The sequence below is a fragment of the Calothrix sp. NIES-3974 genome (genome assembly GCF_002368395.1).
Taxonomy (GTDB): Bacteria; Cyanobacteriota; Cyanobacteriia; order Cyanobacteriales; family Nostocaceae; genus NIES-3974.
In genome coordinates this window covers 4325361-4383031 of sequence record NZ_AP018254.1, presented here as the reverse complement: position 1 = coordinate 4383031, position 57671 = coordinate 4325361, and the positions used below count along the sequence as shown (strand labels likewise).

Here is a 57671-nt window from a genome sequence, read left to right as displayed (position 1 = left end):
GAAGGCGGATTTTTTTGTTTTGAATTGATAGGGAAAGAAATTTAATCGCGACGGGGACACCTCCCAACAAAATGTCTTTAGCACGATAAACTCGACCCATCGCTCCAGTACCAATTAATTCCTGGAGTTGATAGCGTTTGCCGAGTAAGCGACCAATGTTGGGGTCTGACATAAATACGTGACTCCAAAAATTTCAAACGGAAACCAGCTATTTTTGTACTGGATAAGGTTGAGATGGTGAATGAGAGCAAAGAAAAGGAAGGTGTTTGTGAGCAAAAAATAGAACTTCACAGTTAGGCAAAACTACAAGCGATACCCATTTGCTAATGGAGCAAACTAGGTAATCCTGCATTTCTCACAGGTCAGGGATCAACCTTGAGTAATCAGCTGATTTCCCCCCTAATCCTACTCCCCGCAGGTTTTAGGGATTTGTGAGCAGTCCGGGGTAATGACGTAAATCTGTAGTTTCGTCAATCCGGAATGGTAATCGTGAAATTATTTTGTAAATTACTAGTTCATCTCGTAAGTATATTTACGCTTGACTGCACTAATAATAATTATCACGACTAATCATCAGAATATTCGCCGAATTTGGGAATTTACTCCTGATTCAAACCTCTAATTTCATCTTTCCCACTTTTAATCTTTTTTTTATAAGTATTTATGGGTATGTATGGTGTTGTTGAGTGTAACTTTTAATACTTGTAGTGAATTATTTATTTGGTTGTCGTTCTAGACTAACTTCCATTGTGCTGGAGAGGAAATGTCCGGTAAGGATACCACTGGTGAGGTGGTAAGTATCGTGGTTAAGGCGATGTAAAGTTTCAAACCCACTACGACGTTGGCGATCGCTTAATGCCCAGTAGCGTTGGATAATTGTTTCTGTGCCAATCCAGCCTTCACCTTCTACCTGACCCAGTTGGTTATGTTGGAGTAGGAAGGTATATTGCCGTTCTCCAGCATCTAAGCGTCCTTTGTAGACCAGGGAAATTTCTTGGCGATCGCTTCCTGGGAACATTAGCTTGGTTGCCATTGTAAACAGGTTATCTCGGCTCCAAGCGACTAATGTCATGCCTTTAACTGCAATTGGCATCCCGTTACGCTCTAACCAATTACCTTGCAATGTCCAGCGTCCAGGTTCTAATAAAAAGCTGTGACCCACTGAATTAACATCCCCTAGCTTGTTTGAATGCTATCATTAACTGAATTGACCAAAATCCGAGTCAAGATATAATTTAAGATACATAACAAACTAGGAAACGTCAGGTGGAAAATTACGAAAAGTCTTACTCTATCGATTTGGTAATTCCGTATAAACCAAGGCAAGTGACAGGGCTTATCGTTATATTTGTTACTTGCTAGCGAGTTGGGCGATAGGGAAACGGTAAAGTATGATTGCTGATTACACTAGGTGAGTACACACTCAGTATGATTGCTACCAGATTCACAATTAAGCATGTCACTGCTAAACCAAGGAGAATATAGGTTTGTGTCATGACAATTCCCACTGCAAACCATGTGTAAACATGTAATATCATAATTGCAGCGAATAGAAATCCAACCAGGGAAATTGGCAGGATACGTAATAGGGAAAAACGTAACCAAGTAGTAACCATGATTGTGATGGCAGCCAATAGGTTTGCGGGAACTAAAAAAGCACAAATACCCACACAATTAGCACGGGAAAACTCGGCTATTATTTGAAGATTGAGCATTATATCAAGAAAATTCCTGGTTTCTGAATGATAATTTAGGTAACTTTTTTGTTACACTTCGATAACAATGCTAAACCCTTTCGAGTGATTTTTTTGTATTTTGTTACATTTATTTGGGGTTCGAGAGACTCAACCCATTAAGATTACCCGATCAATGACATGGATGATGCCGTTATCTGCTTCAATATCAGCAGCTAATACGGTGGCATTTTTGACCTCAAACTGTTCTTGACCATAAATGGGGATGACGGAACCTTCAACGGAGGTGACGGTTCCTAGTTGGATTAATTCTGCTTGTGTCAGTTTTCCGGGAACAACGTGATAGGTGAGTATTCGCGCTAACTGAGGAATATTTTGCACCAGGGTAGTGATAGTACCAGGTGGTAATTTTGCAAATGCGTCGTCGTTAGGAGCAAATACTGTAAATGGACCTGGACTTTTGAGGGTTTCAACTAGTCCAGCAGCTTGTACAGCTTGTACTAGGGTGGAGAAAGAACCTGCTCCAACTGCAATATCAACAATATCAGCCATTATATATATACAATTACTTTCACCCCAAATTTTAATTGAAAATAGATATTTTTGGATTTGGGTTATTTGAATGGGAACATTAGATTAATTTATGAGTGGGGAGTGGGACAAACCACTTTTGTCGGTTCTAATGTCAGCAGTAAATGTAGGCTATTCCCATCAAAATCCAAAATCGAAAATCTGTTCATTTGCGCAAAAATCATCATAATACTTCATCGTACTAACTTTGCCAGATTCATGGTGGAAACACTTATTTCTTTTCTTCTCCTGCTTCAATTGCTTCTACTACCGATTCAAAATTTTGCAACACATAATCAATATCAGACGTAGGATTGCTACGTAGTGACAAAATTAATCTGTCGCATTATTGATTGCAAATTGGTATAGTTTTAGCCTAGTCGAGTACTAGTTTCATAGTGCTTCCGGTGGGGAAATATCGTTACCAACGGTGATACCATGACTGTTTGATTGTAGTCCTGGTTTGGTATTGGTTTGATTATCTTTGATGGATTGCTTGAGGGTGGGTGCTTTCGATGCATCTAATTCTGGGTTAATCAGTTTTTGAGCTTCCGTATATTGGGAGACTAATGACAAACCTCCAACCGCACTAGCAACTACTGCTGTGTAGCCAAAGTATAAATGCATGGGGTTGATATCGATATTCAAACCACTGGGTTTATCGTTGGGATTAAATACTGCGATCGCATTTTGTGGTTGGCTATGGGGAAGGGATGCAGCTAAATGGGTTCCGTTGAGTCCTAGGGAGTTCCCCATGATGCGAATAAATCCTCGGACAAACACTTCTTCGGGTAATTTGTCCCAGTCACCCTTTTCAATTGCTTCCATTTGGTGAATCGGGATATGGGTATAAACCTGTAATTGGTTGAAGCTCAAACCTTGGGATTCCCGTGCTGCTTGCAGTTGTTTACCGATATTGCGTAAACTTTCGCTACGTGCGATCGCAGCTTGTTGTTCGAGTTCGGCTTTAGATGGTTTTTTGGTGGTTTTAAACCATTGTAATGGGGATGATTTTTGTGGTTCTGCTGGGATAGGCTCGTGATTAACTGGATTGGTGAGGGGATTTATCGTTTGGAATTTGGGACTAGTCAAACAATCACTTAAATCACTTTGATTGGGGGAATTGGTTTTACTCACCTCACTAACTTCTTGAGTGTCGGTATTAGTAGATTTGACTTCCCCAATGGTGGGAGCGCTAGTATGTTCACTGCTTCTCCCTGGATGTTGGACAAAACGCTGAAAGGTTAACCCAATTGCTTCACGTCCGACAACTTTAAATAGTTGTTTAGCTTGTTCTGTGGAATCACCCAGCATCTTTTGTAAGATTGCCATTGCTCGACGATAAACTTTACTGCGATGCAATTCGTTTTCGATTTCACCTAAAAGCGATCGCAGTTCGTCATGGGAAATTTCTAAGGTCGAGTTGTCCGGAAGAATCAGTGAGTACACGGGTTTCATATTATCCTCAGTTTCTAAAATGCGATGTATGGAAAAGGGGAAGTACCACCTGTGTAAATTCTTCGTTTACCTATAGTTTGTTCCGGACTGTTTTGGTATTATTTTTATAGCTATTTGCAAACATAAATCACAGTTTTTGCTGATATTTCCATATATGTTTATCCTGTTGTACGGATACTTTTTTTATCTGAAAAATCAGTGTTTATGCGTGTAAAGATATTCCCAGACCGGAGTTGGGAGGGAAAGAGAAAAAATATAAATTACATAACTGACGCACATCCAAGATATTTAGGGTCTTGGTTTTTTAGTAACTAGGGTGTAAGTCCTAATTGATTTGCAAAAGAAAGCGATCGCGATCGCTGATTTTATGACCCTCAAGCCGATCAACTTTCGGTATTAACCGTAATCAGGGTTATCAACCTTCTTGGTGATGAAAGCAAAATCCCGCTTCTACCCATAGATGGGTACATCCAAGTTACTATTTTTCCTCTTACTTACCTGTCAAGATCACATAGACTCATCAAAGCTACAAACTGTTCCAATTAGTTTCATCACAGGGAACAGGGAATAGAATTGGAACTTCTTCCCCACAAACATTAACTAATTAGTAAATGTCCTACCTATACTTCAGCCCCTATAGTTTCCCATAGAGGTTTAACACAACCAAACATGTAACTTTATCTTGGCACTTTACACCTAAATACCTACCCTCCACCCGTTTCCCACCCCCTACTCCCTACTCCCCACTTACAACCAATATACTTGTTCAGAAAAAAATTCTCTTACATGGGGAGAAAAAGCCAAATTTTGGTAGCCTAATAGGGTAGAGCAATTATTGCCGATTAAGATAACATTACTGACAAGCAAAAGTTAATTTTCAGACAAAATAACCCGTATTTAACCGTAACACCCACAATTTATTTGATAGAGATTAGGCGAGAATTAGGAGAAGAAAGTGAAGCTGTTGAATGAGGTTCAAGAGGATAAGTTTAAAACAATATCGGGGTATTTAAAACAAGCTCGCATTGAAAAATCTTTAAGTCTAGAAGAAGTTGCAATGACTACTTTGGTACCGATGGCAGCCCTACAAGCATTGGAAACAGGACAGGCAGAAAATTTGCCAGAAGCAGTCTACGTACAAGGGTTTATCCGTCGTTTTGGTGATGCCGTTGGCTTAAACGGAAAAGAGTTGGCTGCGGAGTTTGCCGAAGCTTGTTTACCTCCACCGGAACCAGTTAAGTTATCACAACAGGATAGCAAAACAGGTATTTCCCTATCCCTAGTGACTCCCTATGTTGTATTTATTACCTTAGTAGTGGCCGCCTCAGTTGGACTTTTCTATATCCTTAAACCCCCATCAGTTCGGGAATCAACTGCTAACAACGTTTCTAAACCTGTCAAAAATCAACCTAATTCTCAACCTCAAAGCCTACCAACCCCCACAAAACCAGAAACCACACCGGAAGTCCAGGTATCCCCCACACCTGCTGGAAACCCAATATCCACCCCAGTTGCAACCTCAACTCCGGAATTAATCTCGAATCCCACACCAACTCCGACAGCAACACCAACAACAACCCCAATTGTCTCCGATGCGGTCAAAATTCAATTGGATATTCAAGAAGAAGCTTGGGTTCGCGTCAAAGTTGACGGCAAAACAGAATTTGAAGGCACATTAAAACCTGGAGAAGTCAAAACTTGGAGTGGAAGTCAATTCATTACCGTTGAATCGGGAAACGCGGGAGGAGTTTTAGTCAGTCAGAATGGCCAACCCCCCGAACCGATGGGTGCAAAGTATGCAGTTAGTCGTAAAAGGTTTGAAGCAACCCCACCCCAGGAATCTTCTTCCGGAACAGGAGAATAGCCTACTGGTTTATCCTTGAAATACAGGTCAGTGGAAAAGCGCTCTTTACACAACTACGTACTTTATTTTTTATCCATCAAATACTGCTCTATCCCATAGGTTCTGAGGAGTTCGCAGTAGTGGCTTTAGCCGCGAAAAAGCTTGATGATAAAGGCGCTATACCCGCAGGGTTGTCGTAAACTAGTGCTACTACGTGCCTTTCTTTACTCACCAAAATTAATGAGACAGACCACTACCGACACCAGAACCAGTGAAAGGGGTTTTTTCCTACACCCTAGGGTCGATCCGCTTATGGGTCTACATTATTCCCCATTCCCCATTCCCTTAACTACAGTGATGGTGTTTTTTTATGCCAATTAGTGGATTGTTCGTAGGCATAGGCGACTTGAAATAGCTGGTCTTCCCGCAGAACATCGCCTATTAATTGCAAACCAATTGGCATTCCCTGTGAGTCGAAACCACAGGGAACGCTAATACCGGGAAGTCCAGCCAAGTTAACGGGAATGGTCATCAAGTCCGTTAAATACATACTCAACGGATCGGTGGTTTTTTCTCCGGTTTTAAACGCTGTCGTCGGTGCAACGGGTGACGCTAATACATCCACTTGAGCAAACGCATTTTCAAAATCTTGTTTAATCAACGTCCGGACTTTTTGAGCTTTTAAATAATAGGCATCATAGTAACCCGCAGATAAGGCGTATGTACCAATCATAATCCGGCGCTTGACCTCGGAACCAAAACCTTCAGCACGGGTTTGGGTATACATCGACAATAGATTATCTGCGTCTTTGCTGCGGTAGCCGTACTTGACACCATCATAGCGGGCTAAATTTGCCGATGCTTCCGAAGGGGCAATAATATAATAGCTGGCTAATCCATAACCAAAACGGGGACAGGAAACTTCAACTATTTCTGCTCCCAAGGCTTTGAGTTGTTCTAAAGCTGCGGTGACCGCTTGTTCCACCTCCCCGTTTAACCCTTCGACAAAGGTTTCTTTAATAATCCCAATCCGGATTTTACCGTTTTTACCACCACTGGCTAACTCTGGCTTCAGACTAGCTGTATAATCAGGCACTTCTACCTTGAGGCTAGTTGAATCCTTGGGGTCGTACCCAGCGATCGCACCTAGTAAAATTGCCGCATCTTCCACACTGCGTGCAAATGGACCAATTTGGTCAAGGGAAGAAGCATAAGCGACTAAACCGTAGCGGGATACCAATCCATAGGTCGGTTTCATCCCCACCACACCACAAAAGGACGCTGGTAAACGAATTGAACCCCCCGTATCCGACCCCAGGGAAATCACGCATTCATTCGCAGCCACCGCAGCTGCGGAACCCCCGGAGGAACCACCCGGTACACGACTAATATCCCAGGGATTCGCTGTCACCTGATAAGCTGATGTTTCAGTGGAACTACCCATCGCAAATTCATCCAGATTGGTTTTACCTACCATCACCGCACCCGCAGTAAATAGCTTCTGGGTGACACTGGACTCGTAGGGGGGAATAAAGTTTTGCAGAATACGTGAAGCGCAGGTGGTGGGGATACCTTGGGTACACATATTATCCTTGATACCAATGGGGATACCAGCCAACAGACCAATTTCTTCCCCAGCAGCTATTTTCCGATCTACAGCCTGTGCCTGCTCCAGAGCTTTTTCTGCTGTGACATGTAAAAAACTACGTACCTTGGGTTCAACGGCTTGAATTCGCTCCAGGGTTTCCTCGGTGATTTCCACTGCTGAACGTTCTTTTTTGACTAACTGTGCGTGTAATTCGCGGATGGATGCCATATGATTAATTTCCGATGTTAGGTTGTTAGTTATCTATCTGCGCTTAACTTGGATATTGTCGCTCAAATGTCTGATTCTAATACACTTTGAGAACGTCGAGCAGATTTATAGGGGCAAAATCCCATCGTCAATGAATGAGTTCCAGATATTTTTTGCAAATAAACTTTGCATTATTTAACAATAAACACTCCTTTCTATTTCACTTTGTAACTATATTTTGAAATGGAAAATAATCATCAGATAGACTGGTGTGAAATATAGAAAATCAAGATAAATCACAAGAGGTTTTCATACTATGTGCTGCCATGATTTTACAGTTATGGTGTCTTTTGTTGCATCGATTATAGGTTTATCACTCCTCACAAAATATAAACCTTTTGACGACGAAATGCGAGAAACCGAGAGAATTTTGTTTCAAATGAGTTTTTCGTATTGGTTAATTTACTGTTTTGCTTTTGGCGCACAAAAGTTAATTCATACCGACATCGAATCAGTTATCACCACCTTAAAAATCACCACTGCTCTATCCTATTTTCTGACTTTTTCCTGTATTATTAGCTTACCGCTTCATAAATTTGCCATCCACGAAGTCGAAGAATAAGGGTAATCCAATTTAATAATTATCCAATTTTCGATTGTGGAACAGGTATCCCTGCTTGTCTTTTGTTGTGGTATTTTGGTGATGATGAGATTGCTTCCCTTTAGTCGCAACCACCGATAGTACTATCATTGACAGTAACTTGTCAAAAACAAAAATCCTCCCAAATAACCCCTAAAATAAAAGGGTTCAGTTAAACATAACTGAACCCTTTTGAACTAACAAGCAATTGACAGACAGATTAATCTTCAGTTGCAGTAACTTCCTCTTCAATAATTTCCTCTTCAATCGCTGGGGGAATTTCCTCCACAGCAGGTTCTTCAACGACCGGAAGTTCCATAGAGGGAAGAACGCCTTCTTGTTTCGCTAGCAGTTGTTCCCGATATTTGGCAGCCATTTCTTCGGCTTTATCGTATACTAAATCGCGATTTTTAATCATGTCACCCGGTTCGGGTTCAAGTTGCTTGGTTGAGAGAGAAATCCGTCCCCGTTCCGCATCCAAGTCAATAATCATGACCTTAACTTCGTCGTTAACATTAAATACACTGTGGGGTGTATCGATGTGTTCGTGGGAAATTTCTGAGATGTGCAACAAACCGCTAACTCCACCGATGTCGATAAACGCACCATAGGGCTTGATTCCTCGAACCGTTCCGATGACCACCTCCCCAACTTCCAGACGATTCATCTTCCGTTCCACCAAAGCCCGACGATGAGACAATACCAAGCGGTTACGTTCTTCATCGACTTCGAGGAACTTCAGTGGTAGTTCCTCGTTAACCAATTCTTCTTTGGGTTTGCGCGTGCTGATATGAGAACCGGGGATAAAACCGCGTAATCCTTCAATGCGAACTAAAGCACCACCTCGGTTTGTGGCAAATACTGCCGAACGAACTGTTGCATCTTCCGCTTGTAACTGACGGACGCGTTCCCACGCACGCATGTATTCGATCCGACGAATTGATAAGGTTAATTGACCATCTTCATTTTCATCAGTGAGAATAAAAAATTCGCGGGTTTCGTTCGATTGTAAAACTTCTTCCGGGGCATCAACCCGGTTTATCGACATTTCTTGTATAGGTATATATGCTGCGGTTTTAGCACCAATGTCAATCAGAGCACCACGAGGCTCAATACTGAAAACGGTTCCGGCTACTATGTCTCCGGGACTGAAATGATAATCGTACTTATCTAATAGGGCGGCGAAGTCTTCGTGAGTAAATCCAATTTCAGCTGTTGTTTTCTGATTGACCATGCTAATGTTTTCCTGGTGTTTTCTTAGTCTCGGTTGTGGTTTTGCCTCCTAGCGATGTACATGCAAGCGCTTTCTACACCTACATTTTCGTTTCATCCTAGCGCAGAAAACCTAATGCGGTTTTGCATTAACTTCCAAATACTAGATTATATCAGATTTTGCAAGTGCTTCATATCTGACATAGGCTGATATTCGGGATGTTTTTGATTTAAATGGGAATTAACTGGCGATTATAGGCTTTTTTCCGTGAATAGCAATAATTTTAAACATTGACACGAAAAATCACTGTTACTTTTTGTGTAACAGTGCTTTAACGCAAAATATGAAAAAATTTGGACTTTAGATCATACTTAACGCCCGATTTGAGAGCGATTTTTAGTAAATCGCCATTTATTTTTCTTTCTTCTGAATTCGGGGAGGCTCACGGAATGCGATCGCAAAAAAGAGAATCCCCAGTGTCACAGCAAAAATCAATACGTAAGCAATGCTTTCCATAGCACAAACTTCCAAATTACAAGTTTTTCTGTCTCAAAACCAATCATCTTCAGTTCCAGCCAAGAAAGCGGTTGCACGCAGCAATGGAAACATCCAAACACCACTAGCAACCACAAACTGCTGAACTATACAGCTTCTTTACGACGAGTTGTTTTGTCACCCACTTTCTGGAAGCGTCCCCATTCGACTTGCTCTTCCATATCGGCTTCCACACCAGCAAATACGTCACGGTAAATAGTCCGCGCACCATGCCAAATGTGACCAAAGAAGAACAATAGGGCAAACACTGCATGACCAAAGGTGAACCAACCACGAGGACTGGTACGGAATACACCGTCAGAATTCAAGGTTTCAATATCGAAATCAAAGATTTCTCCACCTTGAGCCTTACGTGCCCATTTTTTCACTTCCGCAGGGTCGGTAAATTTCTTACCATTGAGGTCACCACCGTAGAAGCTAACGGTAACTCCTGCTTGTTCAAAACTGCTCTTGGATTCAGCCCGACGGAAAGGAATATCCGCACGAACTACACCATCACTATCCGTCAAGATTACGGGGAAGGTTTCAAAGAAGTTGGGCAGACGACGAACGGTTAACTCACGACCAGCCGCATCTGTAAATACCGCATGTCCTTGCCAAGATTGGGCAATACCGTCACCCTTGACCATTGGACCCACACGGAACAAACCGCCTTTGGCTGGGCTATTACCAACGTAGTCATAGAACGCCAGTTTCTCTGGTATTGCTGACCATGCCTGTTCTAAACTTGCACCATCGGCAAGACTATTTTGGACACGGCGCTCAATTTCTTGGCGGAAATAGCCCTGATCCCACTGATAGCGAGTCGGTCCAAATAGCTCAATGGGAGTGGTCGCATTTCCATACCACATCGTACCCGCAACAACGAAGGCAGCAAAGAACACCGCCGCAATACTACTGGAAAGTACGGTTTCAATGTTACCCATCCGTAGGGCTTTGTAAAGCCTTTCTGGAGGACGGACAGTGAGGTGGAATAGACCAGCGATAATACCAACAATACCAGCAGCAATGTGGTGAGCGACAACACCTCCAGGATTGAATGGGTTAAAACCAGCAGCACCCCATTCTGGAGCTACAGGTTCTATGTGCCCTGTTAATCCGTAGGCATCAGATACCCACATCCCTGGACCAAATAAACCGGTTAAATGGAATGCACCAAATCCAAAGCAGAGTAAGCCAGACAGGAATAGGTGAATCCCAAACATTTTGGGTAAGTCTAAAGCTGGTTCTCCTGTACGAGGATCGGTGAAGAGTTCCAAATCCCAGTAAACCCAGTGCCAAACCGCAGCTAGGAACAATAAACCAGAAAGAATAATGTGTGCAGCTGCAACACCTTCAAATGACCAGAAGCCAGGGCTATAATTGGGGTCGCCAATGACGTTCCAACCACCCCAGGAACCAACAACACCCAAGCGAGCCATAAATGGCAAGACGAACATACCTTGCCGCCACATCGGGTTTAAAACAGGGTCGCTGGGGTCGTAGATTGCTAGTTCGTATAGTGCCATTGAACCAGCCCAACCAGCTACTAGGGCTGTATGCATTAAGTGTACAGAAATCAGCCGCCCTGGATCATTCAGGACGACTGTATGTACGCGATACCAAGGTAGTCCCATCGACTACGCTCCTCCTCGATGAGTTTGTTTACAGAGCAATTTTCTTATTTTTAGTTATGACGAGTGTTTGCACTTGCAAAAAACCACTTGACACTACCTTCGCCTTTTGAATATTCAGAAGACGGAGGATTTTTGCTACCCCGGTCTGGGACATGGGTTTTTACCCCAAGTTTTGCCTATGACCGCACTGGAAAGAGGTTTTAACAACTCCTTGGTTGTCGTTTTCTTCCCCCAAGTGTTTACGGGCTGGCCGACTAGGATGCCGATTGTAATCTTCTTTATTATTTCAGAAAACGCGGACACTCCATAGCGGATTCAAACTACCCAGGGTAATTTTTTCCACGTTGAAAGTGAAAAGCGATTTATGAGAATGTTTTAAAAAGTGTAACTATATAACCTATTTGTTTGCAAGCGGTTAAACCATTTACACAAAAACGCTTGGCGCGATAATCAAGCAAAAATACAAGTCTGACAATTTAGTTAAGAATTGTTACAAGGTTACTGCTTGGGGGTTGGATAGGGAACACTGGGTCTGCGCGCTTGCTAAACGTTCGAGGACTTGTTCCGCATTCATCAGTCGTTTTAAGACGACGTTACCAATGGGATTGGCTTCTGTGTTGATTTTAGCGGAGGGTGTGGGTTTCACCTCGATGGTAAGAATTGTGTCTTCAACGTTGTATAGCCATAGCACCTCATCTTTCTCGATCAGGCAGATATTCATGCGGTTGATTTCTGGTTGTCTCCGCCATGCTGTTACTTGCCAAAGCCCTTCGGAAGCCCATACTCGACCTATTGTCCAACCTTCTGATAAAAAGAAATATTTCATGTTCGTAGTTTGTAATTCGTAATTCGTAATTCGTAGTTCGTAGTTCGTAATAGCCTACGGGAAGCAAGCTACGTACTAGTCTGTGGTAGGGAACTTGTGCCTAGGTAATTGGAAAAGCTAGATATGGATATGATTTCGTTGATTCTGTCTGTTGCTTAATTTTTGATAATGGGGATTAGGCTTTGATCGTGAGTATTACCCAAATGGGAATTGTTTCTATCTTCCCTCATACGACAAACTGATTGCTATATCCTGACAAAACGGATTTTGGTAATTTTAAACCTCCCCCAGAATTCAGACTGGTGTTTTCGTAATTTTGTAGATGGCGATGCAGGTTCTTGATGAGGATCAAGTCTCATGATGACAACTGATTAATTACGGTTTTCGTTGGAGATTGGGTTTAGGGAGTATCCCAAATATGTAAAAACATATTTTGTCATTGCTATTGCAACGAACCAATCGCAAAATCCATCACTTAGAATGAGTCCATCGATTGCTAAAGGTCGTACTTTCAATGCAATGACAAAATTATTCTTTGATCTAACAATAAAAGCTGGGATGTACCCTTGGATTTATTGAATCTTGATGAAGCTTTCATCTAGTTTTTATGGGATAAGTTGAATTTTTGGCAATTAATGAGTTGGAATGAGTTTAAGGTAAAAGTCAGAAAAAATACCCTTGTTTTTATACAATTTCAATAAGATTTTCATCTGGATTTACTGATAACTTTAAATAATTACTTATTTTCGGGAATTACAGGAATATTTAATCAAGATTTCATTAAGCTGCTTACGTATTATTGCCTAGGTAGAGGAAATTGCTATAGGCTGCTAAGGGATGATTAATTTTATCTACAGAGAAGTACCGGGCAGTATTTACCGAAAATAGGGAATTACGTATGCATTACCAGATGTCGATATTCAAAGCTGTGATATTCATGGCGATTGGGTCTTTTGCTCCAATTTCGATGGCAAATGCTTCTAGTTTGAAGACATTAAGTTATCAAGATTATATTCCTCTACAAAGGACACAGTTGAGGAATCAATTTGTGAGTTTTCCTCTTTTCAATCCGGATTTGGGAAGTTTAAAAAGTGTTTTATTTAGCCTTACTGGTGAAGTGGAAGGTTCAGTAAAAATTGAAAATGGAGATGCCGCAGCAGCATTTATTACGGCAAGTTTAGGTGCGGATGTGAGTGTCCGTTATCCAGATGGGAGAGAGTTATTAGCTGTTTTACCTGCTGCTAGTGTTTCGGAGAATTTTTTAGCGGGAGATGGGGATTTAGATTTTATTGGTAGCTCTGTCAAAACCTTTACTGGTTTAAGAAATACGAAGACGGAGCAGTTGATTTTAAATGATGGATTTGATTTTTTGATTGGTTTAGGGGATATTAATTTACCTGTTTTTGGTGATGGTAAATCTCAAGCAACAGGTGCAGGCAATTTACTAGCTGGTTTTCAAACCTTTGCTGGAGCAAAGCTGAAAGTTGTGTATGAATATGAACCACTAAAACGAACAATTACACCAGAACCAATCAATAAAAAAGTTCCAGAACCATCTTTATCGATTGCTGCTTTGACTGTGGTTGGGATGGGTTTATGGCTGAAAAATTGTCGTTTAGCTGGTAAAACTGAAAATTTCGTAGCAAATTTCCGCGATCGCAAACCAAAGTTGTACTAGTACAGGTTTGTGGAAATAAACCGAGTGTTAATTTAGTCAGAGCTTTTATCTATCTAGTGACTACGCTCTGGGTGGTTACTTAGTCAGCTATACTGCCCTTCATTCACGAGGTCGGAACCTCGTAGGTTCTGCACCCACGGGGAGCATGGGTACGAGGGAAAATTTCTGCGATCGCCATCCACGCTGTATTAGTTGATTGATAATGTAAAGATATGGTGGGCATTATACCCACCTTTTTTATCTGATTTTTGCAATCGAGATTAAAATTTGTAAATGCGATCGCCAATTTTCATTTCCATCGGTATGGCGTTTCCCTGGGGATCGACTTTAATGGTGATTAATATGGGTTGGGATTGGCTAGCTCGCATGTTGTGTGATAATGGTGATTCCAATTGTGCTTGCCGTCGTAACACGGTTGGTATGGGATAATTTTCCATGCCATAGTTGATGATTCCATGTTGATAATAGCCCTTCAAGGCTATTTGATGGGGAGCAAGACGCTCCGGGTAGTTACTGCTAATGGCAATGGGTTTCCAAGGTCGGTTAGAGGTGTTTGACCCAGGGGTTGGGGATTTTTGGAGAGTAAGGTAAATTCGGGTTCCTTCCCGTAGAGGATAGTATTTTGGGTCGCTACCTGGATATTGACGAGTTAGTTCTTGCCAACCGGGTAATTTATGGAGCGTTTCCACACGGGATATTGGTAAGTTGAGACTAAGGGAATGAGCTTGTAACCAATCGTAGGGGTCAATTGGGTCTGTATGGAGAGTTATTGGGTTTCCCACTAACTGGATGTATAGATGAGGTGTAGTTAGCAACAATAATAAACCAGTTTGTAGACCCAGGGGAATAGTCAAACGCCATAGAGACCAATTTGAAGATCGTTTTTTGTTGACTTGAGATGGGGTCTGGGGAATAGCATGAGCTTTGGTGTGTTGATAGGGATTTACGGCCATCCGATTGAGGAGCGTAGATTTAGGATTATGTTCAAAGAAGCAGGAATAAGGTGCTAGACGGGGTTTGTTTCCATATTTTAGGAATCTGACGCATAAATTTTTGGTTTGTGCCATCGGTTTTCGTACCAAATTCCGGCAATGCTAATTAATAAACCACATCCAATCCAGTTCAGGGAAATCAGGAAGAGATTATCTGTATATTCCCAAACGCGACTGATAATTTGTAATCCCAGCAGTAAAATGCCATTCCAAAAAGGTAAGCGTTTTGACCAGGTTCCTCCGTATCCGATTAATGCAACACCTATTCCCATTAATAAACTATTAAAAAATGTTACTGCTATTTCCACTGAGATATAACGCCAAATTGGAACTGACCCAACAATGATTATCAGTCCAAGTATTGGGAGATTTTTCCAGTGATTTGTTATTCTTTGATGACGCAGTATTAACCATGATTGCCAGCTAATTAGTAGTAGGATAATTAAAAAATCTATCCCCAGGAAAATATTTAATGGGATTGGTCGAAAATAGGTATTAAAAATTGCTAAAGGTGAATCCAACCAAAACCATTGCCATGAGAACAGATATAACCAGATTAATAAGATCCAGAATGATAATTTTTTCTGTAAACCAGGAAATAAATTTAGATTCCGAGAGAAAAATAAAGCATCATTATAAGTCCAGATGAGGATTGGGGGAATAATAAATATTGGTATGGCTTTGAGGGATTCTAAATGGGCTGGAAGAGAAATATTTTGAAAATTGAGGGTAAAAATAACAGTAAATAAAATGGCTGCAATGACAAATAGCCAACGGGAGCGACAGATGTAGGCAAGAGTTACACCTACAATCCATATTGGTAAATGCAAATATTGGATTGCGATCGCATCCCAACTATTGAGATTAATTAATTCTGAAAATCCATTAATTTGCTGCCAATAAGCAATACCCAGTAATATCAATGAGATACTTGCTAAACAAGCAAACTCTAGGCTATAGGCCATCATTAATCCACCAACAGCCCAGAGTAAATATATTTGCGTTAAACTCAACTGTAAACTAAATTCCTGGGAAATAACGACTATATTTATACCCAGTATGAGAAAACCTAATAAAATTAAACCCTGTCCAATTAAACGTTTACGTGATAACTTTCGAGAACCAGACAATAAGGCTTTACGCCATAATAAAAACCCAAATGAATTAATAAAAATCAAAATTCCTAATAACAAAATGACTTTGAAACCCCGTGCTAATTCATGCCAACTAGCAGTGAGAAACAGAATCACACCCGTACCAATAGCAATACCTCCTAGAGCGATTAACCACTGATTAGCTGTATCACGAATGGGATGGATATTACTAATTTTTATCTCCCCATTATTGTCCAAATAATCAAATTGATATCGTGTAGCTAATTGCTGGTATTGTATGGTATTGATAATACCTTCATCGTGCCAAATTTGGACTTCATGACGTAGTTGGAGACGAAAATCATCGAATTTCATAATACCCTTGGTATTGGGTCAAACAATTTTGGATTTTGGATTTTAGATTTTGGATTGGTTCTGTATCTCTGGGACTAGTATAAACAATTTTGGATTACCCTTCGGTCGATCCGCTAGCCTAAAGGCATGGCTTTCGCCAACGCGTTTATGGATTTTGGATTTTGGATGGGTTCTGTATATAAATTTGGAGGGTTGCAATGGGATTGGTGATTCATGTAGTGAGCAGTCGCTACAGAAATATGGATTGGTCTCGCAGATAAATATATTTTCTCTGTACTATCAAGAACTAATTGGGTAGCTGGGATTTCCAAGTCAAACAATCAATAATAGGTCCGATGAAGCTGATTAAATCAAGATAATAACAATTAGCAAGTCTTAATATAGACTGTATGGCATTATTATCATGTATAAAGTTGGATTTTTGTGCAAAAGTAATCTTATTTTTACAATTATTATGGTCTCAGTTTCCAATTTATTAATTAAACTTGCTCGTCGCCTATTCAGCAATCCGCAGGAACAAGATAAATTTATCAATGCTTTACTATCTCCTCAAGATTTTGGTTCATGTATTCTCTGGTGTCGGCAAAAACCGCAGGATATGGATTGGGAAATCTTACCAGCAACTTCTTGGCAACCTGATTTTATTGAGCGAATAGCAGCTGGAATTAAACCAGGAAGTCATCCTTTTCATCAACAAGGATATTTTTATTGTTTGGATTTTTCGTCAGTTTTTGCTGCATCGGTTTTGCAGGTAATTTCTGAACCGATTCATTGCATTTTTGATATGTGTGCAGCACCTGGAGGTAAGGGGATTTTTGCCCAAACTCTTTTACAAGCTAATTTATTAGTCAGTAATGAGGTGATTGGTAAGCGAATTGGAATGTTGATGGCTAATTTAAAACGCTGTCAAATTCAACCTGTGGCAGTAGTAAGTCGTGATTCAAGTTTCTGGGCAGAAAATCTGGTTAATTCCAGTGATTTAGTGATTGTAGATGCTCCTTGTTCCGGACAATCTTTATTGGCAAAAGGGGAGAAAGTACCAGGATGTTTTCATCCAACAACTATTAATAAAAATGCTAATCGCCAAAAGAGAATTTTAGCTAATTCGGCTCAGTTAGTTACACCCCAAGGTTATTTGGCATATATGACATGTACCTATTCCCAGGAGGAGAATGAGGGAGTTTGTGAGTGGTTTTTAGAACGCTTTCCCAATTTTCAAGCTATAAATGTTCCCCATTTACAAGCATTTCAATCCCATTTGTCTGCTGTTCCTTGCTATCGTATGTTTCCCTTTAGTCAATTGGGTGCGGGTGCTTTTACAGTTTTATTTAAGAATACAGATCAAAATAGTCAAAATATTGGTGCTGTTAATTATTTAAACTGTAAGGTTTTGAATGATTCTGGTGTCAAAATATTGTTTCAGAATTAGAATTTACCCAGGAAATAACAGGGAATAACTATTGATTTGATGCCAACTATACTATTCTACGAAAATTTTGATGAATTTTATTTCCCTGTTTAACTTAATATAAAAGCGCTGAAGCACAACTACCTGCCTTTTTTCACCCATCACATCATGATATGCTGGAGTACTCGCTCTACGTGTAGACCTATAGTAACTTCTTACCAATATAGCTATACAAATTTAACCGCGTCCAACGAAGTACGCGGCTAAAAATAGCGAAATTGAGTGGAAAAAGTTTTAATTAGAGATACTTTGCGAGAGTATTAGCTAATGTTGTTTTTGGTACAGCGCCAACCACCATATCCACTTTTTGTCCACCTTTGAAAATCATCAATGTGGGAATACTGCGAATTCCGTATTGGCTGGCGACGTTTGGGTTTTCATCAGTGTTCACTTTAACAACTTTGAGTTGCCCTTCGTATTGTGCGGCTATTTCATCGACAACGGGGGCGACCATCCGGCAGGGACCGCACCACGGTGCCCAAAAGTCCACGAGAACTGGGACATCGCTGTCGATTACTTCCTGCTTAAAGGTAGAGTCCGTTACTTGTGCGGCTGCTGACATGCCTTGAAACCTTTACCTATAAATTGTTTTTGATTTTTGTGAAAATTTTACCACAGCTAAAACCCTTGATTCTGAATTACATATATACATTTGTTGAGAGTTTTAGATTTTATTTACATCTGGGAATGATAAGTTGGATTGGGCAAAATATCACAAAAGGAACCGCCCGAACATTGTCCGGGCGGAGTGTGGTGTGAGGAGTGAACGGAAACATGCGTCTCCGCTATTTCTATTGTAGGCGAGATATGGGATTTTTCCAGTACTTGTTTAAGAGTCTGGAAAAAAAACTTTAAGGGGTGAATGGTGGCTCTGGAAAAAACAACCCTGTTAGGAAAACTTAATACAGTTTTTGGTTAAGGATGATTACTTTGACGAGGTATCTTCAAGATGACAAAATCTTGATAGAGCCACAATCCCCAGAAATGTGTTGACAAAATATTTTTCCCGCTACTGGTGTTGTTTAGGGAGTTTGAGACGTAGTATTGCTACGTCTCTACAACATTCGTCTGTCGTGTCGCATTATTTTTCCAATTGGTATTACTTACCCATGCCTAATTGTTGGGCTTTTTGATAAACCTTTCCTTCCGTTAACAACGATGGAGCAATGACAACTTCCACTTGTTGCATTTCCCGAATATTTTTAGCGCCGAGAGTACCCATACTGGTTTTGAGCGCTCCTAGGAGGTTATGGGTACCGTCATCCAATCCAGCAGGACCACGGAGGATTTGTTCTAAACTTCCTGTTGTACCTACCTGAATCCGTGTTCCACGGGGTAGAACGGGACTAGGGGTTGCCATACCCCAGTGAAAACCGCGTCCAGGGGCTTCTGCTGCACGGGCAAAAGGCGAACCAATCATTACACCATCGGCACCACAGGCAATACATTTACAGATGTCTCCGCCGGTAATTAAACCACCATCGGCGATTACTGGTACGTATTTACCTGTCTCTTGATAAAAATCTTCACGGGCAGCTGCGCAATCTGCGATCGCAGTTGCTTGGGGCACTCCTACACCTAATACACCCCGTGAGGTACAAGCAGCACCGGGACCAATTCCGATTAGGACACCAGCTGCACCTGCTTTCATTAATTGCCAGGTGACTTCGTAGGTGACACAATTACCCAATACTACAGGCATGGGCATTTCTTGACAAAATTGAGCCAGATCCAGAGGGGTGACATTCTCTGGAGATAGGTGGGCTGTGGAAACAACCGTTGCTTGGACGAAGAAAACATCCGCACCAGCTTCAGCAACGGTTGTACCGTATCTACTTGCAGCAGCAGGGGTGGCACTAACTGCGGCAATCCCACCTTGTGCTTTAATTTCCTGGATGCGTTGAGCAATTAATTCTGGTTTGATGGGTGTCGCATAAAGTTCTTGCATCAGGGGGACAAATTCAGATTTGCCCACCGAGGCAATTTTTTCTAAAACAGGTTCAGGGTTTTCATAGCGGGTTTGGATTCCCTCTAGGTTTATGACACCCAATGCACCTAGTTTCGATAGCTCAACTGCCATTTTCACATCGACAACACCATCCATTGCGCTGGCAATAATTGGTATTTCCCGTTGAATATTGCCAATTTGCCAGGTTGTATCAGCCAATGCGGGGTCGAGGGTACGATTCCCAGGTACTAGAGCAATTTCATCGATTCCATATGCTCTGCGAGCTACCTTTCCCCGCCCAATTTGAATATCCACGCTCTCTATGTTCCCAAAATTCTGTTTAAGCTAGGTTATCAAATTGTGGGGTACTTTTGACAACATTTTTCCATTTCTATATTCTATACTCTTCCACTAGTTCTTGCCGTAGTCGAAATAGGATTGTGTCTTTGGGTACTTGGGACAGGATTTCTTTGATGACGGTGCTTGCTCCGAATTGCCCCCAGGAACAGCCATTTTCTAGGTATACTTGGGCTGCTTTACCTACAGTGTAGATGCCGTAGCCAGCAATTGCCCCTTGAGCGATCGCACTACTAGCAAATGCGGTGAGGTTGACGGGGTTGTCTCCGGATGCGATCGCGGCTGCACTTTTACCAACTCCAAAGATAATGCTTGTCCCGACTTCCCCTAGGAGTAAACCACCGGAACTAAATAAAATTGTTTGTAAAATTTTACTGGCTTGGTAGCCTGTCATCGGTAAACCGTATAATTTGGCTAGGGAGCGAATTAAAGTTAGGTCTGCGATCGCTCCGGCAGCTACGTCTAAAATCACTACTGGGTTTAAAGCAACTGCCAGGGCTTTATATTTGGTAAATTGCCAAATCAGGTTTTCAGCTTGTTCGCTGCGTAAATCAATGGTTTTTTTGGCGATGCGTGCTTCCGTTTCCCGTGCCTGTAATAATGCATTCAGGGCGAGTAAGGACCTTCCTTCCCGATTCAAAATTTTCAGGATGGTTTGCCGTAAATCCTCAATTTGGGCTGGGGGTGTTTCCCATTCGTAGTTAACCATACCATCGGCATATTCAACCCGGACTTCGATGGGCGCTGGTTCCGCAGCCACCATGACGATTTCATCGGGTTGTAATGGTTGTTCTAAGGGGTTTCCTGCTCCTAACAGTTGGAGATTCCGATAAATAGTTTCCCGGTCGGTGTCAGGATACAAGTCTATCTTGTTAAAAACGAGAATTAATGGTTTTTGGGATTTACGTAGTTCTACTAGGGCTTGGTACTCAGTCCGGGTGATATCTCCTGCCACGATAAACAGAATTAGGTCTGCCTGTTGCGCCACATCCCTCGCCATTTGTGCCCGCACATCACCACCAATTTCATCAATACCCGGTGTATCAATTAACTCGACCTGAATTTTATCACTGGGAACCCATTGCACCGACCGGGGATATTGGGTGACTCCATTTAATGGACCTGTTTGTAGGACTTTTTGTCCTAACAAAGCATTTAGTACCGCCGATTTTCCCCGACTCACCAAGCCAAAAGCCGCTATTTTGACCAAGTGACGTTCTAATTTACTCAATACTGTATTGAGAATTTCCAACTCCGGTTTCACTACCCCAGCTAACTCCACATCAGCTGCTGACATTCCCGGTTTACGAAGATTAGCATACCAAGATAGGGCTTGACGGAGACTGGCACGGGCACGGTTGAGGTGGGTTTCTTGCAGATTATTGACCACGGGATTTTCAACAACGGGATAACACGAGACTTTTAGTCTATCAAAATCAAAATAATCGATATATTATCTTTATAACCCACATTCTGCACCCCAAGTGTCTCCGGATGCTGATGGCATTCCGGCGCAGCGATATGTAATATACAAGCGAAATAAAAGCCGTCCTAGAAGAACGTAGCTCTAATAGCGTTCAGGGGCTGTAACCGTTGATTATCCTAGTTTCATTTATTGCAAAGTACAAGGGAATTGATATAATACCGTTTTATTTTGAAGTTGATGCATGTAGGAAGCTTTTGGGAGCAGGGTCAGAAAATGTATCAAAATTTGAGTGAATAGTATAAACCCTGTTTTTCCAGTAAATTTGCTGCCATTGTTATTGAGATAACAACTGAAACCAGAGCTTCTTTCAACCCTTGCCAACCCCCCATAAAGAAAGGCTAACTATCAGCATCAAATCTCGCTAATAGCTAGCCTGGAGCAACCAGGAACGCTTTACAAGAGAACTTATTCTCGCCACCTCAAAAATAACCGGGTATGGGTCAAAATCGCGATTTCGGTATCCTCTCGGAAAGGTTATGAACAAATGTACTGCATATATTTGTTCTAGTCAAGCAGTGAATCAAAATGTCATAATAGGCGTGCATCACTGATGTTTGGTTGTACAGAGGACTGACCTATTGAAAGTATATGGATATACACCAAGCAGTTAGCTATTCTGATGGGAAAGAATCTCTGCCCATAGTGATAAAGCTGAATCAAAGGGTATTTCGGCGATTTGAACAGCCCAAACCCGATTGTGATTAATGTATTAATTCATTAAACTTTCCTGCTTTCTACTCAGAACAGACGTGATATATCGTGTCCCGACCTACTCCTTTTTTTTAATGACTATGGAAAATCAGAACTCAAACAAACTGGGTAAAAAAAGACTAGATGCAGCATTAGCGATCGCCACCTACGCAGTCGGTAGTGGAACAGCATCCGCAGCACCGACACCGGGAGGGGAATTACCGAGACAGTTACTGTTAACGGCATCGGATATTTTGATGTATACAAGAATTTGGAAAACCTATTTTGAGGAGGATTTAAGCGAAAAAAACGTCGTGGAAATCCTCACCGAACTAGGTTTAGTTAGTATTGTCGGAGCGGGTGCAGCTTACATTGCTGGGAAAGCCACCACTGCGGCTTTAAAAGAATTAACCAACCTCCTGGGACCATTGGGGTGGGGTTTTACAGCAGCGATCGCAGGTTCCTTTAGCGCTCTGTTTGGTGCGATGTGGACTCTTTACTGTGACAATCTATACTTGCAGCAAAACCCATAAAAAGAAAAAACCTGATTTTTGTTTGGTAGTCAAATGCTGAATATTCCTGAATATCTTGCAACAGAGCTAAATCTCAAACCGTTTCAAGTGGAAAATGCTTTAGCATTATTTGCGGAAGGTGCGACGATACCGTTTATTGCTCGTTATCGGAAAGAACGTACCGGGGAAATGGATGAGGTGCAGTTACGGGATTTGTTGGATCAATACAATTATTTGACGGAATTAGAAGCACGGAAGCAGACGATTTTAAATGCGATCGCCGAACAAGGTAAACTCACCGATGAGTTACAGGCTAAGATTGTTGCTTGTTTACAAAAAAATGAGTTAGAGGATTTATATTTACCCTATCGTCCGAAACGTCGCACAAGAGCAACAATTGCACGGGAAAAGGGGTTAGAGGGGTTAGCGGAATTTATCAAGGGTTTAAACCAAAAAAACGCAGCTGTGGTTCCCTTGGAAGGGGAAGCGAGGAAGTATATCAATCAGGAACAGGGTGTTACTAGTGTTGAAGATGCTCTCGGGGGTGCTGCGGATATTTTAGCGGAGGAAGTTGCAGAAAAAGCCCTATTACGAGCTTATATTCGGGATTATTTGTTCACAGAAGGGGTGTTTGTTTCCTGGATCAAAGAAAAATATCCGGAAGGAACGACCAAGTATGAGATGTATCGCAATTTTCAAGCTAGTGTAAGTAAAATTGCTCCCCATAATTTACTCGCTTTGTGTCGGGGTGAAAAGGAAGGGATTCTCAGTTTTGAAATTAGTTATGATGAGGATGTGGTTTTATCCTATTTGGAAAGTCAGGAAATCAAAACAAAACATCCCCCTCTACGCAGTTTCTATCAAGCAATGCTCAAGGATGCATTTAATCGCTTGATGAAGACTTCTTTGATGACTGAAGTGATTGCGGAGAAAAAATTGGCTGCGGATATTGCTTCAATTCAGACCTTTGAGGCTAATTTACGGGAGTTGTTATTATCTGCACCTGCGGGGATGAAACCAACTTTAGCGATTGATCCAGGGTTTAGAACTGGTTGTAAGGTTGCGGTGTTAGACCAGACGGGGAAATTTTTAGAATATCAGGCAATTTTTCCCCATCAAGCAGTTGCACAAAGGGTAAAAGCGACACAGGATTTATTGGATTTAATTCAAAAATATCACATTGAATTGATTGCGATTGGAAACGGAACTGCATCACGGGAAACCGATGAATTTGTCACGGAAGTTTTGCAAAAGTTAGAGAAAAAACCGATTAAGGTGATTGTGAATGAATCGGGTGCATCCATTTATTCAGCTAGTAAGTTAGCCGCAGAGGAATTTCCTGATTTAGATGTGACGGTACGGGGTGCAATTAGTATTGGCAGACGTTTACAAGACCCGTTGGCAGAATTGGTGAAAATTGACCCCAAGTCGATTGGAGTCGGACAATATCAACACGATGTAGACCAAAAGTTATTGAAAAAGAAACTGGATGAAACCGTTGAAAGTTGTGTCAACTATGTGGGTGTGGATTTAAATACAGCCTCGAAAGAATTGTTGACATTTGTCTCTGGAATTACTGCAAATGTGGCGAATAATATTGTCACCTATCGCAATGAAAATGGTGCCTTTAAAAATCGTCGTCAACTTCTGAAAGTACCGAAACTAGGAGCAAAAGCCTTTGAACAAGCAGCCGGATTTTTGCGGATTCGAGGGGGAGAAAATCCCCTGGATAATACTGCTGTGCATCCGGAAAGTTATAAATTGGTGGAAGCGATCGCCCAGGATTTAGGAGTACCTTTACATCAAGTGACTCAAATTGCTGAAAAGCTGAAACAAACAGATTTAAAAAAATATGTAACAGAGACGATTGGAGAACCAACTTTACGGGATATTCTCCAGGAATTGGAAAAACCTGGACGAGACCCCCGTGCAGAATTTAAATATGCCACATTTCGCGAAGGAATTAAGGAAATCTCTGATTTAAAAGTGGGAATGGAATTAGAGGGAATTGTCACAAATGTGGCGAATTTTGGTGCATTTGTAGATATTGGTGTTCACCAAGATGGTTTAGTCCATATTTCCCAACTTGCTAATACCTTTGTGGATGACCCGAAGAAATTTGTCAAGGTGGGACAGGTTGTGAAGGTACAGGTTTTGGAAGTAAATGAAAAACTGCGACGGATTGGTTTATCGATGAAAGCCGTGAAGCAAAATTAATCGCGGGAAAATTGGTTATGGAAACCAAAATTATCGTACAGATGTAGAGACGTAGCAATGCTACGTCTCTGTATTCCAGAATTATGCCCAAAAATGGTTCAACAATCATTTCCCACCCTATCCTAGCTGTAGCGAATTTGGAGGATTAAGCGACTTTGGGAAGTTGGTGGTTTCACACGGTGGATACAACTGGGGTCCTCTGCAAACCCAAATCCAGCAGCACCGAACACAGAAATAGGAATGCGATACTTCATAGGAGTCGCTGCGCGATACTCCACAGGAGTCGCTGCGCGATACTCCACAGGAGTCGCTGCGCGATCGCAAAAATATTTGCTTATGGTTTGCGGCTTAATAATATTACCAGAAAATCGCAGTTGCCAGGGAGTATAAATACCATGACTTGTTTCTATATATTCATGGGGTCCTGACTCCCCATCCATCACATCGGTGATATAGAAATTTAAGGTCAAGGATTCTTCTCCTACTACATCATAATGCCAGTTGGTCGGTGCATATTGCTGATATACTTCCGTATCTGTGGGGGATACGGGGAAACTCCAGGTGAGATGGGTAGTAATTTTGCTGGGAGAATAACCCAGAAAGCTGGTTGCTAAAGCGAGGGATGAATCATGATAGGTAATTGTCCTAATTGCTACACATGTTTGTGTGTTGGTCACTAATCCTCGGTAAATTTTGGTATTTGTTTTCACTTGCTTGTACTCATGAGCATAAAAACTAATACCAGATTTTTGCTTCGGGTCAACACAGGGATTAGATTGAGCAAAATGTAAAATGTCTTGAACCAGTTGCGGATCTAAATTTAATCCACAATAGACTCCTTTTTGTTGCAGGATGGAGGTAATAGAGGTGATATCAAGTGGATGATTATATACACAAATATCTTGAGTAATGGGAGGGTAAAATCCGATGGATTTTCTGTGTAATTGTTTCTGCTTTTTATACTGACTAATCAGCTGACGATACCACCGAAATCGAGCTAGTTTTTGCAAATGGTGATTGTTTACTCTTTGGGTAAAGTCGGTATTCTGTTGAAGGCTAACCATCGTTAACAGTGCTTGTGCTTAGGTAATATCTATGATGGCTAGGTTTTTGATGATTGTCCACATCGCAGAAATATGGTGGTGTTGATCAATTCTTTTAGGAAATACAATCAATTTTTAGCTTTTGTGGGGATATCTATGGATGAATCACTGATATTTTTTGACTCAATTCGGAGTAAACGGGAAACTCAAGGTATAAAATAAAACTATTATCTTGGACATTGTTCCGTGATTTAATGATAAAAAATAATAAAATGGAAAAACTAGAACGCTATCGCACTTGTATCAAACAATTACTAACTGATTATGCCAGTCTTAGTCCTTCAGATGGAGAAGCGGAAACAGAATTAGTATTTGACACAGATCGAGACCATTATCAAGTTGTATATACGGGTTGGAAGAATCGCAAGCCAATGTATGGTTGTGTATTACATCTGGATATTAAAGGTGAGAAGATTTGGATACAGCACGATGGTACGGAAATTGGTATTGCTGATGAATTAGTGAAATTGGGAGTACCAAAGTCAGATATTGTTTTAGCATTTCACGAACCTTTGATAAGGTGGTACACGGGGTTTGCAGTGGGTTAAGAGAGAATCAATTGGTATCTATACTTTACTTTGCTGCACCTACCCGTAGGGTAATCAAAAATCGCTCACCTATCCTCATACCAACTCGCACGCCAAGCAGCTTCTGCTTCGGCAATTGAACGTTCCCGCAGTTTATTTTGATAATCCCGCTTTAACTTTTGTAGTTGCATTGTGATATTGCGAATATTTTTCCGTTCATGGGAAAGACTGGAATCGGCAAATTCGATTTCAGCTAAACGAAGGTTAATAATTGTAATTGGAGTAAATTGGGATTCCTCCCCCTTTTGTTCCTCATCCATCTCGATGACTAAATTGAGGAGATTGGGGGGACCGGGAATAACTTCAGTGGCAGAATCGGAAGCGGAATTGGCCACATTTAAAATTGGTTCAGGGATTTTCTTGGACAAAATTCCTGCTTTTTGGAGAGTTAAATTCGCCTCATGGGAGGTTTTTTTAATGGTTTGTTGTGTAGCGAATTCAATACTTTGCTGCCACTTGAGTAAATCAGTGGGATTTGTTGATTCACTCGGAAAGGGTAAAACCCGCAACAGGTGTCCAGGAATAACAATTTTACGAGCTTGGCGAAATTGGCGACGTAAATTATCTATCACTTTTTTTTGTTTTTCCTGACTGGAGTCCAGTTGATTTTGATTTTCTTCCTCCCCATTTTCATCCTCATCTAAGGAATTATCTCCTGTCAATTCACCATCAAAATCAATATCCTCAACCTCATTAATTTGGGAAATATTCGCAATTTTGATAGTGGGTAGCCCTGATTTCTCAGCATCATCACGATTATTACCCAAGGATTGATCGGCAGAACCAATCGCTTCCACAATGGCCGCAGATAGGGATTCTAAAATCGAAGCTTCCACCCCAGTTTCGTCAGGATTATTTTCCGGGTTGACATCGGAATTTTCGCTAACTTCCCGGTCGGTTTTCGTGTATTGCATGAACTTCGCAGCAGTATCGCTACCAATTTGGCGAATCGATTGCTGTAAACTTTGGCGTTGACCCAGAGAAAGAGCAAGAAAAGCCTCTGGATATGCTTGGGTGCAAAGATGATAGGTAGCAAGAATTAATTGTTGGCGTACAGCAGCACCCAGTGCGGTAAAATAGCGTGTGTAGTTACTATGTAATTGAATTGCGATCGCACTTATTTCCGCTTCTAATGCTTTAATATCTTGTTCAATTCGTTCAATTGCTCTGACCATATCACTTTCTTATCCAGATATATTGTTTTCGGCTTCTCCAACACACACCACAGATTGACTCAAATTTACTTTACTCAAAAAAATAATCAAAAATTAATCAAAATAAAAATCTATATAATGCAAGAATTAGGCAGGATAGAAATTCCATGAATCTACCCTACCTGATACATGTTGAAACATTGGTTATAAGCGTTTCTCACGAATAAGCCATAGGTGTCGAGCAACCAGTTGATTTTCTACAACTCCTACTCCCCACCCCCTGACTAGAAAGGGAGTAGGAAATAGTGGGTAGTGTAGACATGTAAAGGCTTCTCTTGAAGATGGCTACTCCCTAAAAGTTTTCGGAATTTGTGAGAAACCCGAAGGTTAAAGGTTTGAGTTTGATTAATTTAATCACAAACTCATCCTACTTACTTCTTACCCATTTGAGCTGCTACCTCATCAGCAAAATTAGTCTCTTCTTTTTCGATACCTTCACCTAAAACGTAACGAACAAAACGACTAACACTGATTGTGTCGCCTAATTCAGCACCAGTTCGTTTAATCAGCTCTTCCACGGTAATACTTTGGTCACGAATATAGGGTTGATCGACCAACGTCATTTCCCGTAAACGCTTATCAATCCGACCTTGGACAATTTTTTCTTTGATGTTTTCGGGTTTATTACCGAGGTCATCCCGTCCCATTTCAATCGCTTTTTCCTTAGCGACGATTTCGGCAGGAATTTGCTCAACATCGACAAATTCTACGTTTGGACAAGCTGCAATCTGCATAGCGATATTGCGAGCTAAAGCGCGAAACTCTTCGTTAGCTGCAACATCAGATTTTTCACAACTTAACTCCACCAGCACTCCCACACGTCCACCAGTGTGAATATAACTATCAATTACCCCCGGTTTGCCATCTAATTTGTAATTGATAAAGCGACGCACTTGCATATTCTCGCCTAACTGGGAGACTAGTTGCTTGATGTAATCTTCCACTTTGAGGTTCGAGTCCTCGATGTATGGTTGAGACAGGAGTGCATCCACAGAATCTGCATCAGCAGCTTGCTTACTCAAATTTTGCACCATGACTTTAAACGCGTCATTACGTGCCACAAAGTCAGTTTGGGAGTTAACCTCAATTAACACTCCCACATTACCACTGTCGCTAATATAAGTATCAACCAATCCTTCTGCTGCAACCTTTCCGGCGGCTTTATCCGCTTTGGCAATACCCTTTTGTCGTAACCATTCGACGGCTTTTTCCAGGTCTCCGTCGTTTTCTTTGAGTGCTTTTTTGCAGTCCATCATACCTGCACCTGTTTTTTGGCGCAGTTCCTGGACTAGTTTTGCAGATATTTCCGCCATATTGCCTCAATTCCTACTCGACTAATAATTACACATTTAGTCCTGATTTGCGGCCGCTTCCTAACGGTTATCAACTCTCACATTGGCGCAAGCCTTGCGTCGGAGTGTATAACGTCAGGGATGATTGCAGACTAGCCATGACAATCTACGGACTCAAGACAAGTTTTAAGATAACAGCAACCACATCAAATTTATCCTCAAGATTCTCAATTTTAAGCAATCAAAGTGAAAATCTTGGATTCAGAAATTAGTGGATTGAAATTGCTGAGAAAAAATAGTAAGCATTTCTATCTTACTCAGGAATGGGAGCAATATCTCACTGAGCCTGTTCGGCAAAAGGTACTGTTTCCCTCACCCATAAGGAAAAATACTTACTACCTGCATTTCTCATTCCTATCGTGGTCAGTATTGAATAACGGATTGATTTTCCTTCTGACTTGATGCAGAGGGAGTAGGCTTATATTTCTCACAAGGGAGTGATAAGCCTTGAATGGTGGATTTATTTTCCTGCTACTCCCGTACAGACGCGATATATCGCGTCTCTCCCCACTCCCTTCTCGCTGAAAGTTTGAGGAGTTTGTGAGAAATCCGGGTAGGGAATAGTCTGTAGGAATGAGCTATTTTCTGGTTTGATTGTGTCCCAACGTTCTCTAAGAGAAGGCTGCGTCTAGATGTGTTGCTGACACCAGAACCCACGAAAGTGGTTTTTCCCACTTGCTACTCTCGACTCACTTTCAAGTCAGGGAGTAGCCTACATGTAATGCTGACACCAAAACCGTAGATGCGCGTACACCGCTTCTCTTTGAGATGAAAATGGTTTTTTCCTAACCCTTTTTCCCCACTTCCTACTTACTACTCCCTAACTCTCCTCAATTTTAATTCTGAGGAATGTAGAGGAATGTAGGAGTTGACTGTTCCGATTGACAATCAACAACTAACTAGAAAAAGATGACAAACTCCAGAGACTGTAAGCCCAATTATTGTTCGTTGTCGTCCTCGTCACCGATGTCATATTCCGAGTAATCTGTTTCGTCGTACTCGTATTCTGCACTTTCGTAATCTTCGTAGTCGTCTTCCACTTCCAGTTGTCCGTGACGACCTTCGTAAATTGCGTCAGCAAGTTTACCAACAATCAATTTAATCGAACGAATGGCATCATCGTTAGCAGGAATGGGAATATCAACAACATCGGGGTCGCAGTTAGTATCCAACATGGAAACGATGGGAATCCCTAACTTTTGACATTCCTGAACCGCATTATATTCGCGACGTTGATCGACGATAATGACGATATCGGGAACCTTACGCATGGTTTTAATTCCCCCCAGATACTTCTGTAACTTCGCCATTTCGCGACGTAGCATGGAAGCTTCTTTTTTGGGTAATAGATCCAAAGCACCACTTTCTTCGCGACGTTCTAAATCCTTGAGACGATCAACACGGGTTTTGATGGTTGACCAATTGGTTAACATTCCCCCTAACCAGCGTTGGTTGATGTAGTGCGCACCGCAACGGGTTGCTTCCTGAGCGATGATACCCGCAGCTTGACGCTTTGTTCCCACAAACAGGAACTTTTTCCCAGCTTCTGCTTGCGATCGCATGAATGCATAGGCTTCTTCCATCAACTGGGCTGTTTGGACTAAATCGATGATATGTACACCATTACGGGAGGTGTAGATATAGGGACTCATCTTGGGGTTCCAGCGTCGGGTTTGATGTCCAAAGTGAACCCCTGACTCCATTAATTGAGCCAACGAAACTACTGCCATATCAAATTTTGCTCCTATTCGGGTTTAACCTCCATCTAGGTGGATTTTGCGCTCGCAAAACACCCGAAATCCTAGATGTGCGGATTTTTTGTAAATTAGCTCTACTAGGGTAGCATATGAAGGACTATTGACGTTATACCCTAAATTGGATTTTAGACTTGGGATTTTGGATGGCTCTAGTTTGATGCAAAGGGAGTAGGGAGTGGGGAGTAGTGAATAGGGAAAAACCGCTTTCTTTGGTTATTTTGTTATTTTTTGATACATTTTCTTTTTCTGTTCCCGCAAGCTTTCCGTCAGGTATCAACTCCAAAGTAAAACGGTATCAAGGGTACATGTAGGCTACTCCCTACTCCCGATTCCCCACTCCCTCCTGTTAATTAATAACGGATTTTTCGATTTAAATCAGCTAAAAAGCAGAGTACATATTCATGTTAAAAAATCATCATGTTGTCTTCTACAAATCAATTGAGTGATTTCTCTGCTCCTGTTTCTGCTGTGTATGTAAATTCAACTGCCAATATATTTACTGAGAATAATTCTTTTGGTATATCTCCCCATTTAGGAAAAAGTTCTTCTACACAACGGACTCCGATTCCCATTACAAATCCCAACCCCAATCCCCTTTTTAGTAATGCATCTATTTATGCTGATTTTAATGGGGATGGTAGAAATGATAAGATTTGGCGTAATTCTCAAACTGGAGAAACTGCAATTTGGATTATGGATGGGACAAATGTGAATGGATATTTTTTACCATCGGTGGATGCTAATTGGGATTTTCAAATTGCTGATTTTAATGGTGATGGCAAAAGTGATTTCTTTTGGCGTAATACTAAAACTGGTGAAAATGCCGTTTGGATGATGGATGGAAATAATATCTTTGCGGCAGAAATTTTACAAAATATTGGGCCAGATTGGAATTATCAAATTGCGGATTTTAATGGTGATGGTAAAAGTGACATTTTTTGGCGTAATAGCAAAACTGGTGAAAATGCCACTTGGTTAATGGATGGAATGAGAGTCACTACTTCTGCTTTTTTAGCGCAAACGGATTTACCTTGGTCTTATACGGTTGCGGATTTTAATGGTGATGGTAAAACTGATATTTTTTGGCGTAATTCCAGTACATCCCAGACTGCTATTTGGTTAATGGATGGAACTAACTTTACTGGTTCCTATTTACAGGATATGGATGCTAATTGGAGTTTTACTTTTGGTGATTTTAATGGGGACTCCCGCGCTGATTTGTTATGGCGAAATCAATCCACTGGGGAAAATAATGTTTGGTTGATGAATGGTGGTTTATTCCTGGGTGGTACTCTACCAAACCTTAGTGCGGATTGGCAACCAGCAATTGCGGATTTTAATGGTGATGGTAGAACTGATATTTTTTGGCGCAATACCCGCACGGGTGAAAATACAGCTTGGTTAATGAATGGTTCTAGTATTAATGAGTCGGCATTTTTACCAAGCACCAATCCCGGTTGGCAGTATAGTATTGGTGATATCGATCGCGATGGGAAAACTGATATTTTTTGGCGCGATGAACAAACCGGACAAAATTTGATTTGGAAAGTTGATGGTACAACTATTTCCAGTTCCGATAGTCTTGCGGTTCCCCGTGAGTGGAAATTGGTTAAATAGGGTCTGCGGAAAAAAAGACGCGATATGTCGCGTCTGTACAGGACCTGGATTTATCACGAGTAAGTTGTAAGCCTTGAGTAACGGATTGATTTTCCTTCTATTCCCTACTCCCAATTCCCTATTCCCCATGAGTTTTAGGGTTTGTGAGAAATGCGGGAGGAGTAGCTTTAACCCAATAATTCCACTTGTGCTTGGCTTTAACAAACGAGAGATGCAAGGTTTTTCTGCTTCTATGCACCTAGTAACCCGACTTCTGACTCATTCAATTTTTAAGTTAAATGGGAGACGAGCATAAATCCCTTGGGGGTCATTCATAGTTTGTAAAATAGCTAATTCCGCTTGCAATTTATCTAGCTGGGATGTGAGGGGATTGGTGGGGGGTTGGGGAGGTTTAAAACCGACCATCGCGCTAGTTTCCTCAATTGCTCGTCCAAAGAAGCGTTGTCCGAAGGAGGTGTAACGGGGATATTCCCGTAGTCTCCAATCATCACCGACTTTGGCTAATTCTGCTGCATGGGCGATCGCCTGATTTAATCCGCCAATTTCATCCACTAAACCGATTTGTTTGGCTGCGTTTCCTGACCAAATCCGACCTTGAGCGATTTCTGCGACTTTTGCTTGAGGGAGTTTGCGTCCTTGGGCAACTTTGTCTAAAAATAAGTTATAAATACGGTTGACTGAGCGTTGGTAAAGGGCAATTTCTTCGGCTGATTTAGGACGGGAAACGGTTTGATTGTCGGCGTATTTGGCTGTTTTGACGGCATCCCAGGTAATACCGTTATCGTTGGCTAGTTTTTGGAAATTGAGCAAAATCCCAAACACACCAATGGAACCTGTAATTGTGTTCGGTTCAGCGTAAATCCGGTTGGAATCGGTGGCAATCCAGTATCCACCGGATGCTGCAACATCACCCATCGACACGACAACGGGTTTTTGCAGTTGGGTTAAACGGACTTCTCGCTGCATTACCTCTGCCGCAGTTGCACTCCCCCCCGGACTATTTATCCGTAGTACCACGGCTTTGGTGTCCTTGTCTTCCCGCAGTTGGCGAAAAATTCTGGCAAAGCGATCGCCTCCTACCTGTCCTTCTTCTCCCATACCATTGACTATTTCCCCTTCCGCATAAACCACGGCTATCTGGTTTTTGGAGTTCTTTTCCGCACCTAGTCCACTTCCGGGAATGCCTGCATAATCACTAATACTGATTTGGGGTACGGGTTGGTCGGTATCATTACTACGGGTTAGTTTACGTAAATCCTTGACAACTTCATCGAAATAGGCAACCTGATCTACCAATTTCTGCTGTTTGGCTGTATTCGCTTCTAAAATGGCTTGATTATTGGCTATATCCTGTAATTTTTGTGGGTCTATTTGCCGACTTTTTCCCACTGCACCACGCCATTCACTCCACACATCGTCCAGTAATTTTTGTGTCTGGGCACGATTTTCGGGACTGAGTTTATCGAGAATAAAGGGTTCCACCGCGCCTTTAAATTTACCCACTCGCAGGATTTGCGCACCAATTCCATATTTTTCCAATGCCCCGGCAAAAAAAATTGGTTGGGAACTAAATCCATTGATTTCCATCACCCCCACGGGATTCATCACAATCCGATCGGCAACGGAACTCAGATAATACTCCTGCTCTCCCCATTCTAAACCGTAGGCGATAATTTGTTTACCCTCAGCCCGAAATTTTTCTAAGGCTCGACGAATTTCCTTAAATGTGGCTAAACCCGCACTTCTAGAAGCAGAATTTACCCGTGTTGCATCCAAATAAATACCGACGATACGCGAATCCCGACGAGCTTTTTCGATGGCATCTAAAACCCCGCGTAAATTCATCCGTTCCCGGGTACGTCCTGCTAAGGCTTCTTGAAGTAGTTGGCTAGAATTGGGTTCACCGTCGGTAATTTCCATTCCCAGATCAAACACCATCACGGAGCGGTTTTTGACTACAGGTTCGGTTTCCCGCGCTGAAGCTGCAATAAATATCAAGACGATGAGAACTGAAATACTCACCCCCGAAAAAATTGCTAACCCTAAGATTGTGCCAATTAAGCTGGCAAAAGTTTGTTTGAGAAAGTTACGCATTGCCACTCAGCCATCGGATGAAAGGATTTTGGATTTTGGATTTTAGATTTTAGATTTTGGATTGATTCTACAGATTAACCCGCTTGCTCGGAAAATAGGGAGTATGCTGTTGCGCATTTAAGTTGTATATTTACTACTTTTCCCCTGGTTCCCATGCTCCGCGTGGGAACTCAAGGGTGCGAGACTCCTCTCCTCTGTTTGCCTCCTGAATGAAGGCGGTAGGGTAGCCTTCACGCACGGATGACCACGCAGAGCATAGTCACCAGATAAAAATTTTTTACCACTCCCCACTCCCTATTCCCTACTCCCTTCCCCCTACTTTTGAAAGTTTTTTTTACCACTCCCCATTCCCTATTCCCTACTCCCTTCTCCCTACTTTTGAAAGTTTTTTGACCACTCCCTATTTCCTACTCCCTACTTTTGAAAGTTTTTTAACCACTCCCCATTCCCTATTCCCTACTCCCTTCTCCCTACTTTCCTAATTGTAAACATCCTGATGATTGTAATTGGGATAAATTTTGATTCCCTGTACAGAATAGCACCGTTGTTAATTCTGCCATTAATACTTGTACTAAATCGGATACTGCGGTGTCAGAATCGGCTGCGGCTTGCAAAAATGGCATGGCAAACCCTGCTAAATTAGCCCCTAATGCGATCGCTTTGGCTGCGTCTAATCCGTGACGTAATCCCCCGGATGCAATTAGGGGTATTTGTGGGGCAATTTGGCGAATACTGGTAATACACTCTGCTGTTGGTATCCCCCAATCGGCAAATGTCCGTCCTAAACGTCGCTGCATCGGTGTTTGCGCTCTTTCGCTTTCCACTAAAGCCCAGGATGTACCCCCTGCACCAGCGACATCTATGGCTTGTACTCCCACACCAATTAATACCTCCGCCATTCTTGCCGATATGCCATTACCAACTTCTTTTACAATTACGGGTATTGGTAGTTGATTACACAATACCTCTATTTTAGCAAGTAAGCCGTGGAATTTTTTATCCCCTTGGGGTTGAATACATTCCTGTAAAGGATTAAGATGCAGAATTAGGGCATCGGCTGCCAACATATCGATAATTCGTTGGCATTGTTCGACACCGTAATCATAGTTTAGCTGTACAGCCCCTAAATTTGCGAATAACAGAGCATCCGGTGCGTATTTACGGATGGCAAAGCTTTCTATCACCTGGGGCTTTTCGATGGCGACCCGTTGTGAACCCACTCCCATCGCTAGTTTATATTCTTGGGCAACTTCTGCCAAGCGCTGATTAATGGTGGCTGCAAGGGGAGTTCCTCCGGTCATGGAGGAAATTAAAATTGGCGCACCTAGAGTTTTTCCCAAAAATGAGGTGCTGATATCCACCTGGTCAAAATCAAGTTCGGGTAGACAGGTGTGGATAAATCGATATTTTTCTAAACCTGTTGCGATCGCTTGACATTGTACCTGCTCTTCTAGGCAAATACGAATATGGTCGGCTTTTCGTGATTGGGTGACGGTTTCAGGTTGATTGGAGGTTTGCACGGCTGATTTTTTGGAAAATTATAGAATACAGGAGACAGAATACTGGAGCAGGGTCTTTTGGAAGTTTATCTCTGGAATTTAGGTGCATTTTATGAAGTTTTGTGATATCACCCCATTGATTCCTGGATATTTTCGCAAGCTTGAATTATGTACTATTACTTGATAATCGAAAATATTTGGAGAGGGTAATAATATATATCTGAGCATTTTTTCTCTGATAGTAAATATATGGCTAATCCTGCATTTCTCACAAGGGAGTGATAAGCCTTGAGTAGTGGCTTGATTTTCCTGCGACTCCCTACTCCCCGCTCCCTACTCACTGAAAGTTTGAGCAATTTGTGAGAAATCCGGGTAATGTAAATATATACGAAGAAGATTGTCTAATTGATAAAGAAAAGTCAAGAAAAGTATCAATGGTATTTTTTCAAATTGATTCAATGGTAAGTTAATAATTGAAGCTGACAAAGCTTCCCTGGCAGATTCAACAGCCAATGTCAAAGGTCAGTTAGTTAAACAAAAGAGGTAAAAACGCTGTTTCAACATCTGTCTCGTCAACAAACAACAACACCCGACTCAAATACTTATATTTCCTCATTCTGGTAAAAAAAGAGGGTCATGTAACTGTTCTAATGTCATAGCGAGAATGCATTAATTTTCAGTTTTAACAGCCCTGGTTAGGATGAAAAAAGCAAGGAATTCCCTGAGTATCCTGTAAGTCTGGGTGTTGTTGTTTTATGGGAGAATTTAGAGTATATAACAGTTAAATTGGACACACAAACAAAAAAATAGCTCATTCCTATTCCCGACCCCCTACTCCCCACTCACATTTAAGCACCTAACTGTTCTCCTGTCTCCTGCATTCTGAAAACCCGATTCAATTTTCCACTGCGATATCCTTCCAAGTCGAGGGTGACGTAGAGAAAACCTAATTTTTGAAATTCTGCCACAATAATCTCTAAATCGCTATTGGCAACAAAATCTTTAATCGCTGTTGGTGGTAATTCAATTCTCGCGGTATCCCCTTCGGAACGAACCCGTAAATTTGTCCAACCTAATTTACGTAAATATATTTCCGCACGTCCGACCCGTTGTAATTTAGCAATAGTAATTTCTTCACCGTAGGGGAAACGGGAACTTAAACAAGGTTGAGCGGGTTTATCCCACCAGGGTAATCCTAACTCTTGGGAAAGTTGTCTAACTTCAGCTTTTGTCACCCCAACTTCTGCGAGGGGGGAAAATGCACCACGTTCCTTTGCTGCTTGGATTCCGGGACGATAATCTTGTAAATCATCCGCATTTACACCATCAACCACATAGGGATATCCTAGCTCCCTAGCCATTGGTTTTAGGGTGTCATGTAATTCACTTTTACAAAAATAGCAGCGATTGACAGGATTAGAGGTGTAATTAGGATTAGACATTTCTTGGGTGGTGACCAGTTGATGCTTAATCCCAATGGTTGCAGCTTGAATTTTGGCATCTTCCAATTCTTCCGGTAACAAAGATGGAGATACCGCAGTTACAGCCAGAGCGCGATCGCCCAATACATCATAGGCGATTTTGGCCACCAATGTACTATCCACACCTCCAGAATAGGCAATCAAAGCCCGTTCCATTTCTGCAAAAATAGTTTTGAGACGTTCCAGTTTTGCGGTTAATATCATCGGTAGGGAGTAGGTAAATAGGGAGTAGGGAGACGACCCGACGGGTCGTCTGTACTTAGGGAATAGGGAAAAGTTGTTTTCCTTGGTTTCAATTCCAGAATAGCTTAAGAATAAAAATCCAAAATCTAAAATCCAAAATGTTTTACCTGGGGATCGACTTTGGTACTTCGGGAGCGCGAAGTATCGTGATTGACACCAATGGCAATATTATCAGTCAAGCAAGTCGTAATTTTGCTGATTGTGACAACACGAATTTAGCTCCGACTTGGCATGATAGCCTCTGGGAGTTAATTTTACAGATACCAGAGCAACTGCGATCGCAAATTCAGGCGATCGCGATTAATGGTACTTCGGCGACGGTAATGTTATGTGACGCAGTTGGTAATATCATCGACACTCCTTTACTTTACAATGATGCCCGCGCCGCATCCATACTTCCCCGTCTACAAGCACTTGCTCCTCCTCAACACCCAGTTATCAGTGCGACATCTAGTCTGGCAAAATTACTGTGGATGCAACAACAACCAAGCTTTCAGCAAGCTGCTTATTTTCTCCATCAAGCTGATTGGTTAGCTTTTTTGCTACATGGCAAATTGGGTATTAGTGATTATCATAATGCCCTCAAGTTAGGTTACGATGTTGCGGTCTTAAAGTATCCAGAATGGCTAGAAAATTTAGAGATTCCCGTCAAATTACCCCAGGTACTTTCCCCAGGAACACCGATTGCTGCAATAAAATCAGAAATAGCTCGTAGGTATAATTTTCCCACAACTTGTCAAATTTGTGCAGGTACAACCGATAGTATTGCCGCTTTTTTTGCAAGCGGAGCCAAAACCCCCGGAGAAGCAGTCACATCCCTCGGTTCAACCCTTGTAATTAAACTCCTGAGTCATACCCCCATCGACAATTCTGCATTCGGAATTTACAGCCATCGTTTCCCCAATTTTGCCAATTCCCCCCATCTAACTTCCACACAACCAATTTGGTTAGTAGGAGGTGCATCAAATACCGGAGGTGCAATCCTGCGTCATTTCTTTACCGATGAGCAACTCATTCAACTTTCCTCCCAAATTGATCCCCAGTCCCCCTGTGAACTCGATTACTACCCCCTCCTCAAACCCGGTGAACGTTTTCCCATTAACGACGCGAATTTAGCACCCCGACTTTCCCCCCGTCCCAGTGATGACAGGGAATTTTTACACGGATTACTATCAAGTATGGCCAGGATTGAAGCCCAAGGTTATAAATTACTACAACAACTGGGTGCAACACCCCTTGTCCGTGTTTATACGGCGGGTGGAGGGGCAAAAAATCCTGTCTGGACTGAAATTCGCAGTCAATATCTACAAGTACCTGTAACTAATTCTCGGCATCGGGAAGCAGCCTATGGTAGTGCTTTACTGGCAATGTGGGGTAGTTGGGGTAGGTGGTAAACTTTACCAATTCTTTGTAATTCCGTAGCAATACCAGTGACAATTAGGAAAAAACCAGCCCATACTAAGAAAGTTAGACACTGGGCGTAATGGTTCCAGGTTAATCATCTGGGCAGCATTAGGGGTAGTGGTGTATCATTCTTGCACATCATCTATCCCCTTCATTTTTATTTTAGATTGTAGGGCGTTGCTAAATAATAATATGAATTGGAAATTTTACGTTATGTAGAGACGTAGCACTGCTACGTCTCTACAATGATTTTGGTTTGAATCCAAAATTGCAACAAACAATAAATTACTACGTCTACAATGGTTTTGATTTGAATCCAAAATTGCAACAAACAATAAATTGCTACGTCTCTACAATGATTTTGGTTTGAATCCAAAATTGCAACAAACAATGAATTGCTACGTCTCTACAAGAATTTTGATGTGAATCCCAAATTGCAACAATGATAGGTTATGTCGTGGTTTTATATTTAATCGCACCTATCTACTGAGAAAAAGGTTTACAAGTGTTGGTGGATATGGGATGATTCAGCTTTAGATATTTCCCCAGCCACTAGCATCATGAATAACCAGGATAGATTGGGAAAATTAATTATTTTTGAGGGTGTGGAGGGTTGTGGAAAAACCACCCAGGTGAATTTAACTAGACAGTGGTTACAATCCCTCGGAGTTGAGGTTGTGGTGACACGGGAACCGGGGGGAACGGAATTAGGGATGGAATTACGGCGGATTTTGTTGGAGTCCCCCCAGGGTACAATTGTTGATCGGGCAGAATTATTACTATATGCTGCTGACCGCGCTCAACATGTGGATAGCTATCTTAAACCTTTATTAAATCAGGGTAAAATTATTTTATGCGATCGCTTTATTGATTCGACTATCGCTTACCAGGGATTTGGGCGAAAATTGGATCTAGATTTAATCTTGCAACTAAATGCGATCGCTACCCAGGGGTTAGAACGGGATTTAGTTTTTTGGTTAGATATTGACCCAGCTATTGGTTTATTACGCAAAATTGGCAATCATGACCAATTTGACCGCATTGAACAGGAAAAACTAGATTTTCACTATCGCATCCGTCAAGGCTATCAACACCAAGCAGCCAACTATCCCCAAATAATCCACCGTCTCGATGGAAATCAGTCCCCAGAATTGATTCAAACCCAAATACAAGCTTTAATGAAAACACTAATCAGGATTTATTAGCCTACTGACGTTGATGACGAATTACGAAGACGGACGCGATCGCAGTTGAGAGAACAAGTGTATAGGGATTTAAACTTATTTCTTGTATCTTCTTCGGGGGAAGATATCAGTTTCACAAAAACTCACAAGTTTCTCACATTTATTGTTTAACCTCTAAATAGGCAGAAAATATATATAGCAATCCGATTTAAGTCGTGAAAAATATTGGTTTTGGCTGTACCCTGTCGTGCTACGTGTGTTTAGGTCTATGGCTGTTTACTGTCAACCCTTAACAGTCAACAAACCTACATGTAAGATTTTACAAATCATTTAGGACTGCGATCACAGTATGGCAAAGTAGAGACGCGACATGTTGGGTCTCTACTCCCTCTCCCTATTTGATTTTTGAATCTAGATGAAAATCAAGTTTGATTGATAACTAAATTTCCAGTTTGTAGGGTGCGTGATAAGTTATTTCATAACGCATCAAACATTTGTAATTTGATTTCAATAACTTTATTTTTTTTCACTGAATAAATATGAATATAGATTATTTGATTGTCGGTAGTGGATTATCCGCATTAGTATTTGCCGCATTAATGGCTAAATCAGGTCAAAAAGTTCTAATTTTAGAAGCCCATGAATATCCTGGTGGTTTTGGTCATACTTTTGAAATCGCTGGTAAGTACAAGTTTAATGCCCAACTTCATTATGTGTGGGATTGTGGTGAGGGACAAGCTGTTAATCGGATTCTCAAAAAACTTGATTTAGACCAGCAAGTTACTTTTGAAAAATACGATATCAATGGTTTTGACCACATGAGAATGCCTGGTTATTCCTTAGATATACCGAGTGATAATCAGGTGTTAATTCATCGTTTAGGAAAGCTTTTTCCTCATCATGAACAGCAAATTCGTCGTTTTCTCTCAGAAGTTCAAAAAGTGAGGAAGGGATTACGCTTTTTAACACCACCTATTAATTTATTACAGATTCTCCAACACCCTAACGAGACAATTTGTGCTGCTACATATCTCAATAGTACCCTCCAAGATGTCTTTGATAAATTTCAATTACCCCTAGCAGCACAAACCTTACTTGCTTTACAATGGCCAGATTTTTTGTTACCACCAAATCAATTATCTTTTTATGCTTGGGTGATTTTATTTACTTCATATCAAGCAGGAGCTTTTTATCCAACTAGACATTTTGAACATGTGATTAATTCCTTAGTAGATACGATTAAGAAACATCAGGGTGAATTACTTTTTAATCATGAGGTGAAAGAATTTTTAGTTGAAAATCGAACTATTAAGGGAGTTAGGGGGATTAATCGTGTGACCAAGGAATTTTTTGAATTTACAGCCGCAAACACGATTTGCAATTTAGACCCCAAAAAAGCGGCAAAAATGATTGGTATACATAATTTTAGTCCCCAAGTAATCAAAAGACTTAACTATGATTATTCCCCTAGTAATTTTGTCGCTTATTGTGTAGTCAAGGATATTGATTTACGAGATTATGGTTTTGGTGCTTGGAATACTTTTCATAGTGAGCATAGCAATTTGAATATGGCATTTAAACAAATGTATGAAAACCATGATTACTCACAATTGAGTTTTGCAATTACCACACCAACTTTATTAACTAATCATGAGCGTGACTGTCCAGAAGACTGTCAAATTATTGAATTTTTGACAGTCGCAGACTACGATTATTTTCACAAGCTTCGTGATAGTGACAAAAAAGCCTATCGACAGAAAAAAAATGAGATTTTTGCACAAATATTGGATGTGATGGAAAAGAAATATGTCCCCAACTTTCGTAAATATCTTATCTTTTCTATGACAGGTAGTCCTACAACAAATGAGCGTTTTTGTTGGTGTCCCCAAGGAAATTCCTATGGCTCTAATTTGACTCCTCGGAATATGGGTCTGGGTCGATTAAATCATCAAACATCGTTGAATAATTTTTATTTTTGTAATGCTTCTTCTGGTTATCCAGGTTTTGCACCAACTTTTTGGACGGGAGCGATGTTATATCAAAGATTAGCAAATGATTGGTTTTTAGGAATATAGAAATCTACTGTGATTTATGAAATTATCTCCATAGTTAGGGAGTAGGAAATAGGAGGAATACCTTTCCTGCATTTATCACAAGGGAGTTATGAGCCTTGAGTAGTGGATTTATTTTACTGCTACTCCCTACTGCCATCACGGACTACTCACTGAAAGTTTGAGGAGTTTGTGAGAAATCCGGGTTTTCTAGTCTATATTACCTTTCTTATGTGGGTTTTAATTAGCAGGGTGATAAATATGAAAATAGCAATCATTGGTGGTGGTGCTAGTGGGATGGTGACAGCATATTTACTTGATAAATATGGTCATCAAGTGACGGTTTTTGAAAAGCAACCAATATTAGGTGGACATATTAGAACTACCCATAAAAATGTGAAAATAACTGATTCAAATTCAGATAAATTACCCCATCAAGTATTTTTAGAGGGAGGTGTGCTGGAATTTCCGGTTAAGTTTACTAATTTTCTCCAGTTAATGGCAGAATTAGGAGTGGAATTAGAACCTGTGAATATTGCTTCCTCTTTATTTATGAAAGATGGACGACATATTCTTTCTGGTATTGCCATTCAAAAAAATTACACTGGTTGGCAAAGATTAATTGAGTATTTACGCTTGGATACAATGTACGCTCGCTCTGCAGGATTATGGATTAAAACCAACTTGGTTAAAACTTCTCAACTACACAATCAATCGATGGCTGATTTTTTAAAATCTCGATGTATCCGCAATGATTGGCTGAAGTTACTGACGATGTATAGTTATTCAATGCCTTTTGAATTGATTGATAATTTCCCCGCAGAATTAGCTATTCCCGCTTTACGAGATTATATTTATACGGATTGGGTGAGAATTAAGGGAGGTGTATATTCCTATATTGAAAAAATTTTGGCAAAATTTACAGGTAATATTCAGGTAAATGCGGAAATTATCGAGGTGCTGCGAACTTCTAAACAAGTGAAAATTGAATTAAAAAATGGGCCAATCCACACCTTTGATAAGGTTGTTTTTGCTACACCCCCTGACCAGGTGATGAAATTATTATCAGACCCTAGTGAACTTGAAATTAAGTGTTTTTCTCAATGGGAAGCAAATCAAGCTACGACTATTTTACACACAGATACATCCATGTACGAGGGATATGGAATTAAAAAATTTTCCGAATTCGATTTTTTTCAAACCGAAAGTAGTTGGGGTTATAATGCCTATTTGAATCAGTTGTGTGGAGTATCATCACCGCAGCAATATAGTTTAGCTTTTAACTTAGATAGTTTGATTGACAAAGATAAAATTATTCACTCCTTCACGCACCATACACCCTTTTACACGGTTCCAGCTTTTGAATTCAGAGATGAAATTATCGCTATGAACGGCACTAATCACACCTATTATGTGGGAGCATACTTAGGGGATGGATTACACGAAGGAGCAATTACCTCTGCTATCAAAGTTGCGAAGATGTGTGCTAGGTAGGTAAATGGGAAAATTGTGAGTAGTGAGTAAAAATTAATAATGTTTTGAAGTTAGTTTTAACCACATTCGGGTTTATATTTACTATTCAATTGTGTCTACCTACCTATACCGCAATACGCTTGGTGTTAAAGATAACTGTAGGTTGGGTTGAGGCTTTGCATAGACTGTTGATTTTGTTGAAATTTACCCATAGGTTCACACAGTTTTTGTGATTATCTCCTCCCTATGCTTCGCGTGGGGACGCATTCCACGAGGGCTACTGCCTCTACATTCTTCAACCCAACCTACCCAATAATCAGGCTTTTAAGTCTAACTGAACTGTATTGACCTATACCGATTCAAAATCAATAATGTTGGCCAAACCCCCAGAGACGCGATATATCGCGTCTCTATGAATACAATTCATCTGTCGCATTCTTTTTTCAAATTGGGATTAACTAAAATCCGGGATTTATTGGTGCGTCACCCTTAAAGCTAACGCACCTACTGGCTAATCAATTATCTTCAACTTGAAAAAAGGAGGCAAAACCTGTTACCTGTCAACACTCAACAAACCAAATTAAATTTAGGCTTTCTTCAACCAGCTAAACATTGCTCGTAAATCCTTACCAACCTCTTCGATGGGATGTTCAGCTTCTTGACGACGCATCGCGGTGAAACCGGGTTTACCAGCTTGATTTTCTAACACAAATTCCCGCGCAAATTGTCCTGATTGAATTTCCGAGAGAATCTTCTTCATTTCGGCTTTGGTGCTGTCATTGACAATCCGTGGACCACGGGTATAGTCACCGTACTCAGCAGTGTTGGAAATGCTATCACGCATTGTCGCCAGTCCACCCTCTACCACCAAGTCTACAATTAATTTGACTTCATGGAGACATTCAAAATAGGCCAATTCCGGTTGGTATCCAGCTTCAATTAAAGTTTCAAAACCAGCTTTAATCAGAGCGCTCAAACCACCACATAAAACTGCTTGTTCTCCGAATAAATCGGTTTCGGTTTCCTCGCGGAAAGTAGTTTCGAGGATTCCAGCTCTAGTTCCACCAATACCTTTAGCATAGGCCATAGCGCGATCGCGTGCTTGTCCTGTTGCATCTTGATAAACTGCAAACAAACAGGGTACACCTTGACCTTGTTCGTAGGTTCGACGAACTAAATGTCCTGGTCCTTTGGGTGCAACCATTACTACATCTACATTTGCAGGGGGTACAACCTGACCAAAGTGAATGTTAAATCCGTGAGCAAAAGCGAGAATATTACCCTCTTGTAGATTGGGTTCGATTTCCTGTTTGTAAACTGTTTTTTGCACCTCATCGGGTAGCAAAATCATAATCAAATCAGCTGCGGATGCTGCATCTGCGACACTTTTCACCGTTAAACCAGCTGCTTGAGCCTTCGCTGCTGACTTACTTCCCGGATATAGTCCCACAATCACGTCTACACCACTATCTTTGAGATTGAGAGCGTGAGCGTGACCCTGGGAACCATAACCAATAATTGCCACCGTTTTCCCGGTCAAAAGGTCTAAATTTGCATCCGAATCGTAATACATCCGAGCCATAAAAGCTTCTCCAGTCAGCAAGCACCTGTTTTTGTTGCGGTCTTTCATCTTACCGCAAAAGGGTACACCAAGTGTTGAGATTGGCAAAATTATTTTGAGTTCGGTGGGTGGGGAAAATTATCATTGAAACATGTAGACCCAGGTTTCTCAAAATTTCTCAAACTCGTAGGGAATAGTCCGTGACGGGAGTAGGGAGTAGAAAGAAAATTCAGATGTTAATCAACCCTTACCGTTCACTTGTGAGAACACAGGTAGAGACGACCTGACGGGTAGTCCCTAATGTTTGTGTTGTATATTACTTCTGTTTACCCTGGAGTTAGGGATGTTGATCAAAGATAAATATCAAAAATATTGGAAAGTTATTAGATTTAATGAACGGATTGTCTGCAAACCCTGGGAAAATCTTAATTGTCGATATAGAAACACAGAACTCCGGATTTCTCACAAACTTCTAATACTTTTAGGGAGTGGGGAGTAGTCATCATCAACTTCGTATACTAAAACTTATGAAAAAGCTATTAACTCAAGTTGTTAGTTATTAAAAAAATCGATTTTTGAGTACAAAGCCTGAAAATGAGTGACTAAAAGTACATGATAAAAATTAAATTTTCGTATTACCACTATACCGTTCAAAGGCACTAACTACCAACTTACGCTATTAGCTTTACTTCTTCCCTCCCTACTCCCTACTCCCTATCTACAAGCGAGAAACTGTTCTCAAAGTAATCCAAAATCCAAAATCCAAAATGGTTTTACCGAGGAGTTGAATTTGAATGCTACGTAAACTAATTTGCAAATTGGGTTTATTTTGCAAAATACCTTTAGCGTGGCAACAATTGATTAGAGGAAAAACCCTATTGGCGATCGCGTTGACGGGAATTGCGTTTGCTGATATCCTCATGTTCGCCCAAATGGGGTTTGAAGCGGCTTTATTTGAAAGTGCGATCGCTCCCCACAAGGTGCTGAATGCAGATTTAGTCATTGTCAGTCGTAATTTTAAAACGATTTATTCTGTGAAACATTTTCCTCGGGAAAGAATTTTCCAAGCACGGGGATTTGCTGGGGTGGAATCGGTAAATCCTCTCTATGTGGGGTTAGGAAAGTGGCTGAATCCCGATAATGGCAGTTTACAAACTATTTTGATTGCTGGTTTGCCACCAGAAAATTTTAGTATTAAAAATCATGATGTCACGAAATTACAACATCATTTACAAATCCTGAATCAAGTTCTTTTCGATACTGCTTCTTTACCTAAATTTGCTCCAACAACTCCGACTGATGCGGAAATTAATAATATTGAGGTGCAAATTGCTGGTTGGTTTAAATTAGGTCGCTCCTTTGCCACCTATGGTAATATCATTTGCAGCGATTTAACCTATCTTCGTCTTTTTTCTAGTCACGCTTCTGACCAGGTAACGGTTGGTTTAATTAAACTAGCTGCTAACGCCAATCCCCAAACAACCGCAGAGTTTCTACAACAAAAATTACCCGACGATATCCTCATTCTCACTATCCCTGAATTTACCCAACTGGAAACTGATTATTGGTCGAAAACTACACCTATCGGCTTTATTTTTGGTGTGGGAGTGATTGTTTCATTTTTAGTTGGGAGTGTAATTGTTTACCAAATTCTCTATACTGACGTTTCCATTCACCTACCCGAATATGCCATGCTCAAGGCAATGGGTTATACCCAATTTTATTTAATGAAAATTTTAGGACAAGAAGCCTTATTCCTAGCCGTACTAGGTTACATTCCAGGATTTCTGTTTACCATTGCGTTTTATCACGTAGCTGCCAGCGCCACAATGTTACCAGTATTTATGACTTGGGAACGAGCCGTCACCGTCTTTTTTCTCACCCTGATTATGTGCTTCATTGCCGGAGCGATCGCAATGCGGCAATTACACTCTGCTGACCCTGCGGATTTATTTTAAAAAATAGTCTTTCCACCTGTACATTCTGTGGTGAAAATTCGCTAAATTGGTAGTAAAGTATGGATAGGGAATTATTCAATGTCAGCACAATTGTTACTGGTAGATGATGAACCTGGGTTGCGTGAAGCTGTAAAGGATTTTCTGCAAGAAAGCGGATTTCGCGTTCAAGTGGCCAGTAACGCCCGTGAAGGTTGGGAATGGATGCAACAAAATATACCTGACCTGGTAATATCTGATATCATGATGCCCCAGGTAGATGGTTATCAATTCCTCAAGCAACTCCGGGATGACCCCCGTTTTCAAGCATTACCAGTTGTATTTTTAACCGCAAAAGGGATGACAGGCGATCGCATTCAAGGTTATCAAGCTGGGGTGGATGCCTACTTACCCAAACCCTTTGATCCCGACGAATTAGTAGCGATTGTGGAAAATCTGTTAGCACGACGGAACCTCAGTAGCACCGCAGCATCCGGGGAAGGTGACACCCCCGACATTGCCGAACTTGCCAAACAAATCGCCCAAATTAAAGCTTTACTCACCCAAAAAAATGCGATCGCCCAAACTCCTGCACCCTTCACCATCGATTTAACCCCCCGTGAACAAAGCGTTTTAAATCTCGTCACCGAAGGGTTAATGAACAAGGAAATTGCCCGTCGTCTGGACACCAGCGTCCGCAATGTGGAAAAATATGTCAGCCGTTTATTTAGCAAAACCGGAACCAACAGTCGCACCGAGTTAGTTCGATTTGCCCTAGAGCATGGCTTGACAAATTAGGATTTTGGTATTGAATGCTGGGTATGAATTAGGTGGGTAGGGAAAATCATCGTTTTGTCTTTCTAAACTACTCCCGATTCCCTGCTCCCTACTCCCAAAAAAACAAGAAAGTATTCAAAATAACTTATCAAACAAACTCTAAGCAGCCTTTTGTTGCTGTAGCTGCAACTGATGCATATGATTAAACAAACTCCAACAATATTCTTCCGGTAAACCACAAGTCACCGCACCCCGCAACACGACGTTAAAATACCAGTCACTGGGAGCCATTTCCTGCTTCAATTTATCTACCACCACATAGGTACGAACATTGCGGTAAATTTTGCCATGACATTTCACCTCAACGTACTCATGACGATATCCCCCCCGATGCACATCTTCACGGATATCAAGGGGTTGACTTAATCGCCAAGGTAGGTGATATAATACACCTGTTACGCTAGATTTATCATCCGGAACCACATCTAAGACCCCACTCCTGCGCATTTTGGAATAGCGATAGAAGCCGAGACGGTAGCCAGATAGGATTGCATGACCAACAACATATTGGTGAGTATTCTCCTTTAAGGTTCTTTTCAAATCAACCGGACACATGCAAGAACCGTAGGCAAAGTAATAGAACATCGGCTCCGGAGAGTTTGTTTGTACTGGTTCGACAAACTTAGCTGGATGATGCAATTTCACTTTTTTCTGCTGCATGTACTGAGTTTAATTACCTTGGTAGTAGGTGGGTGTAATCTAAGTATTCAATCATCCTACAATACTTTCGGGACAAATATCGATGTCTGGGTGAGCTAAATCATGTTTTTAATTTTGCTCAAATCTAACTTTATAGCTTTCTAGGGATGATTATCCACAGGGGATTTTTGGGGTGAACAAGCCGATTGCACACCCCGTTCTTAATTATTCCAGCGTTTCGATATCACTATCTAATCCTAATTATTGCAGAGCGAAGGAAGTTTCTGCGATTTTCTGAGTAGAAATGTTTCCCTCTACAGAAATTGAAACTTCTAGTGTCAATTTTAAATTTGCAGCAGCAGCAAATTTAGAAAGTACCTTGGTATAAAAGTTCATCCATTTTTGAGTTTTGAGGTGTGATCGCTCCTGTCCATTTGATACCATTTACGTTGCTAGGATTAGTGGGAATTTCAGCAGTTTCAAGCTAAAAATTTATGTGCTTCTTCCCGTAATTGGGTATCAGAATCTGCGATCGCCCAAATGATGGCGCTTTTAAATGTACGGTCAGTTGTGCCATATTCCCTGGTCATTCTCTCTACCAGTTGCAGGGTTTGGTTGCTATCCTCTATGGGATCTACTGGCAAGGAGCAATATATAAAATAACGACCCAAATTAATTAAGTATTATCCCATAGCCAATTTCTCAAAGCTGGAATTGCTTGGGTTCTACCGCAAACTTGACTCTGCTGGACATGTAAAATAACTAATAGAATAACTAATAGTATTAGATAATTAATGCTTCAAGACACGGGAGTGATTAGGGTGGGTCAGACTAGCGATACAACTAGAATCAAGGATTTAATCAGCTTTTTACCAGCAGCTAGCCTACAGCAGTTGACGGAAGAAACTTCTATTACCCTAGTCCAAAATCTGCAACAGGTAAATATTTCTATCCCTGGGAGACAACAACCAATTCAAACGAGTTACATTCATCAAGGCAATGGCGGACAACCCATTCTGTTGTTACACGGTTTTGATAGTTCGGTGTTGGAATTTCGTCGTCTGATTCCCCGATTAGCTGTATCCCATGCAACGTGGGGTGTGGATTTACTGGGGTTTGGCTTTAATCAACGTCCACTGGATATTCCCTACACGACAGATAGTATTAAAACCCATCTTTACCAGTTTTGGCATACCCTGATTAATCAACCAATTATTCTAGTGGGTGCATCAATGGGAGGTGCAGCTGCAATTGATTTTTCCCTTACCTATCCCGATGTGGTAAAAAAACTTGTATTAATTGATAGTGCTGGATTAACGGGGGGTTCACCGATTAGTAAATTGATGTTTCCTCCATTGGATACATGGGCTACTGATTTTTTACGGAATCCGAAAATTCGTCAAAGTATTTCCCGTGCTGCTTACAAGAATAAAGAATTTGCTTCCCTAGATGCGCAGATATGTGCTTCATTACACTTAGGGATGGAAAATTGGCATCGTTCTTTAATTGCTTTTACCAAAAGCGGTGGCTATCGTCCGTTTCGATTTACTACCCTCAACAAAATCTCACAGCCAACTTTAATTCTCTGGGGAGATAGTGATAAAATCCTGGGAGTCAAGGATGCAGCCAGATTTAAACGGGGAATTCCCCATAGTAAATTGGTTTGGATTGAAAACTGTGGCCATGTTCCCCACCTAGAGCAACCAGAAGTTACCGCTCAAGCAATTCTCTCTTTTGTGGCAGAATAAACCAGATTTAACCCGAAAAACTATAAATCTTCTGGGTTGTCAACTGCTCCAACAAACTAGAAGGAATTTGCGATCGCCTATATATTTCCCGATCAAGCTGTACCTGTAAGTTACTCAACGGGTCATTTCCAGAAGAAACTAAAAATTCCCATTTTTCTACGTAGGGTAGACTCGCTAACTCATCCAGGATTTTTCCGACAGCTTTGACATAGGGATGGTCTTTTTGGCGATACCAGTCAGGTGGTGCAAGATGGGGTTGATCAAAACCTAAGTGTACTGTTAACGATGCTTGATCAAATAAAGCCAAAGCTAACGGACGGGCATCTTCCTGCAATAATAAATTATAATTGCCAGCAATAAACCGTAATTTTTCTAAACGTTCGTAACGGTCTGTAATACATTGGGGTTCGTCACGCCAATTTATGGCCACCGTCAACAAGTAGGTTTGCAACAACATGTGACCTAGTTTTTTGGCCTTTGTCGCCAAATAATAGGAATTATAATCATTAGCCTCGATCAACAAAGGTACGCGGTCAACAATCTCTAAATCATACCCCTTCAAACCAGCAATTTTACGGGGGTTATTGGTAATCAAACGAATTTGGTGAACCCCCAAATCCATCAAAATCTGGGCCCCCATTCCATAATCGCGCAAATCAGCTGCAAATCCCAACCTTTCGTTTGCTTCCACCGTATCCAAACCCATATCCTGGAGAGAATAGGCTTTGAGCTTATTAATTAAACCAATACCCCGACCCTCTTGACGCAGATAAACCACTACCCCCTGACCAGCATTTTCAATCATTTTTAAAGCCGCTTGCAATTGCATCCGACAATCACAGCGCAAAGAACCCAATGCATCCCCCGTTAAACATTCCGAATGCATCCTCACCATCACCGGTTGATCACGAAACTTGGCCGGGTCGCCCTTGACAATCGCCACATGTTCAGTATTATTCAGGGTATGCCGATATCCGTAGATATCAAAATTACCAAATTGACTCGGTAGCTTTGTCACCACCTCCCGATACACCAAGCGGTCATGTTGCAAACGATAACTAATTAAATCGGCAATACTAATTATCTTCAATTTATGACGCTGGGCATACTCTATCAACTCTGGCAAGCGCGCCATTGAACCATTGGGGTTTTGAATTTCGCAAATCACCCCAGCCGGATATAAACCAGCCAACCGTGCTAAATCGACCGCCGCCTCCGTATGTCCTGCTCGTTTTAGTACACCCCCCTCCTTGGCTCGCAAGGGGAAGATATGTCCCGGACGGCGTAAATCTGAGGGTTTTGTCGCTGGATTGAGAGCCACTTGAATGGTTCGCGCTCGGTCTTCTGCGGAAATTCCCGTACTTACCCCTAAATGGGGGCTAGCGTCAATACTGACGGTGAAAGCTGTTTGGTTTGGGTCTGTGATATTAGTCACCATCAACGGCAACTCCAACTGGTCAAGCCGTTCCCCAGTCATTGCCAAACAAATTAAACCTCGCGCTTCCACCGCCATAAAATTAATCATGTCAGGGGTGGCAAATTGGGCTGCACAAATCAAATCGCCTTCATTTTCGCGATTTTCATCATCAACAACCACAATAGTGCGTCCTGCTTTGAGGTCTGCCAGGGCTGCGGGGATAGAATCAAATTGAAATTCTGGATTAGCTGGGGTGGGAGTCTGGGACACAAACAACGAACGTAATTTTTTGCAATTGCTAATTATGATTCTAGCTTGTTTCGGAATTTTCGACGCATCTGATGAAATTTTGGATTTTGCGGAAAGTTGGGGAAGAGAGGTTACCAGGAAGATTTTCTTCTGACAAAGTTCTACGGGGGGAGTATCCCCCGCAGACTTTGCGCTTTCCGGTAAACTTCGGGGAGATTTATTTTTCCAACAAACCTTCCAAGACGGATTTTGGATTTGAGATGATTGCGGAATATGGGTTTTCGTTTACTAATACCATTTCACTCAAATTTTGAGACATTTTCTTCCCCTACTCCCGAAAGCTCCCCATCAGGTATCAACTCCAATGTAAAACGCTATTACTCCCTATTCCCACTCCTGAAAAAAATCATGATTTTTAGATAAATTGATCAATTAACTTGATCAATCTGGCATTTTTTGTAGTTAAATATAATTACAAATCTAAAATCTATCTTAAATTTCCTAGTCTAACCCCGTCTCTACCAAAACCCTCGTCCTGAATCACCAGCTGGCAAAAGAGATATATCTTGCTCTCGACAGCAAAATCAGATTTGAATCTAAGATTTTAGTCTTTAGTCTGGCGATCGCTATACCCACATCAACCTTTCCACCTTACCTTTTAGTTGTCTGCCCTCATTGGTCTTGGCTAATCATGAAACACACACTCTCGGTACTAGTTGAAGACGAAGCGGGAGTTCTCTCTCGTATCGCGGGATTATTTGCACGTCGGGGTTTTAATATCGAAAGCTTGGCCGTTGGTCCTGCGGAGCAATCCGGAGTCTCACGCATCACGATGGTAGTACCGGGAGACGACCGCATTATTGAGCAATTAACAAAGCAGTTATACAAGCTCATCAACGTTTTAAAGGTTCAAGACGTTACCGAAGTCCCCTGTGTGGAACGGGAATTGATGCTGCTCAAAGTCAACGCTACCAGCATCAATCGCTCCGAGGTTGTTGAGATCGCCCAAATTTTCCGCGCTCGTGTTGTTGATGTGGCAGAAGATTCACTGACCCTGGAAGTTGTCGGCGACCCAGGAAAAATGGTGGCAATTGTCCAGGTGTTACAAAAGTTTGGATTACGAGAAATTGCTCGTACTGGCAAAATTGCCCTCACCCGTGAGTCTGGTGTAAATACGGAATACCTTAAGTCCTTGGAAGCTAAGATTTAAGCTCATAATATTTGCGTATATAAGTTTTCTTGGGAGAAAGAAAAGGTTTTGCAATCCATTTATTTCAGTGATTAGTGGTCAAATCAAGACAGCAAAACCTATGCATGATTAGCATCAGCTTTTTATACCCAAAAAATCCTGACTTCCAGTAGAATCATCCTTTCTTCTTGACCTAATTTCTCCCTTCAATACGGATTGATTCGGGTTTTGCATCGGATGTTCTGCCAAATTGGCACGACATTGGCCATGAAAACTGCTACAAATTTGATGTGATGGTTGAACACGATCAAATCACTCAATATTGACTCCGTAGATAAGTTGCTTCTGTAACGCCTCCGTGTTGCTGGTGATATCATGGTTAACGGTTGTTGATGTGTTGCGTGTTGTGACAGAAAACCCCCACTAGGTAACATCTAGAGGAAACAATGCGGTCATGTAAAAATTTCCCAGATTCTGGCCAACACCAAATCTGATCATTCCAACCATTCACCAGCCACCATAAATAGAGATTTAAAAAAATATTATCTATCCACTGTTCTCAACTCTAAACATAATCAAATGAAATTTCGAGTTAGGGGAAGTTGATGGGTGTTGCGATTGTGAATTGAACAGAAATTCCTTGATATGAATGATAAAAATCAGATGTTATCTATAACTAAGGTTTGTTTTTGCTCAATTATTGCATCAAGTTATGAGAACACTGGTTTTTGTAAACTTGACTCCGTATCACAAGTAAGCTATCGCCAAGGGGGATATAATTCTTGTCAAAAATAGGGTAGTCAATAAAAAAATATCATTCCTAGGGCTTGATGAAATGCAAAATTAAAATATAAATTCCCTGCAACTGTAATTGACTCCCATATTGCGATCGCAATTTTTGTTGCAATGGGTCAATCCATTTTTGATTTTGCTGAAGATACGTAAAACAAATACGCCAAACATCCAAATCTTGACATTAGCATCGTCAAGGTAAAATCAATTTGGCTGCGTCTGGAGGGTTGGATGGTCATAAATTCTTTGTTTTTTCTCTCACACCGACTAACACAGTTTCTTCTCAAACAAGTGTCAGCAAAGCTAGTCAAGCTGCGTAATCGGCACTTACTAATTTTTGATATTATCGCATTTATATCTACACCCCTGCTTGCACTCATCCTCAGACTAGACGGAAACTTACAAATTAGCTCCTACCTCCCGGACTTGGTGACAGCAACGCTTTTGTTTTTGGTTATTAAAATATCCGTTTTTTGGAGCTTCGGATTTTACAAGCGTTATTGGCGCTATGCCAGTATAGAGGAACTAGTATACATTGCCGTCCTAACCATAGCTGCCGTAATTGTCCAGGCAATTTTGTTTGATATATCAAACTATATTATCCCCTTCAGTGTTAACGAACTGCCAAATTCGCTACCATTTATCGACGGATTATTATCCTTCGTCTTTATTGGTGCAATGCGATTCAGTATTCGCATCATCGAAAGACTGCAACAGCGACGTATCCACCCCCAATCTAAAGAACGCACCCTGATTGTCGGTGCAGGTAGTGCGGGTATATCCCTAGTCCAGGAAATGCAACGAAATCCTCAGCTAGGACTGCAACCAGTTGCCTTTATCGACGACGATCCCCATAAACTCAACGCTCGCATTCGCGGAGTTCCCGTAGTTGGCGATCGCCGATCCATCCCCGATATCATCCAATCCCTGCACATCAGTAAAGTCATCATTGCCATGCCAACCGTCGCAGGACGAGTAATTCGCGACATCGTAGATATCTGTCAACAAACCGGGATCAACACCTTCACCTTACCAGGTATTCACGAAATCATCAACGGCAAAGTTCGCCTCGACAGCATCCGCGATGTCAGAATCGAAGACCTCCTCCGTCGCGAACCAGTACAAATAGATACTCAGCGCGTCTCCGAATTTATCCAAGGCAAACGTATCCTGATAACCGGTGCAGGAGGTTCCATCGGTAGTGAACTCTGTCGGCAAATACTCAAATGTCTACCATCAGAAATACTCTTGATTGGACACGGTGAGAACTCCGTCTTCACCATTCAACAGGAACTAGATCAGGTCATCCAACTCCTGACCACAGAAGCCAAATCCCAACGGCAAACCCCCAAGCTATCAGCCTTTATTGCCGACATCCGGATTCCCGAAAGACTAGAACATGCCTTTGCCACCTTTCAACCAGACGTAGTATTTCACGCAGCAGCCCACAAACATGTTCCCCTAATGGAACTTAATTCACCCGAAGCTGTCACCAACAACGTCATTGGCACCAGAAACCTCCTGAATCTAGCTCTTAAATACAACGTCAATCACTTTGTCATGATATCCACCGACAAAGCGGTCAACCCCACCAACGTCATGGGAGCGAGCAAACGCGTTGCCGAAATGCTAGTCCTGCAAGCAGCTAAACAAAGCGGTAAATCCTACGTAGCAGTTCGTTTTGGTAATGTTCTTGGAAGTCGCGGGAGTGTAGTCCCCACCTTCAAAAAGCAAATTGCCGCAGGAGGACCAGTGACCGTCACCCACCCCGACATTTGCCGCTATTTCATGACCATCCCCGAAGCAGTACAGTTAGTTTTGCAAGCAGCAGTACTGGGAAGGGGTGGTGAAGTACTGATGTTGAATATGGGTCAACCAGTGAAAATCGTCGATTTAGCCAAAGAGCTAATCCGACTCTCTGGTTATGAAGTCGGAAAGGATATAGAAATCCAGTTTACAGGATTAAGACCAGGGGAAAAATTGTTTGAGGAATTATTTATAGAAGGGGAGGAATACGAACCCACAGAACACGATAAATTATTAGTGGTGAAGAATGCTAGTCGCATAGTTCCTGATAATTTGAAAGTTGCAGTGGACAAACTATGTCAAGCAGCTGCAAGAAACGATGTCAACTCTATTCTATTTTTGTTAGAGCAAATAGTTGCCGAGTATAAACCCCAATATCCTCATGAAAACAGTCGTTGGACTGCTAAGGAAATAGATACACCATCGAACCATTCTCGTGATTTTTCCCTTAAACATATCTGATTGAATTAATAAAACACCACTATGAAACTTCAAAAATTGAACAACATAGTTGTTCACTGGAGAAAAATCACTAATGGTTCTGCAAATCGCCAGATTTTTGGTGCTGCTATTGTAGTTGCTGTGGGGACAGCTTTAGTAAAAGGGGCAGCAGTAATCAAAGAATTGGTGGTAGCATGGAAATTTGGTACAAGTGATAGTTTGGATGCATTTTTAATTGCCCTATTAGTACCTTCGTTTATGATTAATGTGATTGCGGGTTCAGTTCCAGCAGCTCTGATACCGACCTACATTCAAGTGAGAGAAAAAAAAGGTCAAAAAGAATCGAATCAACTACTCTCCGGAGTCATATTTTGGAGTTTAATATTACTGCCATTTACTGCGATTTTTATGATTGCGATCGCGCCCTATTATTTACCCTTAATAGCTAAGGGATTTAACGAGGAGAAACTAAATCTTACTTTTAAACTACTGTGTCTACTTTCACCAGTAGTTGTTTTGAGCGGAATTATCGATATTTGGAGTTCAGTTCTGAATGCTGGGGAGAAATTTTTCTTTGCTGCTATTTCTCCGATGACAACTTCAATTGTGACAATTGGCTTTTTACTAGGATTTCATTCATTAGGTGTATTGAATTTAGCTACAGGTTTAATTGCTGGTGGTGTTATAGAAATAATTTTATTGGGAATTTCACTTCACAAACAAGGGATTTCCTTATATCCCAAATTATACAGTTTTGACTCTCATCTGCGTCAGGTATTTGGTCAATATATTCCCATGATTGCCGGTTCGTTGCTAATGTCTAGTACATCGATAGTAGATCAGTCAATGGCTGCCATGCTATCACCAGGAAGTGTTGCAGCACTAAACTATGGAAATCGCGTTATTTCCCTTCCAATCACCCTAGTCACCACAGCACTAAGTGCAGCCATAATCCCCTATTTTTCCAAAATG

The 57671-nt window shown here is 41.3% G+C and carries 44 protein-coding genes (2 of these 44 cut by a window edge); 18 read left to right on the top strand and 26 right to left on the bottom strand.

The genetic code is table 11. From position 1 onward, the window contains the following. From CDC37_RS17620 to CDC37_RS17600, 5 genes are all read right to left on the bottom strand, one after another. Positions 1-172: the beginning of a serine/threonine-protein kinase gene (locus CDC37_RS17620; RefSeq protein ID WP_096623641.1), read on the bottom strand. 1397 nt of this gene lie to the left of the window's left edge; the window shows 172 of its 1569 coding nt (coding positions 1-172); it begins with the start codon at positions 170-172; the stop codon falls past the left edge of the window. Between the two features lie 540 nt (positions 173-712). Continuing rightward, positions 713-1162: a hypothetical protein gene (locus tag CDC37_RS17615; RefSeq protein WP_096623639.1), complete on the bottom strand. Its 450-nt coding sequence runs from the start codon at positions 1160-1162 to the stop codon at positions 713-715. A gap of 196 nt (positions 1163-1358) precedes the next feature. Further along, positions 1359-1715 (bottom strand): hypothetical protein, encoded by a 357-nt coding sequence (locus CDC37_RS17610; protein WP_231943103.1) that lies wholly within the window; start codon positions 1713-1715, stop codon positions 1359-1361. Positions 1716-1844: 129 nt separating this feature from the next. Further along, a complete protein-coding gene (locus CDC37_RS17605; RefSeq protein WP_096623637.1) occupies positions 1845-2246 on the bottom strand; it encodes a fasciclin domain-containing protein in 402 nt (133 codons plus the stop codon). A gap of 411 nt (positions 2247-2657) precedes the next feature. Then, entirely contained in the window at positions 2658-3722 is a 1065-nt protein-coding gene (locus tag CDC37_RS17600; protein ID WP_096623635.1) for a helix-turn-helix domain-containing protein, read from the bottom strand. Positions 3723-4677: 955 nt separating this feature from the next. On the opposite strand from CDC37_RS17600, the gene CDC37_RS17595 reads away from it, so the two are divergent. After that, positions 4678-5586 (top strand): helix-turn-helix domain-containing protein, encoded by a 909-nt coding sequence (locus tag CDC37_RS17595; RefSeq protein WP_096623633.1) that lies wholly within the window; start codon positions 4678-4680, stop codon positions 5584-5586. Between the two features lie 328 nt (positions 5587-5914). On the opposite strand, the gene gatA is transcribed toward CDC37_RS17595, so the two are convergent. Further along, on the bottom strand, positions 5915-7381 hold the full coding sequence (gene gatA, locus CDC37_RS17590; protein ID WP_096623630.1) for an Asp-tRNA(Asn)/Glu-tRNA(Gln) amidotransferase subunit GatA: 1467 nt from the start codon (positions 7379-7381) through the stop codon (positions 5915-5917). A gap of 418 nt (positions 7382-7799) precedes the next feature. On the opposite strand from gatA, the gene CDC37_RS25675 reads away from it, so the two are divergent. Beyond that, positions 7800-7982 carry a hypothetical protein gene (locus tag CDC37_RS25675; RefSeq protein ID WP_330220817.1) on the top strand — a complete coding sequence of 61 codons (183 nt, stop codon included), beginning with the start codon at positions 7800-7802 and terminating at the stop codon, positions 7980-7982. Between the two features lie 238 nt (positions 7983-8220). Here the strand turns inward: CDC37_RS25675 and CDC37_RS17580 are convergent, their stop codons facing one another. The 4 genes from CDC37_RS17580 to CDC37_RS17565 all read right to left on the bottom strand — a co-directional run bounded on the left by CDC37_RS17580 (position 8221) and on the right by CDC37_RS17565 (position 12210). Then, positions 8221-9234, bottom strand: a complete 1014-nt coding sequence (locus tag CDC37_RS17580; RefSeq protein WP_096623625.1) for a 30S ribosomal protein S1 — start codon at positions 9232-9234, stop codon at positions 8221-8223. Positions 9235-9624: 390 nt separating this feature from the next. Next, the gene (locus tag CDC37_RS17575; RefSeq protein ID WP_096623623.1) at positions 9625-9729 is read right to left on the bottom strand and encodes a photosystem II reaction center protein T; all 105 of its coding nucleotides are present in this window, start codon (positions 9727-9729) and stop codon (positions 9625-9627) included. A 125-nt stretch (positions 9730-9854) separates the two neighbouring features. Further along, positions 9855-11384, bottom strand: coding sequence for a photosystem II chlorophyll-binding protein CP47 (psbB, locus tag CDC37_RS17570; protein WP_096623621.1), 1530 nt, complete (start codon positions 11382-11384; stop codon positions 9855-9857). A 490-nt stretch (positions 11385-11874) separates the two neighbouring features. Further along, positions 11875-12210 carry a hypothetical protein gene (locus tag CDC37_RS17565; RefSeq protein WP_096623619.1) on the bottom strand — a complete coding sequence of 112 codons (336 nt, stop codon included), beginning with the start codon at positions 12208-12210 and terminating at the stop codon, positions 11875-11877. Positions 12211-13108: 898 nt separating this feature from the next. Between CDC37_RS17565 and CDC37_RS17560 the strand changes: the two genes are divergently transcribed. After that, entirely contained in the window at positions 13109-13888 is a 780-nt protein-coding gene (locus CDC37_RS17560; protein WP_096623617.1) for a choice-of-anchor E domain-containing protein, read from the top strand. Between the two features lie 260 nt (positions 13889-14148). Here CDC37_RS17560 and CDC37_RS17555 read toward each other — a convergent pair whose 3' ends face one another. Continuing rightward, a complete protein-coding gene (locus tag CDC37_RS17555; protein WP_157780776.1) occupies positions 14149-14841 on the bottom strand; it encodes a GDYXXLXY domain-containing protein in 693 nt (230 codons plus the stop codon). Positions 14842-14918: 77 nt separating this feature from the next. Further along, on the bottom strand, positions 14919-16349 hold the full coding sequence (locus CDC37_RS17550; RefSeq protein ID WP_096623613.1) for a DUF2157 domain-containing protein: 1431 nt from the start codon (positions 16347-16349) through the stop codon (positions 14919-14921). Positions 16350-16803: 454 nt separating this feature from the next. Here CDC37_RS17550 and CDC37_RS17545 point away from each other — a divergent pair, with 454 nt between their 5' ends. Further along, positions 16804-17778: an RsmB/NOP family class I SAM-dependent RNA methyltransferase gene (locus CDC37_RS17545; protein ID WP_096626363.1), complete on the top strand. Its 975-nt coding sequence runs from the start codon at positions 16804-16806 to the stop codon at positions 17776-17778. A gap of 277 nt (positions 17779-18055) precedes the next feature. Here CDC37_RS17545 and trxA read toward each other — a convergent pair whose 3' ends face one another. From trxA to CDC37_RS17530, 3 genes are all read right to left on the bottom strand, one after another. Next, positions 18056-18379, bottom strand: coding sequence for a thioredoxin (gene trxA, locus CDC37_RS17540; protein WP_096623611.1), 324 nt, complete (start codon positions 18377-18379; stop codon positions 18056-18058). A 537-nt stretch (positions 18380-18916) separates the two neighbouring features. Beyond that, entirely contained in the window at positions 18917-20080 is a 1164-nt protein-coding gene (locus CDC37_RS17535; RefSeq protein ID WP_096623609.1) for a GuaB3 family IMP dehydrogenase-related protein, read from the bottom strand. Between the two features lie 76 nt (positions 20081-20156). Next, positions 20157-21512, bottom strand: coding sequence for a GTP-binding protein (locus CDC37_RS17530; protein ID WP_231943101.1), 1356 nt, complete (start codon positions 21510-21512; stop codon positions 20157-20159). An 887-nt stretch (positions 21513-22399) separates the two neighbouring features. Here CDC37_RS17530 and CDC37_RS17525 point away from each other — a divergent pair. Beyond that, positions 22400-22831, top strand: coding sequence for a hypothetical protein (locus tag CDC37_RS17525; protein ID WP_172892794.1), 432 nt, complete (start codon positions 22400-22402; stop codon positions 22829-22831). Between the two features lie 33 nt (positions 22832-22864). After that, positions 22865-25027, top strand: a complete 2163-nt coding sequence (locus CDC37_RS17520) for a Tex family protein (protein ID WP_096626357.1) — start codon at positions 22865-22867, stop codon at positions 25025-25027. Positions 25028-25149: 122 nt separating this feature from the next. On the opposite strand, the gene CDC37_RS17515 is transcribed toward CDC37_RS17520, so the two are convergent. After that, on the bottom strand, positions 25150-26091 hold the full coding sequence (locus CDC37_RS17515; protein WP_096623607.1) for a hypothetical protein: 942 nt from the start codon (positions 26089-26091) through the stop codon (positions 25150-25152). Between the two features lie 251 nt (positions 26092-26342). On the opposite strand from CDC37_RS17515, the gene CDC37_RS17510 reads away from it, so the two are divergent. Next, positions 26343-26678: a XisI protein gene (locus CDC37_RS17510; RefSeq protein ID WP_096626355.1), complete on the top strand. Its 336-nt coding sequence runs from the start codon at positions 26343-26345 to the stop codon at positions 26676-26678. Positions 26679-26743: 65 nt separating this feature from the next. Here the strand turns inward: CDC37_RS17510 and CDC37_RS17505 are convergent, their stop codons facing one another. From CDC37_RS17505 to rpsB, 3 genes are all read right to left on the bottom strand, one after another. Then, positions 26744-27892, bottom strand: coding sequence for a hypothetical protein (locus CDC37_RS17505; RefSeq protein ID WP_096623605.1), 1149 nt, complete (start codon positions 27890-27892; stop codon positions 26744-26746). A 410-nt stretch (positions 27893-28302) separates the two neighbouring features. After that, on the bottom strand, positions 28303-29244 hold the full coding sequence (gene tsf, locus CDC37_RS17500; protein ID WP_096623603.1) for a translation elongation factor Ts: 942 nt from the start codon (positions 29242-29244) through the stop codon (positions 28303-28305). Between the two features lie 977 nt (positions 29245-30221). Then, on the bottom strand, positions 30222-31013 hold the full coding sequence (gene rpsB / locus CDC37_RS17495; RefSeq protein ID WP_096623601.1) for a 30S ribosomal protein S2: 792 nt from the start codon (positions 31011-31013) through the stop codon (positions 30222-30224). 444 nt (positions 31014-31457) lie between these two features. On the opposite strand from rpsB, the gene CDC37_RS17490 reads away from it, so the two are divergent. Next, the gene (locus CDC37_RS17490) at positions 31458-32657 is read left to right on the top strand and encodes an FG-GAP repeat domain-containing protein (protein ID WP_096623599.1); all 1200 of its coding nucleotides are present in this window, start codon (positions 31458-31460) and stop codon (positions 32655-32657) included. 258 nt (positions 32658-32915) lie between these two features. On the opposite strand, the gene sppA is transcribed toward CDC37_RS17490, so the two are convergent. The 3 genes from sppA to larE form a co-directional block, all read right to left on the bottom strand. Then, positions 32916-34751: a signal peptide peptidase SppA gene (gene sppA / locus CDC37_RS17485; protein ID WP_096623597.1), complete on the bottom strand. Its 1836-nt coding sequence runs from the start codon at positions 34749-34751 to the stop codon at positions 32916-32918. A gap of 470 nt (positions 34752-35221) precedes the next feature. Continuing rightward, positions 35222-36271, bottom strand: a complete 1050-nt coding sequence (gene fni, locus CDC37_RS17475; RefSeq protein WP_096623593.1) for a type 2 isopentenyl-diphosphate Delta-isomerase — start codon at positions 36269-36271, stop codon at positions 35222-35224. A gap of 827 nt (positions 36272-37098) precedes the next feature. Next, complete coding sequence (gene larE, locus CDC37_RS17470; protein WP_096623591.1) at positions 37099-37935, bottom strand: ATP-dependent sacrificial sulfur transferase LarE; 837 nt, start codon at positions 37933-37935, stop codon at positions 37099-37101. A gap of 137 nt (positions 37936-38072) precedes the next feature. On the opposite strand from larE, the gene CDC37_RS17465 reads away from it, so the two are divergent. From CDC37_RS17465 to CDC37_RS17450, 4 genes are all read left to right on the top strand, one after another. Further along, entirely contained in the window at positions 38073-39368 is a 1296-nt protein-coding gene (locus CDC37_RS17465; protein ID WP_096623589.1) for an FGGY-family carbohydrate kinase, read from the top strand. 570 nt (positions 39369-39938) lie between these two features. After that, positions 39939-40583 carry a dTMP kinase gene (gene tmk, locus CDC37_RS17460; protein ID WP_096623587.1) on the top strand — a complete coding sequence of 215 codons (645 nt, stop codon included), beginning with the start codon at positions 39939-39941 and terminating at the stop codon, positions 40581-40583. Between the two features lie 518 nt (positions 40584-41101). Beyond that, positions 41102-42637, top strand: coding sequence for a phytoene desaturase family protein (locus CDC37_RS17455; RefSeq protein ID WP_096623585.1), 1536 nt, complete (start codon positions 41102-41104; stop codon positions 42635-42637). 237 nt (positions 42638-42874) lie between these two features. Then, positions 42875-44107: an FAD-dependent oxidoreductase gene (locus CDC37_RS17450; RefSeq protein WP_096626353.1), complete on the top strand. Its 1233-nt coding sequence runs from the start codon at positions 42875-42877 to the stop codon at positions 44105-44107. A 565-nt stretch (positions 44108-44672) separates the two neighbouring features. Here the strand turns inward: CDC37_RS17450 and ilvC are convergent. Then, positions 44673-45668: a ketol-acid reductoisomerase gene (ilvC, locus tag CDC37_RS17445; protein WP_096623583.1), complete on the bottom strand. Its 996-nt coding sequence runs from the start codon at positions 45666-45668 to the stop codon at positions 44673-44675. A gap of 773 nt (positions 45669-46441) precedes the next feature. On the opposite strand from ilvC, the gene devC reads away from it, so the two are divergent. Both devC and CDC37_RS17435 read left to right on the top strand, forming a co-directional pair. Continuing rightward, positions 46442-47605: an ABC transporter permease DevC gene (gene devC, locus CDC37_RS17440; RefSeq protein ID WP_096623581.1), complete on the top strand. Its 1164-nt coding sequence runs from the start codon at positions 46442-46444 to the stop codon at positions 47603-47605. A 78-nt stretch (positions 47606-47683) separates the two neighbouring features. Continuing rightward, positions 47684-48379 (top strand): response regulator transcription factor, encoded by a 696-nt coding sequence (locus CDC37_RS17435; protein WP_096623579.1) that lies wholly within the window; start codon positions 47684-47686, stop codon positions 48377-48379. A 138-nt stretch (positions 48380-48517) separates the two neighbouring features. On the opposite strand, the gene CDC37_RS17430 is transcribed toward CDC37_RS17435, so the two are convergent. Continuing rightward, a complete protein-coding gene (locus tag CDC37_RS17430) occupies positions 48518-49078 on the bottom strand; it encodes a gamma-glutamylcyclotransferase (RefSeq protein ID WP_096623577.1) in 561 nt (186 codons plus the stop codon). A gap of 458 nt (positions 49079-49536) precedes the next feature. Then, positions 49537-49701: a hypothetical protein gene (locus CDC37_RS24460; RefSeq protein ID WP_157780775.1), complete on the bottom strand. Its 165-nt coding sequence runs from the start codon at positions 49699-49701 to the stop codon at positions 49537-49539. Between the two features lie 204 nt (positions 49702-49905). Here CDC37_RS24460 and CDC37_RS17425 point away from each other — a divergent pair, with 204 nt between their 5' ends. Next, entirely contained in the window at positions 49906-50805 is a 900-nt protein-coding gene (locus CDC37_RS17425; protein WP_442861096.1) for an alpha/beta fold hydrolase, read from the top strand. 7 nt (positions 50806-50812) lie between these two features. Here CDC37_RS17425 and ribBA read toward each other — a convergent pair whose 3' ends face one another. Next, positions 50813-52492, bottom strand: coding sequence for a bifunctional 3,4-dihydroxy-2-butanone-4-phosphate synthase/GTP cyclohydrolase II (ribBA, locus tag CDC37_RS17420; RefSeq protein ID WP_096623573.1), 1680 nt, complete (start codon positions 52490-52492; stop codon positions 50813-50815). Positions 52493-53162: 670 nt separating this feature from the next. Between ribBA and ilvN the strand changes: the two genes are divergently transcribed. The 3 genes from ilvN to murJ all read left to right on the top strand — a co-directional run. After that, positions 53163-53681 (top strand): acetolactate synthase small subunit, encoded by a 519-nt coding sequence (ilvN, locus tag CDC37_RS17410; protein ID WP_096623569.1) that lies wholly within the window; start codon positions 53163-53165, stop codon positions 53679-53681. A 1008-nt stretch (positions 53682-54689) separates the two neighbouring features. Next, positions 54690-56720, top strand: coding sequence for a polysaccharide biosynthesis protein (locus CDC37_RS17405; RefSeq protein ID WP_096626351.1), 2031 nt, complete (start codon positions 54690-54692; stop codon positions 56718-56720). 21 nt (positions 56721-56741) lie between these two features. Beyond that, positions 56742-57671, top strand: partial view of a murein biosynthesis integral membrane protein MurJ gene (murJ, locus tag CDC37_RS17400; RefSeq protein WP_096623567.1) — the 5' portion only. It continues 432 nt past the right edge of the window; 930 of the gene's 1362 nt are visible here — the first part of the coding sequence; the start codon lies at positions 56742-56744; its stop codon lies beyond the right edge, outside the window.

What these genes read in the sequence shown, in the direction of transcription:
- CDC37_RS17525 (WP_172892794.1), top strand. Translation starts at nt 22,400, where the DNA reads ATGGAAAATCAGAACTCAAACAAACTGGGTAAAAAAAGACTAGATGCA.
- CDC37_RS17510 (WP_096626355.1), top strand. Translation starts at nt 26,343, where the DNA reads ATGGAAAAACTAGAACGCTATCGCACTTGTATCAAACAATTACTAACT.
- CDC37_RS17465 (WP_096623589.1), top strand. Translation starts at nt 38,073, where the DNA reads ATGTTTTACCTGGGGATCGACTTTGGTACTTCGGGAGCGCGAAGTATC.
- psbB (WP_096623621.1), bottom strand. Translation starts at nt 11,384, where the DNA reads ATGGGACTACCTTGGTATCGCGTACATACAGTCGTCCTGAATGATCCA.
- CDC37_RS17520 (WP_096626357.1), top strand. Translation starts at nt 22,865, where the DNA reads ATGCTGAATATTCCTGAATATCTTGCAACAGAGCTAAATCTCAAACCG.
- CDC37_RS17580 (WP_096623625.1), bottom strand. Translation starts at nt 9,234, where the DNA reads ATGGTCAATCAGAAAACAACAGCTGAAATTGGATTTACTCACGAAGAC.
- larE (WP_096623591.1), bottom strand. Translation starts at nt 37,935, where the DNA reads ATGATATTAACCGCAAAACTGGAACGTCTCAAAACTATTTTTGCAGAA.
- CDC37_RS17565 (WP_096623619.1), bottom strand. Translation starts at nt 12,210, where the DNA reads ATGAAATATTTCTTTTTATCAGAAGGTTGGACAATAGGTCGAGTATGG.
- tsf (WP_096623603.1), bottom strand. Translation starts at nt 29,244, where the DNA reads ATGGCGGAAATATCTGCAAAACTAGTCCAGGAACTGCGCCAAAAAACA.
- gatA (WP_096623630.1), bottom strand. Translation starts at nt 7,381, where the DNA reads ATGGCATCCATCCGCGAATTACACGCACAGTTAGTCAAAAAAGAACGT.
- CDC37_RS17560 (WP_096623617.1), top strand. Translation starts at nt 13,109, where the DNA reads ATGCATTACCAGATGTCGATATTCAAAGCTGTGATATTCATGGCGATT.
- CDC37_RS17515 (WP_096623607.1), bottom strand. Translation starts at nt 26,091, where the DNA reads ATGGTTAGCCTTCAACAGAATACCGACTTTACCCAAAGAGTAAACAAT.
- ilvN (WP_096623569.1), top strand. Translation starts at nt 53,163, where the DNA reads ATGAAACACACACTCTCGGTACTAGTTGAAGACGAAGCGGGAGTTCTC.
- CDC37_RS17555 (WP_157780776.1), bottom strand. Translation starts at nt 14,841, where the DNA reads ATGGCCGTAAATCCCTATCAACACACCAAAGCTCATGCTATTCCCCAG.
- CDC37_RS17435 (WP_096623579.1), top strand. Translation starts at nt 47,684, where the DNA reads ATGTCAGCACAATTGTTACTGGTAGATGATGAACCTGGGTTGCGTGAA.
- CDC37_RS17605 (WP_096623637.1), bottom strand. Translation starts at nt 2,246, where the DNA reads ATGGCTGATATTGTTGATATTGCAGTTGGAGCAGGTTCTTTCTCCACC.
- tmk (WP_096623587.1), top strand. Translation starts at nt 39,939, where the DNA reads ATGAATAACCAGGATAGATTGGGAAAATTAATTATTTTTGAGGGTGTG.
- devC (WP_096623581.1), top strand. Translation starts at nt 46,442, where the DNA reads ATGCTACGTAAACTAATTTGCAAATTGGGTTTATTTTGCAAAATACCT.
- CDC37_RS25675 (WP_330220817.1), top strand. Translation starts at nt 7,800, where the DNA reads ATGAGTTTTTCGTATTGGTTAATTTACTGTTTTGCTTTTGGCGCACAA.
- trxA (WP_096623611.1), bottom strand. Translation starts at nt 18,379, where the DNA reads ATGTCAGCAGCCGCACAAGTAACGGACTCTACCTTTAAGCAGGAAGTA.
- sppA (WP_096623597.1), bottom strand. Translation starts at nt 34,751, where the DNA reads ATGCGTAACTTTCTCAAACAAACTTTTGCCAGCTTAATTGGCACAATC.
- ilvC (WP_096623583.1), bottom strand. Translation starts at nt 45,668, where the DNA reads ATGGCTCGGATGTATTACGATTCGGATGCAAATTTAGACCTTTTGACC.
- CDC37_RS17600 (WP_096623635.1), bottom strand. Translation starts at nt 3,722, where the DNA reads ATGAAACCCGTGTACTCACTGATTCTTCCGGACAACTCGACCTTAGAA.
- CDC37_RS17550 (WP_096623613.1), bottom strand. Translation starts at nt 16,349, where the DNA reads ATGAAATTCGATGATTTTCGTCTCCAACTACGTCATGAAGTCCAAATT.
- CDC37_RS17430 (WP_096623577.1), bottom strand. Translation starts at nt 49,078, where the DNA reads ATGCAGCAGAAAAAAGTGAAATTGCATCATCCAGCTAAGTTTGTCGAA.
- CDC37_RS17455 (WP_096623585.1), top strand. Translation starts at nt 41,102, where the DNA reads ATGAATATAGATTATTTGATTGTCGGTAGTGGATTATCCGCATTAGTA.
- CDC37_RS17450 (WP_096626353.1), top strand. Translation starts at nt 42,875, where the DNA reads ATGAAAATAGCAATCATTGGTGGTGGTGCTAGTGGGATGGTGACAGCA.
- CDC37_RS17505 (WP_096623605.1), bottom strand. Translation starts at nt 27,892, where the DNA reads ATGGTCAGAGCAATTGAACGAATTGAACAAGATATTAAAGCATTAGAA.
- CDC37_RS17545 (WP_096626363.1), top strand. Translation starts at nt 16,804, where the DNA reads ATGGTCTCAGTTTCCAATTTATTAATTAAACTTGCTCGTCGCCTATTC.
- CDC37_RS17610 (WP_231943103.1), bottom strand. Translation starts at nt 1,715, where the DNA reads ATGCTCAATCTTCAAATAATAGCCGAGTTTTCCCGTGCTAATTGTGTG.
- CDC37_RS17575 (WP_096623623.1), bottom strand. Translation starts at nt 9,729, where the DNA reads ATGGAAAGCATTGCTTACGTATTGATTTTTGCTGTGACACTGGGGATT.
- rpsB (WP_096623601.1), bottom strand. Translation starts at nt 31,013, where the DNA reads ATGGCAGTAGTTTCGTTGGCTCAATTAATGGAGTCAGGGGTTCACTTT.
- CDC37_RS17490 (WP_096623599.1), top strand. Translation starts at nt 31,458, where the DNA reads ATGTTGTCTTCTACAAATCAATTGAGTGATTTCTCTGCTCCTGTTTCT.